This is a genomic window from Nocardioides sp. T2.26MG-1 (genome assembly GCF_950101795.1).
GTDB lineage: Bacteria > Actinomycetota > Actinomycetes > Propionibacteriales > Nocardioidaceae > Nocardioides.
The window spans coordinates 336,708-392,329 of sequence record NZ_CATNLZ010000032.1; the positions used below are offsets into that span (position 1 = coordinate 336,708).

General features: G+C 72.6%; 56 protein-coding genes and 1 riboswitch (2 of these 57 cut by a window edge). Of the genes, 31 read left to right on the forward strand and 25 right to left on the reverse strand.

All coding sequences use genetic code 11. The annotated features are described in order from the left end of the window. Both QQZ14_RS16645 and QQZ14_RS16650 read right to left on the reverse strand, forming a co-directional pair. On the reverse strand, nt 1–1,078 hold the 5' portion of the coding sequence (locus QQZ14_RS16645) for a DUF1501 domain-containing protein (protein WP_284535491.1). It extends 185 nt beyond the left edge of the window; only the first 1,078 of its 1,263 coding nucleotides appear in the window; the start codon lies at nt 1,076–1,078; its stop codon lies off the left edge, out of view. A gap of 5 nt (nt 1,079–1,083) precedes the next feature. After that, nucleotides 1,084–2,652: a DUF1800 domain-containing protein gene (locus QQZ14_RS16650; protein ID WP_284535494.1), complete on the reverse strand. Its 1,569-nt coding sequence runs from the start codon at nt 2,650–2,652 to the stop codon at nt 1,084–1,086. 194 nt (nt 2,653–2,846) lie between these two features. Between QQZ14_RS16650 and QQZ14_RS16655 the strand changes: the two genes are divergently transcribed. From QQZ14_RS16655 to QQZ14_RS16715, 13 genes are all read left to right on the forward strand, one after another. Further along, nucleotides 2,847–4,208 (forward strand): hemolysin family protein, encoded by a 1,362-nt coding sequence (locus tag QQZ14_RS16655; protein ID WP_284535495.1) that lies wholly within the window; start codon nt 2,847–2,849, stop codon nt 4,206–4,208. After that, on the forward strand, nt 4,205–5,254 hold the full coding sequence (locus QQZ14_RS16660; protein ID WP_284535497.1) for a hemolysin family protein: 1,050 nt from the start codon (nt 4,205–4,207) through the stop codon (nt 5,252–5,254). The genes QQZ14_RS16655 and QQZ14_RS16660 overlap by 4 nt, the downstream gene beginning before the upstream one ends. Nucleotides 5,255–5,345: 91 nt before the next feature. Further along, nucleotides 5,346–5,918, forward strand: a complete 573-nt coding sequence (locus QQZ14_RS16665; protein ID WP_446740497.1) for a CDP-alcohol phosphatidyltransferase family protein — start codon at nt 5,346–5,348, stop codon at nt 5,916–5,918. Beyond that, nucleotides 5,911–6,774 (forward strand): DUF881 domain-containing protein, encoded by an 864-nt coding sequence (locus QQZ14_RS16670; RefSeq protein WP_284535499.1) that lies wholly within the window; start codon nt 5,911–5,913, stop codon nt 6,772–6,774. The genes QQZ14_RS16665 and QQZ14_RS16670 overlap by 8 nt, the downstream gene beginning before the upstream one ends. Then, a complete protein-coding gene (locus tag QQZ14_RS16675) occupies nt 6,771–7,103 on the forward strand; it encodes a small basic family protein (RefSeq protein ID WP_284535500.1) in 333 nt (110 codons plus the stop codon). Before QQZ14_RS16670 ends, QQZ14_RS16675 begins: the two co-directional genes overlap by 4 nt. Beyond that, nucleotides 7,096–7,887 (forward strand): DUF881 domain-containing protein, encoded by a 792-nt coding sequence (locus tag QQZ14_RS16680; RefSeq protein WP_284535501.1) that lies wholly within the window; start codon nt 7,096–7,098, stop codon nt 7,885–7,887. The genes QQZ14_RS16675 and QQZ14_RS16680 overlap by 8 nt, the downstream gene beginning before the upstream one ends. 65 nt (nt 7,888–7,952) lie before the next feature. After that, on the forward strand, nt 7,953–8,339 hold the full coding sequence (gcvH, locus tag QQZ14_RS16685) for a glycine cleavage system protein GcvH (protein WP_284535502.1): 387 nt from the start codon (nt 7,953–7,955) through the stop codon (nt 8,337–8,339). 118 nt (nt 8,340–8,457) lie between these two features. Then, nucleotides 8,458–9,000: an FHA domain-containing protein gene (locus QQZ14_RS16690; RefSeq protein WP_284535503.1), complete on the forward strand. Its 543-nt coding sequence runs from the start codon at nt 8,458–8,460 to the stop codon at nt 8,998–9,000. Continuing rightward, entirely contained in the window at nt 8,997–9,749 is a 753-nt protein-coding gene (gene ftsR / locus QQZ14_RS16695) for a transcriptional regulator FtsR (RefSeq protein ID WP_446740498.1), read from the forward strand. Before QQZ14_RS16690 ends, ftsR begins: the two co-directional genes overlap by 4 nt. Nucleotides 9,750–9,892: 143 nt before the next feature. Continuing rightward, nucleotides 9,893–10,369: a bifunctional nuclease family protein gene (locus QQZ14_RS16700; RefSeq protein WP_284535504.1), complete on the forward strand. Its 477-nt coding sequence runs from the start codon at nt 9,893–9,895 to the stop codon at nt 10,367–10,369. A 299-nt stretch (nt 10,370–10,668) separates the two neighbouring features. Continuing rightward, a complete protein-coding gene (locus QQZ14_RS16705) occupies nt 10,669–11,262 on the forward strand; it encodes a MerR family transcriptional regulator (protein WP_284535506.1) in 594 nt (197 codons plus the stop codon). A gap of 83 nt (nt 11,263–11,345) precedes the next feature. Further along, nucleotides 11,346–11,446, forward strand: a riboswitch (glycine riboswitch). A gap of 68 nt (nt 11,447–11,514) precedes the next feature. Beyond that, complete coding sequence (gene gcvP, locus QQZ14_RS16710; protein WP_284535507.1) at nt 11,515–14,406, forward strand: aminomethyl-transferring glycine dehydrogenase; 2,892 nt, start codon at nt 11,515–11,517, stop codon at nt 14,404–14,406. After that, nucleotides 14,403–15,749 carry a serine hydrolase domain-containing protein gene (locus tag QQZ14_RS16715; protein ID WP_284535509.1) on the forward strand — a complete coding sequence of 449 codons (1,347 nt, stop codon included), beginning with the start codon at nt 14,403–14,405 and terminating at the stop codon, nt 15,747–15,749. Before gcvP ends, QQZ14_RS16715 begins: the two co-directional genes overlap by 4 nt. A gap of 19 nt (nt 15,750–15,768) precedes the next feature. Here the strand turns inward: QQZ14_RS16715 and QQZ14_RS16720 are convergent, their stop codons facing one another. From QQZ14_RS16720 to QQZ14_RS16730, 3 genes are all read right to left on the reverse strand, one after another. After that, a complete protein-coding gene (locus QQZ14_RS16720) occupies nt 15,769–16,290 on the reverse strand; it encodes a hypothetical protein (protein ID WP_284535510.1) in 522 nt (173 codons plus the stop codon). Nucleotides 16,291–16,418: 128 nt separating this feature from the next. Then, nucleotides 16,419–17,813 carry a metallopeptidase TldD-related protein gene (locus QQZ14_RS16725; RefSeq protein WP_284535511.1) on the reverse strand — a complete coding sequence of 465 codons (1,395 nt, stop codon included), beginning with the start codon at nt 17,811–17,813 and terminating at the stop codon, nt 16,419–16,421. Next, on the reverse strand, nt 17,813–19,333 hold the full coding sequence (locus QQZ14_RS16730) for a TldD/PmbA family protein (RefSeq protein WP_284535513.1): 1,521 nt from the start codon (nt 19,331–19,333) through the stop codon (nt 17,813–17,815). Before QQZ14_RS16730 ends, QQZ14_RS16725 begins: the two co-directional genes overlap by 1 nt. Nucleotides 19,334–19,405: 72 nt before the next feature. Here QQZ14_RS16730 and QQZ14_RS16735 point away from each other — a divergent pair, with 72 nt between their 5' ends. Together QQZ14_RS16735 and QQZ14_RS16740 are read left to right on the forward strand one after the other, a co-directional pair. Continuing rightward, nucleotides 19,406–20,362 carry an NAD(P)-dependent alcohol dehydrogenase gene (locus tag QQZ14_RS16735; RefSeq protein WP_284535514.1) on the forward strand — a complete coding sequence of 319 codons (957 nt, stop codon included), beginning with the start codon at nt 19,406–19,408 and terminating at the stop codon, nt 20,360–20,362. 30 nt (nt 20,363–20,392) lie between these two features. Then, a complete protein-coding gene (locus QQZ14_RS16740; RefSeq protein ID WP_284535515.1) occupies nt 20,393–20,869 on the forward strand; it encodes a pyridoxamine 5'-phosphate oxidase family protein in 477 nt (158 codons plus the stop codon). Here the strand turns inward: QQZ14_RS16740 and QQZ14_RS16745 are convergent, their stop codons facing one another. Together QQZ14_RS16745 and QQZ14_RS16750 are read right to left on the reverse strand one after the other, a co-directional pair. Continuing rightward, complete coding sequence (locus QQZ14_RS16745; protein WP_284535516.1) at nt 20,870–23,515, reverse strand: AAA family ATPase; 2,646 nt, start codon at nt 23,513–23,515, stop codon at nt 20,870–20,872. Next, nucleotides 23,512–24,681: an exonuclease SbcCD subunit D gene (locus QQZ14_RS16750; RefSeq protein ID WP_284535517.1), complete on the reverse strand. Its 1,170-nt coding sequence runs from the start codon at nt 24,679–24,681 to the stop codon at nt 23,512–23,514. Before QQZ14_RS16750 ends, QQZ14_RS16745 begins: the two co-directional genes overlap by 4 nt. Before the next feature lie 127 nt (nt 24,682–24,808). On the opposite strand from QQZ14_RS16750, the gene QQZ14_RS16755 reads away from it, so the two are divergent. The 5 genes from QQZ14_RS16755 to QQZ14_RS16775 are packed head-to-tail and all read left to right on the forward strand — an operon-like array spanning nt 24,809 to nt 28,752. Continuing rightward, nucleotides 24,809–26,536: a SulP family inorganic anion transporter gene (locus tag QQZ14_RS16755; RefSeq protein ID WP_284535518.1), complete on the forward strand. Its 1,728-nt coding sequence runs from the start codon at nt 24,809–24,811 to the stop codon at nt 26,534–26,536. A gap of 44 nt (nt 26,537–26,580) precedes the next feature. Further along, nucleotides 26,581–27,279: a Crp/Fnr family transcriptional regulator gene (locus QQZ14_RS16760; RefSeq protein WP_284535519.1), complete on the forward strand. Its 699-nt coding sequence runs from the start codon at nt 26,581–26,583 to the stop codon at nt 27,277–27,279. A gap of 24 nt (nt 27,280–27,303) precedes the next feature. Then, nucleotides 27,304–27,900 carry a DUF6448 family protein gene (locus QQZ14_RS16765; protein ID WP_284535520.1) on the forward strand — a complete coding sequence of 199 codons (597 nt, stop codon included), beginning with the start codon at nt 27,304–27,306 and terminating at the stop codon, nt 27,898–27,900. Further along, nucleotides 27,900–28,439: a signal peptidase I gene (lepB, locus tag QQZ14_RS16770; RefSeq protein ID WP_284535521.1), complete on the forward strand. Its 540-nt coding sequence runs from the start codon at nt 27,900–27,902 to the stop codon at nt 28,437–28,439. Before QQZ14_RS16765 ends, lepB (QQZ14_RS16770) begins: the two co-directional genes overlap by 1 nt. After that, a complete protein-coding gene (locus QQZ14_RS16775; protein WP_284535522.1) occupies nt 28,393–28,752 on the forward strand; it encodes a DUF3054 domain-containing protein in 360 nt (119 codons plus the stop codon). Before lepB (QQZ14_RS16770) ends, QQZ14_RS16775 begins: the two co-directional genes overlap by 47 nt. Nucleotides 28,753–28,768: 16 nt before the next feature. Here the strand turns inward: QQZ14_RS16775 and QQZ14_RS16780 are convergent, their stop codons facing one another. The 8 genes from QQZ14_RS16780 to pepN all read right to left on the reverse strand — a co-directional run bounded on the left by QQZ14_RS16780 (nt 28,769) and on the right by pepN (nt 36,986). After that, a complete protein-coding gene (locus QQZ14_RS16780) occupies nt 28,769–29,422 on the reverse strand; it encodes a class I SAM-dependent methyltransferase (RefSeq protein WP_284535523.1) in 654 nt (217 codons plus the stop codon). Then, nucleotides 29,385–30,020: a TetR/AcrR family transcriptional regulator gene (locus tag QQZ14_RS16785; protein ID WP_284535524.1), complete on the reverse strand. Its 636-nt coding sequence runs from the start codon at nt 30,018–30,020 to the stop codon at nt 29,385–29,387. Before QQZ14_RS16785 ends, QQZ14_RS16780 begins: the two co-directional genes overlap by 38 nt. A 126-nt stretch (nt 30,021–30,146) precedes the next feature. Next, nucleotides 30,147–30,770 carry a class I SAM-dependent methyltransferase gene (locus QQZ14_RS16790; protein ID WP_284535525.1) on the reverse strand — a complete coding sequence of 208 codons (624 nt, stop codon included), beginning with the start codon at nt 30,768–30,770 and terminating at the stop codon, nt 30,147–30,149. Nucleotides 30,771–30,894: 124 nt separating this feature from the next. After that, nucleotides 30,895–31,158, reverse strand: coding sequence for a LuxR C-terminal-related transcriptional regulator (locus QQZ14_RS16795; protein WP_284535526.1), 264 nt, complete (start codon nt 31,156–31,158; stop codon nt 30,895–30,897). 57 nt (nt 31,159–31,215) lie between these two features. Beyond that, nucleotides 31,216–32,310, reverse strand: a complete 1,095-nt coding sequence (locus QQZ14_RS16800; RefSeq protein ID WP_284535527.1) for a ScyD/ScyE family protein — start codon at nt 32,308–32,310, stop codon at nt 31,216–31,218. Between the two features lie 124 nt (nt 32,311–32,434). After that, nucleotides 32,435–33,535 carry a carboxylate-amine ligase gene (locus tag QQZ14_RS16805; RefSeq protein WP_284535528.1) on the reverse strand — a complete coding sequence of 367 codons (1,101 nt, stop codon included), beginning with the start codon at nt 33,533–33,535 and terminating at the stop codon, nt 32,435–32,437. Nucleotides 33,536–33,664: 129 nt separating this feature from the next. Next, entirely contained in the window at nt 33,665–34,507 is an 843-nt protein-coding gene (locus tag QQZ14_RS16810; RefSeq protein WP_284535529.1) for a formate dehydrogenase accessory sulfurtransferase FdhD, read from the reverse strand. A gap of 7 nt (nt 34,508–34,514) precedes the next feature. After that, nucleotides 34,515–36,986, reverse strand: a complete 2,472-nt coding sequence (gene pepN, locus QQZ14_RS16815) for an aminopeptidase N (protein WP_284535530.1) — start codon at nt 36,984–36,986, stop codon at nt 34,515–34,517. A 203-nt stretch (nt 36,987–37,189) separates the two neighbouring features. On the opposite strand from pepN, the gene QQZ14_RS16820 reads away from it, so the two are divergent. The 3 genes from QQZ14_RS16820 (at nt 37,190) to QQZ14_RS16830 (ending at nt 42,122) form a co-directional block, all read left to right on the forward strand. Continuing rightward, nucleotides 37,190–38,929, forward strand: coding sequence for a hypothetical protein (locus tag QQZ14_RS16820; RefSeq protein ID WP_284535531.1), 1,740 nt, complete (start codon nt 37,190–37,192; stop codon nt 38,927–38,929). Between the two features lie 53 nt (nt 38,930–38,982). Further along, complete coding sequence (locus QQZ14_RS16825; RefSeq protein ID WP_284535532.1) at nt 38,983–40,749, forward strand: aminotransferase class V-fold PLP-dependent enzyme; 1,767 nt, start codon at nt 38,983–38,985, stop codon at nt 40,747–40,749. A 119-nt stretch (nt 40,750–40,868) separates the two neighbouring features. Beyond that, nucleotides 40,869–42,122 carry a YncE family protein gene (locus tag QQZ14_RS16830; protein ID WP_284535533.1) on the forward strand — a complete coding sequence of 418 codons (1,254 nt, stop codon included), beginning with the start codon at nt 40,869–40,871 and terminating at the stop codon, nt 42,120–42,122. A gap of 27 nt (nt 42,123–42,149) precedes the next feature. On the opposite strand, the gene QQZ14_RS16835 is transcribed toward QQZ14_RS16830, so the two are convergent. After that, nucleotides 42,150–42,434 (reverse strand): Fe-S cluster assembly protein HesB, encoded by a 285-nt coding sequence (locus QQZ14_RS16835; protein WP_284535534.1) that lies wholly within the window; start codon nt 42,432–42,434, stop codon nt 42,150–42,152. Nucleotides 42,435–42,545: 111 nt separating this feature from the next. Between QQZ14_RS16835 and QQZ14_RS16840 the strand changes: the two genes are divergently transcribed. Together QQZ14_RS16840 and QQZ14_RS16845 are read left to right on the forward strand one after the other, a co-directional pair. Then, nucleotides 42,546–42,992, forward strand: coding sequence for an OsmC family protein (locus QQZ14_RS16840; RefSeq protein WP_284535535.1), 447 nt, complete (start codon nt 42,546–42,548; stop codon nt 42,990–42,992). Further along, entirely contained in the window at nt 42,992–43,876 is an 885-nt protein-coding gene (locus tag QQZ14_RS16845; RefSeq protein ID WP_284535536.1) for an oxidoreductase, read from the forward strand. The genes QQZ14_RS16840 and QQZ14_RS16845 overlap by 1 nt, the downstream gene beginning before the upstream one ends. On the opposite strand, the gene QQZ14_RS16850 is transcribed toward QQZ14_RS16845, so the two are convergent. From QQZ14_RS16850 to QQZ14_RS16870, 5 genes are read right to left on the reverse strand one after another with little or no spacing between them, the layout of a single operon-like run. After that, entirely contained in the window at nt 43,873–44,541 is a 669-nt protein-coding gene (locus tag QQZ14_RS16850; protein WP_284535537.1) for a peptidylprolyl isomerase, read from the reverse strand. The two genes, QQZ14_RS16845 and QQZ14_RS16850, sit on opposite strands and share 4 nt — an antisense overlap. A 23-nt stretch (nt 44,542–44,564) precedes the next feature. Further along, the gene (locus QQZ14_RS16855; RefSeq protein WP_284535538.1) at nt 44,565–45,629 is read right to left on the reverse strand and encodes an alanine racemase; all 1,065 of its coding nucleotides are present in this window, start codon (nt 45,627–45,629) and stop codon (nt 44,565–44,567) included. A gap of 7 nt (nt 45,630–45,636) precedes the next feature. Next, nucleotides 45,637–46,473, reverse strand: coding sequence for an aldo/keto reductase (locus QQZ14_RS16860; RefSeq protein ID WP_284535539.1), 837 nt, complete (start codon nt 46,471–46,473; stop codon nt 45,637–45,639). A gap of 9 nt (nt 46,474–46,482) precedes the next feature. After that, a complete protein-coding gene (locus tag QQZ14_RS16865) occupies nt 46,483–47,148 on the reverse strand; it encodes a lysoplasmalogenase (protein WP_284535540.1) in 666 nt (221 codons plus the stop codon). A 56-nt stretch (nt 47,149–47,204) separates the two neighbouring features. After that, the gene (locus tag QQZ14_RS16870; protein WP_284535541.1) at nt 47,205–47,639 is read right to left on the reverse strand and encodes a hypothetical protein; all 435 of its coding nucleotides are present in this window, start codon (nt 47,637–47,639) and stop codon (nt 47,205–47,207) included. A 55-nt stretch (nt 47,640–47,694) separates the two neighbouring features. Here QQZ14_RS16870 and QQZ14_RS16875 point away from each other — a divergent pair, with 55 nt between their 5' ends. The 3 genes from QQZ14_RS16875 (at nt 47,695) to QQZ14_RS16885 (ending at nt 50,179) form a co-directional block, all read left to right on the forward strand. Continuing rightward, entirely contained in the window at nt 47,695–48,417 is a 723-nt protein-coding gene (locus tag QQZ14_RS16875; protein ID WP_284535542.1) for a M50 family metallopeptidase, read from the forward strand. A 9-nt stretch (nt 48,418–48,426) separates the two neighbouring features. Beyond that, entirely contained in the window at nt 48,427–49,308 is an 882-nt protein-coding gene (locus tag QQZ14_RS16880; RefSeq protein ID WP_284535543.1) for an LLM class F420-dependent oxidoreductase, read from the forward strand. A gap of 67 nt (nt 49,309–49,375) precedes the next feature. Next, nucleotides 49,376–50,179 carry a DUF2817 domain-containing protein gene (locus QQZ14_RS16885; RefSeq protein ID WP_284535544.1) on the forward strand — a complete coding sequence of 268 codons (804 nt, stop codon included), beginning with the start codon at nt 49,376–49,378 and terminating at the stop codon, nt 50,177–50,179. On the opposite strand, the gene lepB (QQZ14_RS16890) is transcribed toward QQZ14_RS16885, so the two are convergent. Then, entirely contained in the window at nt 50,173–50,910 is a 738-nt protein-coding gene (lepB, locus tag QQZ14_RS16890) for a signal peptidase I (RefSeq protein ID WP_284535545.1), read from the reverse strand. The two genes, QQZ14_RS16885 and lepB (QQZ14_RS16890), sit on opposite strands and share 7 nt — an antisense overlap. Nucleotides 50,911–50,979: 69 nt before the next feature. Between lepB (QQZ14_RS16890) and QQZ14_RS16895 the strand changes: the two genes are divergently transcribed. The 3 genes from QQZ14_RS16895 (at nt 50,980) to QQZ14_RS16905 (ending at nt 53,255) form a co-directional block, all read left to right on the forward strand. Further along, the gene (locus tag QQZ14_RS16895; RefSeq protein WP_284535546.1) at nt 50,980–51,921 is read left to right on the forward strand and encodes a GNAT family N-acetyltransferase; all 942 of its coding nucleotides are present in this window, start codon (nt 50,980–50,982) and stop codon (nt 51,919–51,921) included. After that, on the forward strand, nt 51,918–52,571 hold the full coding sequence (locus QQZ14_RS16900) for an NUDIX domain-containing protein (RefSeq protein WP_284535547.1): 654 nt from the start codon (nt 51,918–51,920) through the stop codon (nt 52,569–52,571). Before QQZ14_RS16895 ends, QQZ14_RS16900 begins: the two co-directional genes overlap by 4 nt. A gap of 63 nt (nt 52,572–52,634) precedes the next feature. Then, a complete protein-coding gene (locus tag QQZ14_RS16905) occupies nt 52,635–53,255 on the forward strand; it encodes a hypothetical protein (protein WP_284535548.1) in 621 nt (206 codons plus the stop codon). Nucleotides 53,256–53,470: 215 nt separating this feature from the next. Here the strand turns inward: QQZ14_RS16905 and QQZ14_RS16910 are convergent, their stop codons facing one another. The 3 genes from QQZ14_RS16910 to QQZ14_RS16920 form a co-directional block, all read right to left on the reverse strand. After that, the gene (locus QQZ14_RS16910) at nt 53,471–54,496 is read right to left on the reverse strand and encodes a hypothetical protein (protein ID WP_284535549.1); all 1,026 of its coding nucleotides are present in this window, start codon (nt 54,494–54,496) and stop codon (nt 53,471–53,473) included. Nucleotides 54,497–54,732: 236 nt separating this feature from the next. Further along, nucleotides 54,733–55,185, reverse strand: a complete 453-nt coding sequence (locus tag QQZ14_RS16915) for an SRPBCC family protein (protein ID WP_284535550.1) — start codon at nt 55,183–55,185, stop codon at nt 54,733–54,735. An 87-nt stretch (nt 55,186–55,272) separates the two neighbouring features. Next, nucleotides 55,273–55,622: the 3' portion of an ArsR/SmtB family transcription factor gene (locus tag QQZ14_RS16920; protein WP_284535551.1), read on the reverse strand. The gene runs 7 nt beyond the window's last position; the window shows 350 of its 357 coding nt (coding positions 8–357); its start codon lies beyond the right edge, outside the window; its stop codon occupies nt 55,273–55,275.

A 55,622-nucleotide genomic window follows, 5' to 3' on the forward strand; every position in this document is an offset into this window, starting at 1 on the left:
CCCCGGCCCCGGCGAGCAGCATGACGTTGCCGTAGCCGTGGTCGAGGCCGTGGCTGGCGTTCTGGGCGACCCGGCGGCCGAACTCGCTGATCGTGACCAGCGTGACCTTGCCGGCCAGGTCACCGATGTCGTCGAAGAACGCCGCGACGGCGGTGGCCAGGTCGCGGGTGTTGTCGCGCAGTCGCCCGCGCTCGGCGCTGCCGACGTCGGAGTGCATGTCCCAGTCGCCGTGGTCGACGGTGATGACCTCGACACCGACGTCGCCCCGGATCACCCTGGCCACCTCGGAGAGGGCACGGCCGAGGTCGGTGCGCGGGTACGACGCGACGCGGTCGGCCGTCTCGCGCACGGGTGCGAAGTCGTCGAGCGCGCCGAACAGCGACCGCATCGCCGTGCCGAGCGTGCTGCGGTCCTGGTCCCACAGACGGTGCAGCGAGGCGCGCCGGCCCTTGGTGGTGTCCCACTTGTCGTCACCGGGGATCTGGACGGACTCGACGTCTCCGGCGGACATGACCGCCTGCGGTCCGTAGAGCGAGGTCGGGACCACGCCGCCGCCGACGTTGAACCCCTGCAGCGGGGAGGCCCCGGCGTCGGTGCCGATCAGCCGGTTCAGCCAGCCGGTGCGCACGTCCGAGCCCGGGTCGGCGTCCTCGACCTCCTCCATCGCGGAGAAGTGCGAGCGGTTCGGCGCCGGCAGGCCGGTGCCGTGGACGGCGGCGAGCCGGCCGCCCTGCCACAGCGGGAGGAGCGGCGCGAGCTGCGGGTGCAGGCCGAACTTGCCGTCCTTGGCCAGCAGCCGGTCGGCCGGCACCGCGATGTCGGGGCGGGCGCTGTAGTAGACGGGGTCGTCGTGGGGGACCACGAGCGACAGGCCGTCAGCCGCGCCGCGCAGCGAGAGGACCACGAGCACCGACGGTGCCGGGGCGAGCGCTGCGGCGGACGTCGTGATCGCCGCGGAGCCGACGACCGTGGTGGCGCCGGTCAGCGCGACCAGGCGCGAGAAGAGCCCACGACGCGACATCCGGGCGAACTCGGGACAGCAGGCGCCGGGCTGGGAGGACGGGGGCATCGGGGTCATGTCGGTCACCGCGTCAGGAAGGCGGGGGAGTCGAGGAACGTCGTGAGCAGCCGCGGCATGTTCCACCTCACCAGGTCGTGGTCGCGAGTGATCCGCGCGCGGGGGCCGAGGGCGACCGCGAGGCAGCAGGCCTCGAGCAGCTGCGCGGTCGAGCGTCGGTGCAGGATCACCTGGGACAGGTGGTCGACCAGCTGGTCGAAGCGGATCGGGAAGTCCGGCACCCACCAGGCCGGTGGGTGGTAGGCCGCGCCCTTGCTGGGCCACCAGCCGCCGGACAGGTCCAGGTGCAGCGACATCGACGCCAGCATCCGCGATGGCGACGCCCACGCCCGGTTGTCGACGGGCTGGCCGTCGGGCCGGGGCCACTCGAAGGGCTTGGTGCCGATGCCGTCCACCTGCCACAGCAGGGCGTTGGCGGCGTACTCCTCCCCGCTGTCGCCCTGCGGCGGGCGGGCGAGCCGCACGTCGAGCGCGCGGTACGACGCCACGATGTCCTCACCGGGATCGCGCACCTTGGCACCCACGGCGGAGGTGAACGCCGAGGACGACACCAGCGCCCGCAGCACCGGCGCGATCGCGGTGTCGTGGTCGAGGTAGACCCGGGCGAGCAGCTCGACCAGCGCCTCGGGCGGGTCGTCGCGGACGAACTTCACCGCGAGCTTGCGCGCGACCCGGCGCGCGGTGGCCGGGTGGTGGGCCAGGTAGGACAGGTAGGCCCGCGTGACGGGGCGGCCGTCGGCGTCGTCGTTGGCGTGGCTGAACCCCATCACCTTCACGGGGCCGGTCGCGTGCCGCCTGGGGCGGTACGCCGGCTGGAAGGTGTCCCACATGTCGACGCTCCAGCCGGTCAGGATCCGTGCCGACGCCTTCACGTCGTCCTCGTCGTAGGCGCCGCGGCCCACCGTGTGCAGCTCGAGCAGCTCACGGCCGAGGTTCTCGTTGGGGTGGGCCTTGGTGGAGTCGACGTTCTCGAGGCTGATCAGCATCGCCGGGTGGGTGATCGCCGCCTGGAGGAGGTCCTCGAACCGGCCGAGTGCCTCGGCCCGGATCGCGTCGCCGTACTGCGTGCGCCAGAACCCCTGGGCGTCGCCGTTCGCCGGGACGTTGAAGTGGTTCTCCCAGAACTCCGTCATCACCTCGAGCAGCTGTCGGCGTGAGCGCATCCGGCGGACGAGGACCCAGCGCTGGTAGTCGAACATCACCTCCCAGACGCCCTCGATCTCGTCCCGCTGCCGCTGCCACAGCTCGGTCGCGCCGCGCGAGAGGCTCGGCCACCAGCCGCGGAGGTCGGCGGCGCCGGGGTCGCGCACGGACCCGGGTCGCAGCTGAGCCTCGAACCAGTCGCGGGCGCCGCCGGCGGCGCGCACCTGCGCGGCCAGGGCCGGGGTCACGCCGTACGAGAACCGGCCGACCAGGTGCCGGGCCTGGGTGCCGAGCAGCGCTCGGCCGCGGTAGTGGGCCGGCGAGTACGTCGTGCCCGCCCGGGCCGGGCCGCCGCCCGCGAGCACGGCGCCCGCGGCGACGCCGGAGGCCGCGCCCGTGACGAGGGCGCGGCGGGACGGGGAGGCAGCCATCCGAGACCGAGAGCTGAACATGGAGCGACCAGGGTAAGCGCGACCGGCGGCGACGGGGGAGGTTCCGCGAATGTCGCGTCGCGGCACGCGCCGGTAGAGTGCGGAGGCACCGAAACCCGAAACCAGTGAGGACTCGACGCCCAGCTCATGGACGGCTCTCAAAGTCCCCGGCTCTCCTCCCAGGGAGAGCAACGATGACCGCATGGCTGCTCTTGGCGGCAGCGCTGCTCCTGATCCTCGCCTGCGGGGTGTTCGTCGCTGCCGAGTTCGCGTTCGTGACGGTCGACCGCAGCCAGGTCGAGCGCGCCGCTGCGGCGGGTGACGCCGGTGCCCGCGGCGTCCAGCAGGCGCTGCGCAGCCTGTCGACCCAGCTCTCGGGCGCCCAGGTGGGCATCACGATCACCAACCTGGCGATCGGCTACCTCGCCGAGCCCGCGATCTCCGACCTGATCGACGGGCCGCTCCAGACCCTCGGCACTCCCGAGGGTGCGATCACCCCGCTCGCCCTGGGCATCGGCCTCACGCTCGGGACCGTGCTCACGATGATCTTCGGCGAGCTGGTCCCCAAGAACCTCGCCCTGGCCAAGCCGATGGAGGTCGCGCGGGCGACCCAGCGGTTCCAGCGGGCCTTCACCGCGCTGGCCCGCGGCCCGATCCGGGTGCTCAACGGCTCCGCGAACGCCGTCGTGCGCCGCCTGGGCATGGAGCCGCAGGAGGAGCTGCGCTCGGCGCGCAGCTCGACCGAGCTCGCCTCACTGATCCAGCGCTCGGCCAACCTCGGCACGCTCGACGTCGAGACCGCGGAGCTCATGGAGCGGTCCGTGGAGTTCGGCTCCCGGACGGCGGGGGAGATCATGACACCGCGCGTGCGCTCGAGCAGTCTGGAGACCAACGACCGCGCGAGCGCGGTCATCGAGCTCACCCGCGCGACCGGGCACTCGCGGTTCCCCGTGCTGGACCCCGATGAGAACGTCGTCGGCACCGTGCACGTCAAGAACGCCGTCGCCCTGCCCGTGTACGAGCGGGCGACCACCAAGGTCAAGCACCTGATGGCCAAGCCGATCGTGGTGCCCGACTCGCTGCGCCTGGACCCGCTGCTCGCGCTGCTGCGCAAGGACGGGTTCCAGCTCGCCGTCGTGATGGACGAGTACGGCGGCTTCGCCGGCATCGTCACCCTCGAGGACGTCGTGGAGGAGATCGTCGGCGACATCGCCGACGAGCACGACGGACTGAGCGCCAACGCGCGGCTGCAGCGCGACGGCACCTGGTCGCTGTCGGGGCTGCTGCGGCCCGACGAGGTCGAGGACCTCACCGGCATCGCCCTGCCCGACCACGAGGACTACGACACGATCGCGGGCCTGGTGCTCCAGGTCCTCGGCCGGGTGCCCGAGGTGGGCGACCTCGCCGAGGTCAGCGTGCCGGACCGGTCCGACCCCGACGAGCCGCGCGAGCAGCTCGCGGTCCTCACCGTGGAGCGGATGGACGGCCTGCGCATCGACCGGCTCACCTTGCGCCTGCTCGACGAGCCGGCCGGCGACGGGCAGGAAGGCCGATGAGCGCCGCGACCGCGATCCCGCTCGCGATCCTCCTGCTCCTGGGCAACGCGTTCTTCGTCGGTGCCGAGTTCGCTCTCGTCTCCGCGCGCCGCACCCAGATCGAGCCGCGCGCCGAGGCCGGCTCCCGGATGGCCCGGACCACGATCAAGGCGATGGAGAACATCTCCCTGGTGATCGGCGTCAACCAGCTCGGCATCACGGTGTGCTCCCTGGTGCTCGGCGCGGTCGGCGAGCCCGCGGTCGCCCACCTCGTGGAGCCCGTGCTGCACGCCGCGCACGTGCCCGAGTCGTTCCTGCATCCGTCGTCGTTCGTGCTCGCCCTCAGCGTCGTGGTCTACCTGCACGTGGTGCTCGGCGAGATGATCCCCAAGAACATCGCGCTCGCCGGCCCGGACCGCGCCGCCCTCGTGCTGGGCCCGCCGATCTGGGGCATCGTGACGGTGCTCCGGCCAGTGGTCGTGGTGATCAACGCGATCGCCTCGGGTGTGCTGCGCCTGATGGGTGCCCGGCTGACCGACGAGGTGAGCTCGACGTACACGCGCGAGGAGGTGGCCGCGCTGGTCGAGGAGTCACGGGGCGAGGGACTGCTCGAGGCCGACGAGTACGACCGCCTCGCGGGTGCGCTGGGCTTCACCGAGAAGACCGTCGCCGCGGTGCTGATGCCGCCCGACTCGCTCACGACCGTGCCCCGCGGCGTCACCGGCGCCGAGGTCGAGACGCTGTGCGCCGCGACCGGCTTCAGCCGGTTCCCGGTCACCGGCGACGACGGCTCCCTGGTCGGCTACCTCCACATCAAGGACGTGCTAGAGCCCGACGAGGAGCGCCGGTCGCGGCCGGTCGCGGACAAGTGGATCCGTCCGTTCGCGCCGGTCGACGCCGGCGAGCCGCTGCACGGCGCGCTGGAGACGCTCCAGCGCCGGGGCGCGCACATGGCGCGGGTCGTGGACGCCGAGGGCCGCACGCTCGGCCTCGCGACCCTCGAGGACGTCATCGAGGAGCTGGTCGGCGAGATTCGCGACGCCGCGCACCTGGAGGACCACGTCTGACGTGATCCTCGTGGCCGGGCCAGTAGGGTGGCCCCGGCAGGGCACCCGGGCAGACAGGCGAGCAGTGGCGGACGACTCGACGCGCAACCGCGTGTGGACGCTACCCAACCTGCTCAGCCTCATCCGGCTAGCCGGCGTACCCGTGTTCCTGTGGCTGGTGCTCGGACCCGAGGCCGACGGATGGGCGCTGACCCTGCTCATGGTCTCCGGGGTCACCGACTTCCTCGACGGCTACCTCGCCCGGCGGCTCGGGCAGACCTCGACGCTCGGCCAGATCCTCGACCCGGTGGCCGACCGGCTCTACATCCTGGCCGTGGTCGTCGGGCTGGCGCTGCGCGAGGTGATCCCGTGGTGGGCCGCGCTCTCGCTGCCCCTGCGCGACCTGCTGCTGTGGGGGCTGGTCCCGCTGCTGCGGACCCGCGGCTACAGCGCGCTGCCGGTGCACTTCCTCGGCAAGGCCGCGACGTTCAACCTGCTCTACGCCTTCCCGCTGCTGCTGCTCGGTGACGGCGAGGGGACGGTCGCCACCCTCGCCAACGTGTTCGGGTGGGCCTTCGCGCTGTGGGGGATCGGGCTCTACTGGTGGGCCGGCATTCTCTATGCCTGGCAGGTGCGCACGCTGCTGGCGACCACCGAGCGACGTGCGGCGGTGCCCGATGCCTGAGACGACCCCCGCCGAGCGGGTCAACATCCCGCTGCTCACCCTGATCACCCAGCAGTCGCTCGACGAGGACTACCAGCACGTCGCCGAGCGGCGGGCCACCCAGGGCGGGGCGTCGACCCATCGGCGCACCCTCGGCACCGCGACGGTGGTGGTCGCGGCGTTCGGCCTGCTCGTCACGATCGCGGCCGTCCAGACCTCCCAGCACGCGGGGGTCCAGACCGCGAGCCGTGCCTCGCTCATCGCCAACATCGAGGAGCGGCGCGCCGACGTCAACGAGCTCGAGGACCGGCTCGTCTCGCTCCAGGAGCTCGACGTCTCGCTCCAGGACAACCTCGACGACGTCACCACCGCCTACCAGTCCGCGCTCGCCCGCGTGCAGCGTCTCGGCACCGTGACCGGCCTGGGCGCGGTCACCGGTCCCGGCGTCAGGATCACCGTCGACGACGCCCCCGGTGTGCCGGTGAGCCACCGCGACCTGCGTCCCCTGGTCAACGGGCTCTGGGAGGCCGGTGCCGAGGCGATCGCGGTCAACGGCCAGCGGCTCACCAGCCGGTCGGCGATCCGCAACTCCGGGGTCACGGTCCGGATCATCGGCAACAACCGATCGCTGTCCCCGCCGTACGTCGTCACCGCGATCGGCGACCCCCGGACCCTGCAGGCCGACCTGATGGAGACCAGCAGCGGCCTGCTGTTCCGCGCCCGTGCTGCGCAGCTCGGGTTCTCCTGGACCATGGACCGGGTGGACCAGCTGTCGCTCCAGGCCGCCCCGCCGCGTCTGCTCCGACTGCGCTCGGCGGTCGAGGGGACCGCCGAGCAGAACCGTCAGAAGGACCAACGGAAGGAGGCCTCGCCGTGATCGCCGCACTCGGACTGCTGGTCGGGATCGTGCTCGGGGTGGTGTTCCAGCCCGACGTCCCACAGGGTCTCGAGCCCTACCTGCCGATCGCCGTGGTGGCCGCGCTCGACGCCGTGTTCGGCGCGCTGCGGGCCTACCTGGACGGCATCTTCGACGACAAGGTCTTCGTGGTGTCGTTCGTGAGCAACGTGGTCATCGCCGCCGCGATCGTGTTCCTCGGCGACAAGCTCGGGGTCGGTGGGCAGCTCACGACCGGTGTCGTCGTCGTCCTCGGCATCCGCATCTTCTCCAACGCCGCCGCCATCCGAAGGCACCTGTTCCATGCCTGACGCCGACGAGCCCGTGAACGCCGCACCGGTCCGCGGCAGCGATCCGTCGCCCGTCGAGTCCGGGACCGGCCGGCAGCGGCTGATCCGGGCGCTGGTGCGGCCCTCGCGCGGCCAGCTCGTGGTGGCGGTGCTGCTCGCCGCCCTCGGCTTCGCCGCGGTGACCCAGGTGCGGTTCACCGAGGTCGACGACACCTACGGCAGCCTGCGCGAGCAGGACCTCATCAACGTCCTCAGCGGCCTGGCGGGGACCACCCAGCGCACCGAGGCCCAGATCGCGCGGCTCGAACGGGCCCGCGAGGACCTGCTGTCCAAGACCGGCGCCCGCGAGGCCGCGCTCGCCCAGGCCCAGGAGCAGGCCGACACCCTGTCGATCCTTGCCGGTCAGGTGCCGGTGACCGGCCCCGGCATCCGGGTCACGGTCACCGAGGAGAGCGGCACCGTCGGCGTGCAGAGCATGGTCGACACCTTCCAGGAGCTGCGCACCGCCGGAGCCGAGGCGATCCAGGTCAACGGCCAGGTCCGCGTGGTCGCCAACACCGCAGTCGAGGACGCCCCGGGTGGCCTGCTCATCGGCGGGCAGCTCGTCTCCTCGCCGTACGTCCTCGACGTCATCGGCGAGCCGCACACGCTCGCGAGCTCGGGCATCGACTTCCCCGACGGCCCGCGCGACCTGTTCGAGGACGACGGCGCGAGCGTCGCCGTCGACGAGCTGTCGTCGCTCGACATCGAGAGCGTCGTGAAGCCGTCCGAACCTGAGTACGCCCAACCCGACGCATCGCAGTAACCTCACAGCGCTGGAGCACGCCCACTCGCCGCCCGTCCCGCGCGGTCCATCCAGGAGGAGACGCCTTGTACCCCGACGACCTGAAGTACACGACCGAGCACGAGTGGGTCCGCGAGCCCGGGGAGCACGAGGGCTCGGTCCGCATCGGGATCACCCACTACGCCCAGGACGCGCTCGGCGACATCGTCTACGTCTCGCTCCCCGAGCTCGGCGAGAGCGTGACCGCCGGCAGCACCTGCGGCGAGCTGGAGTCGACCAAGTCGGTCAGCGACGTCTACGCGCCGGTCACGGGCGAGGTCGTGGCCCGCAACGACTCCCTGGACACCACGCCCGAGCTGGTCAACAACGACCCGTACGGCGGTGGCTGGCTCTTCGAGGTCGTCCCGAGCGACCGCACCGAGCTCGACGGGCTGCTCGACGCCGCGACGTACGAAGGCAGCCTCGAGGCCTGACCGGGTCGACCGACCCGGCGGATCCTGCTTGATCGCCGGGTCGGGGCTGATAGGTTCGGACCAACCGTCAACCTCAACCCGGCCTTGAGGGTTTGCCTCCCGACCGAAGGACAGACCGATGCCGTTCTGCACATCCTGTGGCACGCAGAACCCCGACGACGCTCGCTTCTGCGCCCAGTGCGGGAACCGTCTGGTCACCGCGACCCCAGCGAGCCCGGCGACCCCGGCACCCGGCGGTGCGGAGGTGGCGGGGGAGTCCACGGCCACCATCGCCATCGGCCTGGGCGGTGAGAAGGTCGAGACCTCCGACCGCCAGCTCAACGCGGTCGACGCCGCAGCGGTCGACGCCCTGCCGGCCGGCCACGCGCTGCTGGTCGTGCAGCGTGGCCCCGGCGCCGGCAGCAGGTTCCTCCTCGACGCCGACGTGGTCAACGCCGGGCGGCACCCCGACAGCGAGATCTTCCTCGACGACGTCACCGTGTCCCGCCGGCACGCGGAGTTCCACCGCTCCGGCGACACCTTCACGGTCAGCGACGTGGGCAGCCTCAACGGCACCTACGTCAACCGCGACCGGATCGACCGGGTCCAGCTGACCGACGGCGACGAGGTGCAGATCGGCAAGTACCGCCTCGTGTTCTTCTCCGGACACGCAGGCAGGTGAGCCGGGACGTGTCCGCTGCCTCGGGCGCCTCGTCGGCCGCGCGGGCGCGGATGAACATCGGGCAGGTTCTCGACCAGCTCCGCCCCGACTTCCCGGGGATCACGATCCCCAAGATCCGGTTCCTCGAGGACAAGGGGCTGATCAAGCCCGAGCGCACACCCGCGGGGTACCGGAAGTTCTCCCACGACGACGTGGAGCGGCTGCGCTACGTGCTGCGCATGCAGCGCGACCACTACCTGCCGCTCAAGGTGATCGGCGAGCACCTCGACGCGATCGACCGCGGGCTCGAGCCGCCGCCGATCGACCCGGTCGTGCCCACGGTGCCGCGGGTCGCGCTCGCGGCCGACGGGCTGCCCAGCCCGGCGTCGTTCACGCGCCGCGACCACGTGCGGCTGTCCCGGCGCGAGCTGGTCAAGATCGCGGGCATCACCGAGGACCTCCTCGCCGAGCTCGAGCAGTTCGGACTGATCACCCCGCGCGCCGGCACCGGCCACTACGACACCGACGCGCTGGTGATCGCGCAGACCGCGCGCGAGCTCGCCGACTTCGGCTTCGAGCCGCGGCACCTGCGGGCGTTCAAGACCGCCGCCGACCGCGAGGTCGGCCTGGTCGAGCAGGTGGTCGCCCCCCAGAAGCGCGGCCGCGACGCCGCGGCGAAGGCACGCGCCGAGGAGACCGTCAGCGAGATCGCGGCCCTCTCGGTGCGGCTGCACGCGACGCTGGTGAAGACCGGGTTGCGGTCTCCCTGAGCCCGGCCGGGTGGCCGTCGTCGGACTTCCCCGGTGCACCGGGGAGATCGATGCTTCCCGGGCGAAATCTCACCCGAGAAGCATCGAGTTCCCCCGAGAAGTCACGCCGGGAGCGCGTTCGGGACCGGGGGTACTGTGGTGGCGTGCGCGAAGTCGATGTCATGGGAGTCAGGGTGGAGATGCCCTCGAACCAGCCGATCGTGCTGCTGCGCGAGGTCTCGGGCGAGCGCTATCTCCCCATCTGGATCGGTGCTGTGGAGGCGACCGCGATCGCCTTCGCCCAGCAGGGCGTGGTGCCGCCGCGGCCGCTGACGCACGACCTGCTCAAGGACGTGCTCGACGCGACCGGCAACGTCCTCACCGAGGTGCAGATCACCGATGTCAAGGACGGCGTGTTCTTCGCCAACCTGGTGTTCGGCTCCGGGGCCGAGGTGAGCGCCCGCCCGTCGGACTCGATCGCCCTCGCGCTGCGCACCGGCACCCGGATCGTCTGCGCCGAGGAGGTCCTGGACGAGGCCGGCCTCGCCGTGCCCGCCGAGCAGGAGGACGAGGTCGAGAAGTTCCGCGAGTTCCTCGACCAGGTCACGCCGGAGGACTTCGACGCCCCCACCGAACCCTGAGCTCACGGTCGGCGGCCCGAGGCGAGCAGGCCCGGGTCAGGCGGCGTGGCGTTGCGGGGTTCGGCTGCCAGCAGCCCAAACCCGCGGGACACGCCGATCCCACCCGGCGTGTCGTGCGGGGATCGGCTGCCAGCAGCCCAAACCGGCACCCTCAACCCCTACCCTCAGGTAGAGGGTGAGGGTTGCGACACGCCGCCAGCGTCTTTGACGGGTCTGCGGCGGGGGCCTACCTTGAACTATCTCCGTTGTAACTACTTCCCCGGTGTTACGCACAACGGATAGCCGTCCCGGAGGACCGCGTGAACGAGAACGAGCAGCAGCAGGACGTCGAGGTCGCCCGCGCCGCGGAGCAGGCCGAGGAGCAGGGTCTCCTGTTCACCGACGACGTGTCCCCGCTGCCCAGTGACACCGGCTACCGCGGCCCGACCGCGTGCAACGCCGCCGGCATCACCTACCGCCAGCTCGACTACTGGGCCCGCACCGGCCTGATCGAGCCCACCGTGCGTGGCGCCAAGGGCTCCGGCTCCCAGCGCCTCTACTCGTTCCAGGACATTCTGCTGCTCAAGGTCGTCAAACGGCTGCTCGACGCCGGCATCTCGCTGCAGCAGATCCGCACCGCGGTGCAGCACCTGCGCCAGCGCGGCACCGAGGACCTGACCCGCGTGACCCTGATGAGCGACGGCGTCTCGGTCTACGAGTGCACCAGCAACGACGAGATCATCGACCTGCTCCAGGGCGGTCAGGGCGTCTTCGGCATCGCGATCGGCGGCGTCTGGCAGGAGATCGAGGGCACCCTCGCCGAGCTCCCGAGCGAGCGTACGGCGGAGCCCGACGCGGCCCCGACCGCCGGCGACGAGCTCGCGGCGCGCCGCGCCGCTCGCAAGACCGGCTGACACCCGACACCCCGTTGACCCGCCCGAAAGTTTCGGGCGGGTCAACGTCGTTTGGCCCTCTCGGGGTAGATTAGGAGCGCTGACACTCCCGCACGGGAGAGTCCCCGGCCGCATGCTGCGGGCGGGGCGCCGAAGGGGCAATTCCTCCCCGGAACCTCTCAGGCATCAGGACCGTGCGGGTCAGGCACTCTGAAGCACCATCCGCGGTGCGACAGAGGGGGAGGCACCCGAACGCCCTTCGAGGAGCCCCCGATGTCAGACCACCGCCCGCTCACCCGGCTCGACGACCAGCCCGACGGCCAGCTCGACGGCGCGGTCCCGTTCGCGGACCGGCACATCGGACTGCGGCCCGACGACGTCGAGTCGATGCTCGCCCGGCTCGGTTTCGACTCGCTCGACGCCCTGATGGCGGCCGCCGTCCCCGGCGGCATCCGGTCGGCCGGGGAGCTGGACCTCCCGGCGCCGCTGGACGAGGCCGCCGTGGCCCGCGAGCTGCGCGCGATCGCGGACGCCAACCGGCCCGGCGAGAGCATGATCGGCCTGGGCTACCACGCGACCACGACGCCGCCGGTGATCCGTCGCAACGTGCTCGAGGACCCCAGCTGGTACACCGCGTATACGCCGTACCAGCCCGAGATCTCCCAGGGCCGGCTCGAGGCGCTGCTGAACTTCCAGACCGTCGTCGGCGACCTGACCGGGCTGCCGACCGCGAACGCGTCCCTGCTCGACGAGGGCACCGCCGCGGCGGAGGCGATGACGCTCGTACGGCGTGCGCTGCCCAAGTCGTCGGCGGCCGCCGCCGGCCCATTCGTCGTCGACGCCGACGCGCTGCCCCAGACCATCGAGGTGGTCCGGACCCGCGCCCAGGGCCTCGGCATCGAGGTCGTGGTCGCCGACCTGACCGAGGGGCTCCCCGAAGGGCCGCTGTGCGGCGTGCTCGTGCAGTACCCCGGCGCGTCCGGCCAGGTGGTCGACCCGCGCGCCGTCATCGCCGAGGCACACGAGCGGCAGGCGCTGGCGGTGGTCGCCGCGGACCTGCTCGCCCTGACGCTGCTCGAGGCGCCGGGCACGCTCGGCGCCGACGTCGTCGTCGGCTCGAGCCAGCGGTTCGGGGTGCCGCTCTTTTACGGCGGCCCGCACGCCGGCTTCATGGCCGTCTCGGCGGGCCTCGAGCGGCACCTGCCCGGTCGGCTAGTCGGCGTGTCGGTCGACGCCGAAGGCCGCCCGGCGTACCGGCTCGCGCTGCAGACCCGTGAGCAGCACATCCGCCGCGACAAGGCGACCTCCAACATCTGCACCGCCCAGGTGCTGCTGGCCGTGGTGGCTGCGATGTACGCCGTCTACCACGGGCCGGAGGGTCTGCGCGGCATCGCGCGGCGCACCCACACGCTCGCGGCCCGGGTGGCCGCGTCCCTTGCCGCGGCCGGCTACACGGTGCCGACGACCAGCTTCTTCGACACGTTCACGGTGGTCGCGCCGGGCCGGGCGGAGAAGATCGTGACCGCGGCCCGTGCGGAGGGCCTCCAGCTGCGGCTGGTCGACGCCGACACGGTCGGCCTCTCCTTCTCGGAGGTCAGTGGGCCGCAGACGCTCCGGGCGCTGCACGCGGCGTTCGAGGTGGTGCCGACCGCGACCGAGCCGATGGCGGCGTTCCCGGCCGACCTGGCCCGGACCACGCCGTACCTCACCCACGAGGTGTTCTCGAGCCACCGCAGCGAGACCGCGATGCTGCGCTACCTGCGCCGGCTCTCCGCCCGTGACTACGCGCTCGACCGGGGCATGATCCCGCTCGGCTCCTGCACGATGAAGCTCAACGCGACCACCGAGATGGAGCCGATCTCGCTGCCGGGGTTCGCCGACCTGCACCCGTTCGCGCCCGCTGAGGACGCGCAGGGCTACCGGCAGCTGGTCGGGGAGCTGGAGTCGTGGCTGGCCGAGGTCACCGGCTACGACTCGGTGTCGATCCAGCCCAACGCCGGGTCGCAGGGGGAGCTGTCCGGGCTGCTCGCGATCCGCGCCTACCACCGCGCCAACGGCGGCGAGGCCCGGAACGTGTGCCTGATCCCGTCGTCCGCTCACGGCACCAACGCCGCGTCCGCGGTGCTGGCCGGCATGCGGGTCGTCGTCGTGAAGTCCGACGCCGGCGGCGAGGTCGACCTCGACGACCTGCGCGCCCAGTGCGAGGCCCACGCGGACGACCTGGCCGCGATCATGGTGACCTACCCGTCGACGCACGGCGCGTACGAGGAGACGATCACCGAGCTGTGCCAGATCGTCCACGCGCACGGCGGGCAGGTGTACGTCGACGGCGCCAACCTCAACGCCCTGCTGGGCTACGCCAAGCCCGGTGAGTTCGGTGGCGACGTCTCCCACCTCAACCTGCACAAGACCTTCTGCATCCCCCACGGTGGCGGCGGCCCCGGTGTCGGGCCGGTCGCGGTGCGCGCGCACCTGGCGCCGTACCTGCCCTCGCACGGCATGCACCCCGACCCGGCGAAGCGGTCCGGCATCGGACCGGTGAGCGCCGCGCCGTACGGCTCGGCGGGCATCCTGCCGATCTCGTGGGCCTACATCCGGCTGATGGGCGCCGAGGGGCTCACCCGCGCGACCGCCGCCGCGGTGCTGGCCGCCAACTACGTCGCCGCCCGGCTCGGCGAGCACTACCCGGTGCTCTACCGCGGGCACGGCGGGCTGGTCGCCCACGAGTGCATCCTCGACCTGCGCGGGCTCACCAAGGAGACCGGCGTCACCGTCGACGACGTGGCCAAGCGGCTCGTCGACTACGGCTTCCATGCGCCGACGATGTCGTTCCCCGTCGCCGGCACGCTGATGGTCGAGCCGACGGAGTCGGAGGACCTCGCCGAGATCGACCGGTTCGTCGACGCGATGATCGCGATCCGCGGCGAGATCGACCGGGTGGCCGCGGGGGAGTGGACGCCGGAGGACTCGCCGCTGCGCGGGGCCCCGCACACCGCACGGGCGCTGGTCGGCGACTGGGACCGGCCCTACTCGCGCGAGCTGGCGGTCTTCCCGACCGGCATCGATCCCGACAAGTACTGGCCGCCGCTGGCGCGCATCGACCAGGCGTACGGCGACCGGCACCTGGTGTGCTCGTGCCCGCCTCTGGAAGCATTCGCGGAGTGACGGTCTCGGACTCCACCGCCCGCCGCCTGCTCGCCCGCATCGCCGGCGCCCAGTCGACGGGGCGGCTGCCGTCGGTGGTGGCCGGGCTGGTGCGTGACGGCGAGCCGGTGTGGTTCGGGTCGTACGGCGGCCCCGCGGTGGTGGGCCACGACCAGCTGGACGTGCAGTACCGGATCGGCTCGATCACCAAGACCATGACGGCCGTGCTGGTGCTCCAGCTCGTCCGCGACGGCCGCGTCGCGCTGGACGACCCGGCGTCGGCGGTGCTCGAGGAGCTGGCCGGCCATGCCTATGCCGACCGGAGCCTGCGGACCCTGCTCGCGCACGACGCAGGCCTGCAGTCCGAGCCGGCCGGGTCGTGGTGGGAGCGGACCCCCGGGTCGTCCTTCGCCGAGCTGATGGCCGCCAACGACGGGTCGGGCGCCGCCTTCGGGGCACACGAGCGGTTCCACTACTCCAACCTCGGCTACGGGATCCTCGGCGAGGTCGCGGCCCGGCTGCTCGGCACGACGTGGTGGGACGCGGTCCGTGAATGCATCGTGCGGCCCCTGGGCATGACCCGCTCGTCGTACCTGCCCGAGGGCGCGGCCGCCCAGGGCCACTCCGTGCACCCCTACGAGGGCACGCTGGTCGACGAGCCGGCCACCGACAACGGCGCGATGGCGCCCGCGGGCCAGCTGTGGGCCACGATCACCGACCTGGCGACGTACGCCGCCTTCCTCGGCCGCGGTCACGCCGACGTGCTGTCCGCCGACGACCTCGCGCGCGCCTTCACCCCCCAGTCGGGCAGCCCGGAGGACGGCCTGCGGTCAGCGCACGGGCTGGGCTTCCAGCTGTTCGCCGGCGGGTCGGGCACGCTGGCCGGTCACACCGGCTCGATGCCGGGCTTCCTGGCGACCGTCCTCGTGGACCGGCGCCGGCGCACCGGCGGCGTGGTGCTCGCGAACGCGACGACCGGGTTCTCGCCGGCCGAGGCGGTGATCGGGCTGCTCGAGGAGCTTGAGCGCTGCGAGCCGACCCTGCCCGAGCCGTGGCGTCCGGCCGCCGGCGTGCCGCCCGACCTCGCGGGGGTCCCCGGCGTGTGGCACTGGGGCAACACGCCGTTCGTCTTCGCGATGGAGGGCACCGAGTTGGTCGCCCGCCGCAACGGGCTGGAGGCCTACCGCTTCGCCGTGCGCGACGGCCGCGTCGTGGGACGCTCGGGCTACCACGCGGGTGAGGAGCTGCACGTCGTACGCCGAGGCGACGGGTCGGTCGCGCACCTGGAGGTCGCGACGTTCGTCTACACCCGCACGCCGTACGACCCGGAGGCCCCCATCCCTGGGGGCGCTCCGGGTCGCTAGGGCCGCTGCTGCTCCACGATCAGACCGTGGGCTCCTTGGTGACCTGCAGGTCGTAGACGAACGCGTTGTCGCACGTGAGCGGTGCGGACGCGCCCTTCCAGGTCAGCCTGAGGTCGGTGGCAAGACGCCGGTGGAAGCCGTCGATCGTGATGTGCTGCCCGGCGTCGTCGTGCTCCTCGTGCACGGGCACGCGCTCGCCGACCTTGCGTGCGGTGCCCTCGACGAGGGCCCGACGACCTGCGACCTTCAGCGTCCCGCGGACCTGGCGGCCGTCGCGGAAGTCGCGGTCGGTGTCGCGGCTGCCGCCGACCTGGTGACCGTCGTCGCCGATGAGGATCTGGATGGTGTTCCGCACGGTGTCGTTCTCGTAGAGGCTCGTGTAGACCGGCCTGCCCTTGATCGTGCCGGTGCACTCGATGACGAGGCCGCGCTCGCGGGTCGTGGTCGGCTCGGCCGCGGACGCCGGCAACCCCTGGCCGACCAGGCCGGAGGTCGCGACGACGGCCAGGGCGCCGATGATCAGCTGGGTGCTGCTGCGCATGACGTTTCCTTGCTTCCTGTGTGTCGGGGTGGTCGTTCGGGGTTCGAACACGGGGGATACGCCGGACCAAGCGGTCCGGTTGCATGCGATCTCGGTTGACCCGCCCGAAAGTTTCGGGCGGGTCAACCTCAGCGGGCCTGGGAGACGCTCGACATGTTGAAGTCGGGCACCCGCAGCGCCGGCATCGCCGTCCGCGAGAAATAGTCGTCGCCCCACTCGCGGCTGAACGCCGGCACGGTGGCCGAGGCGTGCGTGAACCTGCTGAGCAGGTCCACAGGGCTCTCGTTGAACCGGAAGTTGTTGACCGCGCCGGTGATCTCGCCGCCCTCGACCAGGTAGACGCCGTCCCGGGTGATGCCGGTCAGGAGCAGGGTCTGCGGGTCGACCTCGCGGATGTACCACAGGCAGGTCAGCAGCAGCCCGCGCTCGGTGCCGGCGACCAGGTCGTCGATGGATCCGGACGCCCCGTCGATCGAGAGCACCAGGTTGTCGATCGCGGGCGTGACCGGCTGCTCGGTCATCGCGGCGGAGTGGCGGGTCTGGAGCAGCGCGGTGAGCCGGCCGTCGCGGATCCAGTCGGTGCGCTCCAGCGGCAGCCCGTTGTCGAAGACGGACGCCTCGTTGCTGGAGCTCGCGGCGAGCGCGAACGGCTCGCACTCGAGGCCGGCGTACGCCGGGTCGGAGAACAGGTTCACCCCGGGCTTGGCGAGGGTGTCGCCGATGCGGGTGCCACCGCCGCGGCGGCTGTAGACCGACTGCCCCTCGAAGGCCGTCCGCGCGCCGGCGTACCAGTAGGCGTCGATCATCAGGTCGGCGACCGCGGTCGGCGGCAGGACCGTGTCGTAGCGGCCGGCCGGGAGGTCGACCTGACGCTCGGCCCAGGCGAGCCGCTGGGCGAGCTGCGCGTCGAGCGCGAGCGGGTCGACGTCGGTGAAGTCGCGGGTGGCGGCGCCGATCCAGGCGCTGCGGCTCAGGTCTGCGCTCTTGGCGGTGCAGCCGACGTGGCCGGTGGGCTGCACGTGGCGCAGCCGGAGGCCGGTCGTCGAGCCGAGGTACGTCGTGGTCGACTCGTGGTTGACGAAGCCGTAGAGCACCCGGCCCTCGCCGCCGGCGCGCCGGAACGACTCGCCCAGCGCGGGCGCGACCGCGTCGTACACGTGGATGTCGGTCGGCACCGCCGGGTCGTCCCAGTCGGGGGAGACCGCGTCGCGGACCAGGTCGTTGGCGTCCTCGGCGGGCGCGGCGGCGCGGGCGGCGGCGTCCGCGGCATCCACCAGCGCGCTCACCCCGGCCTGGGTGGTGACGCTGCCGGTCATCGAGCCGGTGGCGACGCCGTCGGCGGTGCGGACGAACGAGATGACGGTGACCTCGATGCCGCTCATGACGCCATTGGTGGTGAGCGTGTTGTTGGCCCAGCGGAGGTTGGCGCTGGTCCGGTCGCGCACGATCACCACGCAGTCGTCGGCGACCGAGGTCGCGACCGCGTGCTCGACGAAGGACTGGGGGGACACGGGAGCGCTCATCAGTGGCCGGCCTCGTCGTTGGTGTTGAGGATGCGGACGTCGCGGAACAGGGCGGTCGGGCAGCCGTGGCTGACGCTGGCGACCTGGCCGGGCTGGGCCTTGCCGCAGTTGAACGCGCCCCCGAGCACCCACGTCTCGGGCCCGCCGACCGCCTCCATCGACCCCCAGAAGTCGGTCGTGGTGGCTTGGTACGCCGCGTCCCGGACCTGGCCGACCAGCTCGCCGTCGGCGATCTTGTAGAACCGCTGGCCGGTGAACTGGAAGTTGAAGCGCTGCATGTCGATCGACCACGACTTGTCGCCCACGACGTAGAGCCCGCGCTCCACGCGGCCGATCAGCTCCTCGGTCGACGGTCCGTCGGGCGCCGCCTGCAGCGAGACGTTGGCCATCCGCTGGATGGGGATGTGGCCGGGGGAGTCGGCGTACGCGCAGCCGTTGGAGCGGCCTCCGTTGAGGTCGGGGTGCATCCGGCCCATCGCCCGGTCGAGCTGGTAGCCGACGAGCACGCCGTCCTTGACGATGTCCCAGCGCTGGGTCTCCACGCCCTCGTCGTCGTACCCGATCGTGGCGAGGCCGTGCTCCTGGGTGCGGTCACCGGTGACGTTCATGACCGGCGATCCGTAGCGCAGCGTGCCGAGCAGGTCGGGGGTCGCGAACGACGTGCCGGCGTAGTTGGCCTCGTAGCCCAGCGCCCGGTCGAGCTCGGTGGCGTGCCCGATGGACTCGTGGATGGTCAGCCACAGGTTGGACGGGTGGATCACCAGGTCGTACGTGCCGGCCTCGACGCTGGGTGCCGTGAGCTTCTCGGCGAGCAGCTCCGGCACCTGCTCGAGCTCGGCGTCCCAGTCCCAGCTGTCCGGGCCACCGTCGAGGTATTCCCAGCCACGGCCGACCGGCGGCGCGATGCTGGCCATCGAGTCGAACGCGTCCGCCCCGGTGCCCATCGCCTCGAAGCCGGGGTGCAGCCGGACCCGCTGCTGGGTGGTACGGGTGCCGGTCAGGTCGGCGTAGTACTTGTTCTCCTGCACCTGGAGCAGGTGGGCGGACGCGTGGTCGACCGCCGCACCGCGGCGCAGCCGGTTGGTCCAGTCGACGAGCACCTCCGCCTTGTCACGGACCGCGACGTCGAGCGGGTTGACGGCGTACGCCGAGATCCACGTGACGTCGTCGTGCACGGGCTCGTCGGCGAGCTCGACGGGCGCGCTCGTCATCTCGGCGGCGACCCTGGCGACGGCCACGGCGGTCTCGGCGACCCGCACCGCCTCGTCGGGGGAGAGCACGACTCCGGAGGCGAAGCCCCAGGCTCCGCGGTGGATCACCCGCACCGCGAAGCCGAGGTCCTCGGTGTCGTTCGCGCCCTGGAGGGTGCCGTCGCGGACCAGGAGGCTCTGGTAGCGCACCCGCTCGAACCGGAAGTCCGCGTGGCTCGCCCCGAGCTCCCGGGCGCGGCTCAGGGCAGTGTCGCCGAGGGCCCGGTAGGGGAGTGCGGTGAACGACGAATCCAGCACCGGCTCGCTCATGGCGCGAACCTACCGGATGGACGGTACGGCGCTGCTACGTTGCGAGACCGAGGAGCGGCGGAGGCGGTGGGCGTGAAGGCAGTGGTCTACGACAGCTACGGCGGGCCGGAGATGCTGCGGGTCGAGGACGTGCCGACGCCGGAGCCGACCGCCGGACAGGTGCTCGTGAGGATCGCGGCGACCTCGGTGAACCTCAGCGACTGGGAGTGCCTGCGCGGGTCGCCGGCGTACGCCAGGATCGGCGGGCTGCGCTCGCCCGCGCGCCGGACCCTGGGCTCGGACATCGCCGGGGTCGTCGTCCAGGTCGGCGACGGGGTGACCAGGTTCCGCGTCGGGGACGAGGTCTACGGCGACAACCTCGCCCTCAAGGGCGGCTTCGCCGAGTTCGCCGTCGCTCCGGACTCCGCGCTGGCCCTCAAGCCGCCCGGCCTGTCGTTCGAGGCGGCCTCGACCATCCCGCAGGCGGGCGCGATCGCCCTGCAGGGGACGCGGTGGGTGGCGGTCGGGGACCGGGTGCTGGTCAACAGTGCGGGCGGTGGCTCCGGGTCGTTCGCGATCCAGCTGGCCAAGCAGCAGGGTGCGCACGTCACCGGCGTCGACAACGCCGGGAAGCTCGACTTCATGCGCTCGGTGGGGGCCGACGAGGTGCTCGACTACGCCCGGGAGGACTTCACCCGGACACCGCCGTACGACCTCGTCCTGGACCTGGTCGCCCACCGGTCGGTCCTCGCCTACCGGCGCGCCCTCGTCCGGGGTGGACGGTATCGCTGCGTCGGTGGCTCCGTCGGCACGATGCTGCGGGTGCTCACGGTCGGGTCGCTGGTCGGCCTGGTGAGCCGCCGATCGATCGGGGTGCTCGCGGTGAAGGAGGGTCCTGAGCACTTCTCCCCGCTCGGCGAGCGGTGCGCGAGCGGCGAGGTCGCCTGCCACCTCGACCGGACGTTCGCGCTCGACGAGGTGCCGGCGGCGCTCGCGTGCGTCGGCGAGGGGCGGGCGCTGGGCAAGGTGGTCGTCGTAGCGGCGGGGTGAGGTCCTCGGACGATCGGGTACTGCCTCGCCATGACCGACGCCGGAGACCAGAAGCAGCTCGTCGACCTCATCGACGACATCCCGATCGCGATGCTCACGACGTTCGGACCCGACGGGCCGCGCAGCGTGCCGATGGCACGTCAGGAGGTCGAGCCCTCCGCGCAGATGTGGTTCATCACGGCCCGGGACACCGACCACACCCGGGCGATCGAGCAGGAGCCGCGGGTGTCGCTGACGTTCTCGGCGCGCGACTCCTGGGTGGCGGTCTACGGCCGCGCCGCGGTGGTCGACGACAGCGCCAAGCTGAAGGAGCTGTGGAACACGTTCGCCGAGGCCTGGCTGCCCGGCGGCCCCGAGGATCCCAACGCCACGCTGCTGCGCGTCGACGTCGAGCACGGTGAGTACTGGGACACCCCGGGTGGCAAGGTCGCCTCGCTGATCAGCTTCGCCAAGACGAAGCTCACCGGCGACACCTACGACGCCGACCACGGCGAGGTCGACGTCTGATCAGCGGCTGATCGCCAGCGTCGACCCGCGGCGGGACTTGGAGACCACGAGCCGGGTGGGGATGCGGTCGCGCATCTCGGCGACGTGGCTGACCACCCCGACCACCCGGCCGCCGTCGCGCAGCGAGTCGAGCGTGTCCATCACGTCGTCGAGCGTGTCGGCGTCGAGGGACCCGAAGCCCTCGTCGACGAACAGCGTGTCGAGGTCGGCGCCGCCGGCCTCCTGGGTGACCACGTCGGCGAGGCCGAGCGCCAGGGCGAGCGAGACCACGAACGTCTCGCCGCCCGAGAGCGTCGCGGGGTCGCGGGACTCGCCCGACCAGTCGTCGCGCACGAGCAGGCTCAGACCCCCGCGGGTCTCGCCGGCGCCGCGGCGGCCGGTGTGCTCGAGGGAGTAGCGCTGGTCGCTCATCCCTCCGAGCCGCGTGTTGGCGGCCGCGACCACCTGGGACAGCCGGTAGGCCAGGACGTACGCCGAGAGCCGCATCTGCAGGCGGTTGTCGCACCCCTTGCCCTCGACGAAGCTGCACAGGCCGGTGGTGAGCTCGAGCTCCCAGCGCAGCGGTGCCCATGCGGCCAGGGCGGCATCGAGCTCGGTGACGAGGCTCGCCAGCCGGCTGGCTCGCGTCGTCCAGGCCGCCTCCCGTGCCCGCGCGGCGCCGAGGGCGTCGAGCGTGGTGCGGTGGTCGCGCTCGAGCTCGCCGAGGTCGGGAAGCACCGCGGCTGCGACCTCGTCGGCGCCCGGCTCCGCGAGCACCGCCGAGACGGCCGCCAGCCGGCGGTCGTGCTCGGCGACGCCGGCGGCGAGCCGGTCGTAGGCCCGCTGGTCGAGACTGGCGGCGACGGCCTCCTCGGCGGAGGCGAAGCCGGCCGTCAGGACCGAGGCCGCGAGCGACTGCTGCGCCTCCTCGAGCGCCCGGTCGGCGGCGTCGAGGGCGTCGAGGGCGGTGAGCGCGGCACGGCCGGCCCGCTCCTGTCGGGAGTGCGCCGTCGCCAGCGCCTCGTCGTAGTCGCTGAGCTCCTCGCCGAGCGCGGTGGCCTCGGCCGCGAGCCGCTCGAGCGCCGTGGCCGCTGCGGTCTCCTCGGCGGCCAGGTCGGCCGGGACGTCGTCGATGCGCTCGACTGCCGCGTCGAGTCGCGCGGCGAGATCGCGGACCTCGACGTCGCGCAGGTGCTCGGTCGCGGCCGCGTCGTCGGCGGCCCGCAGCGCGGCCTTCTCCGCCGCGTCGTCGGGAGCCCCCGCCCGGGTGGCGGCCTTGTGCGGGTGGTCGCACGATCCGCACACCGGGCAGCTCGCGCCGACGGCGAGTGCCCCGGCGATCTCGGCGGCCATCCCGTCGAGGCGGGCCTCGCGGACGTCGAGGGCGTGGCCGCGCAGGCGCTGCGCCTCTGAGCGCGCCTCGGCGTGGGCGGCTCGCGCCTCCGCGACCTGGGTGGTGAGGGTCTCCACGAGCGCACGGGCGGCGGCGCGGGCGGCGTCCCGCTCGGCGGCGAGGGCGGCCTGGCGGCGCTCGAGCCGGGCGGTCTCCGCGACGACCTCCTGCAGGCGCACGGCACGGGGTCGCAGCGCGCGCAGGCGGGCGGCGCCCTCGACCGCGTCGGCGACCGCGGCCTCGAGCGTCGCTCGGTCGGTGACCTCGAGCGCGGCAACGGTCGACTGCGCGGCGGACCGCGTCCGCTGGGCCTTGACCGCGACGGCGTGGAGCGGCACGACCCCGGCCGCGCGTCGGGCCGCATCGAGGCGCGCGCGGGCGGTCTCGTGCTCGGGCGCGTCCTCGAGCAGCCGCTGGTGCTCGGCCGCGGCCGCGTCGAGGCGACGTCGGCGCTCGACCAGGGTGCGGGCCGTCTCGCAGGCCGCGCGCGCAGTGGCCTCGGCCTCCGCGGCGACGCCGGCCGCGGCCGCGGTCTCGCTGCACTGGTCGCTCGCCTCGTCGAGCAGCCGGCGGGCCCACGACGAGGCGTCGGCGCCGGGGGCCGGCTCGCCGGTCGTCTCGCTGACCCGGCTGACGAGCTCGTCGGCACGGCGGCGTACGTCGTCGGCTTGGCGCCCCAGCGCGAGCCGGCGGTCGCGGAGCCAGCGCTCGACGTCCTCGAACCGCCCGGTGCGGAACAGTTGCTGGAGCAGGTGGTGGCGCTCCTCGGAGCGGGCCCGGAGGAAGGCCTGGAACCGGCCCTGGGGCAGCAGGGCCACCTGCGTGAACTGGGCGGTGTTCATGCCGACCAGCCGGGTCACCAGGTGGCCGGTCTCGTCGAGCCGCGTCGAGTGGGTCACCCACGACCCGTCGACCCGTTCGGCGATGGAGACCGACGCCTGCTCGGTCGTGACGCCGGTGCCGCGGCGCTTGGGCCGCTCCCACGAGGGCGAGCGGACGATGCGGAACCGACGCCCCGAGAGTGTGGCCTCGAGCGTCACCTGGGGGCGTACGCCGGGAGCGGCCTGGTCGGACCGCAGCCGCTTGGCCGAGCTGCGGTCGCCGGGGACGTCGCCGTACAGCGCGAAGCACACGGCGTCGAGCACGCTGGTCTTGCCGGAGCCGGTCGGCCCGGAGAGCAGGAACAGCCCCGCCGCGGAGAGCTCGTCGAAGTCGACCGACACGGTGTCGGCGAACGGCCCGAACGCGGTGATCTCGAGGTGGTGCAGTCTCACGGGGCGACCGTCCCGGACACCAGCACGTCGACGTCGGGGTCCTCGCAGCAGGCGTCGCAGGCGGCGAGCAGCAGCGCCGACTCGGCCTCGGTGGCGGGCGTGCCGCGCACCTGCTCGACGAAGTCGAGGGCGATCGCGTGGTCGGAGCGCCCGCGCGGCGGGGCCGAGGGGACCCCGGCCGTGGCGCCGGCCGTGGGCTCGAACCCGAGCACCAGCGTGTGCGGGAAGCGCCGGCGCAGCCGGTCCATGGCCTGCAGCGGACGCACGTCGTCGGTGAGCGTGGCCTGCACCCACGCCTGCTCGTGCACCTCGAGCCGGGGGTCGGCCAGGAGCTCGTCGATCGTGCCGCGCAGGCGCGCGAGGGGGCGCGGCACCGGCGCCGCGACGAAGTCGGCCTCCCGCACCCCGAACGCGTCGAGGTCGACGAGCCAGGAGCCCTTGACCTGGGCGGCCTCGGAGAACGAGTAGGCGAGCGGCGAGCCGGAGTAGCGCACGGAGTCGGTGAGCATGTGCCGGCCGTGCAGGTGGCCCAGGGCGGTGTAGTCGACGCCGTCGAACACGCTCGTGGGCACCAGCGAGACCCCACCGACGCTGATGTCCCGCTCGGAGTCGCTCGGTTGGGCTCCCGCCACGAACGCGTGCGCCAGCACGACCGAGCGCGTGCCCGGACGCTCCGCCAGGTCGGCTCGCACCCGGCGCATCGCCTCGGTGAGCGCGGCCTGGTGGCTGCGCACGGGGAGGCTCCAGGGCTCGCGGACGGCGTCGGGGTCGAGGTAGGGGATGCCGTAGACCGCGACCGGCCCGTGCTCGTCCTCCAGCAGCACCGGGGTGCCGACCCCGGAGGCGTCGGTGCGGATGAACACCCCGGCCGCGTCGATCAGCCGCGAGCTGAACCCCAGCCGCTGGGCGGAGTCGTGGTTGCCGCTGGTCAGCACGACCCGGGCGCGGCTGGCCGCCAGGCGGGCCAGCGCCTCGTCGGCGAGCCGCACGGCGTCGACGTGGGGGAGCGCCCGGTCGTAGACGTCGCCTGCCACCACCACCAGGTCGACCGCCTCCTGCTCGACGACCTCGAGGAGGTGGTCGACGTACGCAGCCTGGTGCCCGAGCATGCCCTCCCGGTGGAAGGACCGCCCGAGGTGCCAGTCGGAGGTGTGGAGGATGCGCACACCGCAACGCTAGGAGGGGGCGCCGACATCGCCGTGGTGGCGCGCCGGTGAGGGGCCACCCGGCACGCCCTGACGGGAGATCCGTGCGGAGCCAACGGGCGGGTCGCGCCGTCGGTAGCGTTGGAGGGTGTCGCGATCGGACGTCAGTCGGCAGCTGCCCGGCCTGACCCGGTTGCGCCACTACCAGCGGCCCTGGCTCCGGTACGACGTCCTGGCCGGGGTCACCGTCGCGGCGTACCTGATCCCGCAGGTGATGGCGTACGCCGAGATCGCCGGGCTCCCTCCCGTGGTCGGGCTGTGGGCGATCATCGGCCCGCTGCTGGTCTACGCCGTGCTCGGCTCGTCCCGGCAGCTGTCGGTCGGCCCCGAGTCCACGACCGCCCTGATGACGGCCGCGGCCGTGGGATCCGTCGCTGCCGGCGACCCGGAGCGGTACGCCGCCATCGCGGCCGCGCTGTCCCTGGTGGTCGGTGCGATCTGCCTCGGCGGCTGGATCGGCCGGCTCGGGTTCCTCGCGGATCTGCTGTCCAAGCCGGTCCTCGTCGGCTACATGGCGGGCATCGCGGCGATCATGGTGGCCAGCCAGCTCGGCAAGGTGACCGGCGTCCGCGTCGACGCCGACTCGTTCGCCACCGAGGTCGCCTACGTGGCCCGGCACCTGGACGAGGTGCACGTGCCGACCACGGTGCTCGCCGTCACGGTGCTGGCGCTGCTCCTGACCGGGAGCCACCTGCTGCCTCGCTCGCCGATGCCGTTGCTGGGGATGCTCGCCGCCGCCGCGGTGGTCGCGCTGTTCGACCTCGAGGACCGGGGGATCGCCGTCGTGGGGGAGATCCCGGCGGGGCTGCCGAGACCGTCCCTGCCGTCGGTCTCCGCCGGCGACATCGGGTCGATCCTGCTGCCGGCCGTCGGGTTGGCGATCGTGGCGTACTCCGACAACGTGCTGACCGCGCGCACGTTCGCCGTCCGGAACGGCTACCCCATCGACGGCGACCAGGAGTTCCTCGCGCTCGGTGCCGCGAACCTGGCGTCCGGCGTGATGCACGGGTTCCCGGTGAGCAGCAGCGGCAGCCGCACGGTGATCGGGGACGCCCTCGGCAGCCGCAGCCAGCTGTACTCGCTCGTCGCGCTCGCGACGGTCCTGCTGACCATGGTGTTCCTGCGTCCCGTTCTCGCGTCCTTCCCGACCGCTGCCCTGGGCGCCATCGTGGTCTACGCGGCCATCCGGCTCGTGGACGTCGCCGAGTTCCGGCGGATCGCGCGGTTCCGCCGCAGCGAGCTCCTCCTCGCCCTCACCACGACGGTCGCGGTGCTGGCGCTCGACGTCCTGTACGGCGTGCTCGTCGCCATCGGGCTGTCGATCCTCGACCTGCTGCGCCGGGTGGCGCGTCCCCACGACGGGATCCTCGGCTTCGCCCCCGGGGTGGCGGGCATGCACGACATCGACGACTACCCGGACGCCCAGGCGGTGCAGGGGCTCGTGGTGTACCGCTACGACTCGCCCCTGTTCTTCGCCAACGTCGAGGACTTCAAGCGGCGGGCGCTGGCGGCTCTCGACCAGGCCGGCACCCCCACGGAGTGGTTCCTGCTCAACGCGGAGGCCAACGTGCAGGTGGACATCACCGCGATCGACGCCCTCGAGGAGCTCCGGCAGGAGCTGGAGTCGCGCGGCATCGTCTTCGCCATGGCTCGGGTCAAGCAGGACCTGCAGGACGACCTGCGCCCCTCGGGCTTCGTCGACCGCCTGGGCGAGGACCGCGTGTTCATGACGCTGCCGACCGCCGTGCAGGCGTACGCCCGCTGGTACGAGGCCAAGCACGGCACCACGCCGTACGGCGCGCCACCGGCGGCCTGACCGGGTCCGGCGCCGGGCGTGCCGGCCCCACGAGATACTGGGCCATGGCAGATCACGCCGCACCGGCCGACGAGCCCTGCGTGGCCCTCGTCCCGGTCTTCGCGGGGCTCACGCGGGAGCAGCAGGCGGAGGTCGCGACCCTCGCCCGCCCGGTCACCATCGGGCCCGGCGAGGCCCTCGTGCGCGCGGGGGCGCCGCGAGCACCGCTGTTCGTGGTGCACGCGGGGATGGTGAGGCTCTCCCGCACGACCGCGGACGGCAGGAGCACGACCCTGCAGGTCCTCGGCCCGGGGGAGGTCGGCGGGGAGACCTGGCTCCTGACCGGCGAGCGGCCCGCGAACGACGTGATCGCCGTGGAGGAGTCGCGGATGTGCGTGTTCGCGCCGGACGTGCTGGACACCCTCGTCACGAGGTTCCCGAGCGTCGGGGTCGCGATGTTGCGCACCCTGGCGCTGCGCCTGCACTCGGCCGAGCGGATGCTCGCCGCCAGGACGGTGGCCGACGTGGGCGCGCGGGTGGCCGCCTACCTCCTGGACTGCCCCACCACCTGGGGCCCGGACGGAGCCGCGACCGTGCACCTGCCGATGCCCAAGAAGGACATCGCGACCTTCCTGGGCACCTCGCCCGAGACGCTCAGCCGGCGACTCGCGGCGATGGAGGGCGAGGGCCTGGTCCGGGTGCGCGGCACGGACGTCGACATCCTCGACCCGGCCGGCCTGGAGCTGCGCGCCGAGGGCGCTTGACGCAGGTCAAGGCGCTCCGGCCGGGTGGCCTCCTACCGTCGGCTCATCGCCACCGAGGAGGAGACCATGAACGTCATCCAGCTGCTTCGTTCGTTCGTCCGCACCGCATCCGCCCACTGCGACACCGAGGACGGGCCTGCGGTCGCCGACGGCCGCCGCGCCCTCGAGACGGGCAACGTCAACATCGCGCTCAAGTGGGTCCACCAGGCCGACGAGCCCGAGGTCCGCGACGCGTTCACCCGCGCCGTCGCCGTACGGGATCTGTCGCCGGAGGCGCGCGACGTGGCCGACCGCTACTTCCTCGACGTCCTGGTCCGGGTGCACCGGGCCGGCGAGGGTGCCGGGTTCGACGGCATCAAGCCTGCGGGTGCGCACGTGCCGCCGCAGGTCGTCGCCGCCGACCAGGCCCTGGCGGCCGGCAGCATCGACCCGCTGCGCGGGCTCGTCGCCGAGGATCGGTGGGACGAGCTGGAGCGGAGGTTCGACCGGGCGGTGGCCCTGAAGGGCTTCGACGTCGACGACCTGACCGCGGCCCGGGACTACATGGAGGCCTACGTCGCGTTCTTCAAGTACGCCGAGGGCCACGACCACCACCACCACGACCACGCCCACGCGCACTGATGTGGTGGCTCACCCGGGTGCGGTCGCAGTCGATGGCACCGACCCTGACCGACGGCCGCCTCGCGCTCACCAGGCCGCTCCGGGCCACCGACGCGGTCGCTCGGGGCGACCTGGTCGTCCTCGACTCACCGGAGGACCCGGGTCGCTGCCTCGTCAAGCGGGTGGTGGGCCTGCCGGGCGAGGAGGTCAGGTTCGACGCCGGCCGGGTCAGCATCGACGGCCGGCCGCTGCCCGAGCCGTACGCCGCGCGCTCGGTCTTCCGGGGGGTCTACCACGTTCCGGCCGGGCACTATCTCGTCCTGGGTGACAACCGGGACGCCTCCGGCGACGGCCGGTCCTGGAGCCGCCCCTACACACCCCGGTCCGCGCTGCGCGGACGGCTGGTCCGCCTGGCCGGCGTCCGTGGCGGCCTGCGACCCTGGGTGCGTGACGACCACGGAGTCCCGCACGACGACCCGGCGGCTATGGCCGCTCGCAGCCGATCTCGTCTGCGTGCTCGCCCTGGCGGTCGGGGGGAAGAGCTCGCACGAAGCGGGTGACTCCGACTGGGTGGTGCTCGCCATCGTGTGGCCCTTCGCGGTGGCCGCGGTGCTCGCCCACGGGTGGCTGCTGTCGACGCGGCGGGACGCCCGGCGGGTGTGGCCCGAGGCTGCGCTCGTCCTCGCCGCGACCTACGTGGTCGGCATGGCCCTGCGGGCCCTCTCGGGACGTGGGCTCGCTCCCGGCTTCCTGATCGTGGCGGCGATCTTCCTCACCGTGACGATGCTGGGCTGGCGCGGGGCCGTGGCGCTCGCGGCCCGCGTCAGGCGCGGCCCCTCGCCCAGGGACGTGAGCGCGGGACCGGGCAGCTGACCGGAGGGCGGTCGGGTCATGCGCGTTTGGTGGCGTGAATCCGTTCGACGGTGCCGGCCTTGAGGCGTTCGGTCTCGACGAGCTCGAACCCGACCGCGTGCACCAGCGGCAGCTGGCGGCGGGTGAAGTGCTCTCCGGCGAGCCGGATGGTGACTCGCTCGGCGAGCCACTGGACGGCGTAGACCGGAGGCCAGGTGCTGCCGACGTGATCGAGCAGGAGCAGCCGGCCACCCGGCACGAGCGCCCGCTGCATCTCACCGATCGCGGTCTTCGGGTCGGGGATGGAGCACAGCGAGAGTGCGCACACCACCGTGTCGAACGCGGCGTCCTCGACGGGCAGGTGTGCGGCGTCGCCCTCGAGCAGGTCGATGTCGCGGCCGAGTGCGGCGGCGCGGTCGCGGGCCAGCGCGAGCATCTCCGGGCTCAGGTCGACGCCGGTCAGGGTCACGTCCCCCGGGTAGTGGGGCAGGTTGAGCCCGGTGCCGACGGCGACCTCGAGCACCCGCCCGCGGGCTCGCTCGGCGAGCCACTCGCGGCCGCCGGCGAACTGGATCCGCTCGAAGAGCGCCATCTGCTTGTCGTAGCCGGCCGCGGACTTGTCCCAGACCCGACGTTGCTTCGCAGTCGGTGTCTCACATGTCTTGGCCCGAGTCCTGGTGCTGTTGCTCATCGCGTTGGTCCCTTCGTGACGTGGGTTGGCCGGGGAGCGAGATGTCGTCGGTGGAGAGAGCGGCCTCGACGACGCCGATCGCCACCTTCCTGATCCGAGCTGCGACATGCGCCGGGTCGGGTTGGCCGGCGTCGAGCCAGGCGATGGTGGCCTCGATGGCCGCGGCCGGAGCGGCCTGCGCTGCCCAGCGTGCGAGCGCGTCGTCCGGGACGAGGGGCGCGATCTGGAGGTAGGCGGCCTCGGAGACGTCGTTGCGGAACTTCTCGATCCGCTCCTTGAACTCCGTCTCGCGCAGGGCGTGCTGGAACAGCAGCCGGAACCCTGCCGGCGAGTCCGATGCGACCCGCAGCAGGCCGTCGATGCTCTCGTCGGTGAACCCCTCGACGGGTTCGTCGATGTGGGCCTCGAGCCGCTCGCACATCTTGTCGAGGACCGACTGGTACAGGTCGCTCTTGGAGTCGAAGTGGCGGTACAGCACCACCCGGGTGATGCCGGCCTCCTCGGCGATCTCGTCGAGGCTCGTCGCCGTGAAGCCCGAGCGCGCGAACGCCTCGGTGGCGGCGGAGATGATCTGCTCGCGCCGGTCGGCACGCTTCATGCGGCGAACCGGCTCGTCCCTGGGCTCCACGGTCGGGTCGGTCATGCGCACCCTCGGATGTAGACGACAAGATGTATACGGCAGAGTCCACCTATGGAGCGGGTCCGTCAAGAGGGCCCGCGGGACCTACGTGCGGCGCAGGGTCGCCCACGTGAACTGCTGCTCGGAGCCCCACGGCGTCCGGTGCACCTCGACCTCGCCGGCCAGGACCTCGAAGTCCGGGGCGAAGCGAGCCCGCAGTGACGCGACGTCGTGACGCGCCACCGGCAGGCCCGAGCACTGCTCCGGGCCACCCGGGCCGAAGGTGCCGATGACCAGCACACCACCCGGCCGCACGGCGTCGGTGGCGGCGGCGACGTAGCGAGCCTGCTGCGCGTCCTCGGTCAGGAAGTGGAAGACCGCGCGGTCGTGCCACGCGTCGAAGGCGCCGTCGGGCTGCCACGCCACGATGTCCGACACGACGTACCGCACCTCGGCGCCCTCGGGGAGTCGGGCACGCGTCGTCGCCAACGCTGCCGCGGAGACATCGAGCACCGTGACCGGGGCCCAGCCCGCGGCGAGGAGCTCGTCGACCAGCGACGAGGTGCCGGCGCCGACGTCGACGACCGAGCCCGGCCGGCCGCCGGTCGACGCGACGGCGTCGCTCAGCAGCCGGAGCGACGTCGCGGGGCGCTGCTGGTACCAGCTCGTCTCGTCGGCCGCCTTGCTGGAGTAGACGTCGTCCCAGTGTCGCGCAGCGTGATCGGACATGGCGCCATCCTCTCGTCCCCCGATCGGCTCGACCACCCAGGCGTCCCGGACGCAGCGGTCGGGGGCGGTGGCCTTCGTCCACGGCATTGGACTACGCGGGTGGTCGGCGCGCTCCGGTCGAGCACTACGCGGCGTGGGTGCGGGCGCTCCGGCCGGCGGTGTGAGCGAGTGCGACCGCCGAGAGCTGGGAGCTCACCTCGAGCTTCGCGAGAACCGCCTTGACCTGCGACCGGACGGTGGAGTCCGACACAACCCGTGCTGTGGCGATCTCGCGCACCGAACGACGGGCGATCAGATCGCGCAGCACCGCCCTCTCCTGAACGGAGAGCCGCTGCAGCCGGCGTCGAGCGGTCAGCATCTGCACGTGCCGCCGGCCGCTCACCGCCATGGGTCGCTCCCGCTCGGCGGGATCGAGACCGACCCCGCGTAGACCTGCCCATCAGTGCTAGTACCGGCGAAGCCGCACTACCTTGCCGTTGGGCGCGCCGTCCTCGGGCGGCAGCGCGTCGGTCGTCGCGTAGACGCGGCCGTGCCACACCTCGACGGCGGCGGGCAGGTGTGCCTTGGCGAAGGTCCGGACGGTGTCCGAGCCGGGCGCCATCGTCACGATCCGGTTGGCGAACAGCTCGGCGACGAACAGGCGGCCCGAGTGGGTCACCGCCAGGTCGGTCGGCGCCGAGAGCCCCCGCGCCAGCACGCGCTGGTGACCCGTGGCGGGGTCGATCCGGTGCATCGCGCCCAGCGGCAGCTGCTCGCCCAGGCCTCCGCCCAGGGTGGTGACGAGCAGTCGCCCGTTGGGACCCATCTCGACGTCGGTGGGCACGGGCTCGCCGTAGTAGGTCAGGCCGACCGCGCAGTCGGGTACCCCCATCGTCGAGGCGAGCCCCGCGGTGATCGGGACCGGGACGGGTCGGAGCACGGCCACGGTGCGGACCCGACCGGAGAAGGACACCGAGACGACGGCGTTCATCGCGGCATCGGCGACGTAGACCCGGTGCTTGCGCTGGAAGGTCGCGTAGGGGTGGGAGTCGACGACGCCGCGGTAGACCGGCGGCCCGAGCAGCTCGGTCGGCCACTGTGCTGCGCAGTCGTCGCTGATCCCGCGGGCTCCGTACGTCGTGGAGCCGTCGGGGTTGTGCGCCTTCTCGTAGGCCCACAGCCGGGTGAGGGTGTGCGCCTTGCCCGGCCGGCGGAGGACCTTGACCCAGGAGTTGGTCGGGCTCTCCGCGCCCGAGCTGGCTGTCTGGGTGAACACGACGCGGCCGTGGCGCGCCGAGACGCCCCCGATCTCGTCGTGGCCGCCGCGGTAGAGCCTCTGGAGACTCCCGTCGCCGCGGACTCGATCGAGCTCGCCGGCGAAGTTCTGGGTGACGTAGACCCGTCCGGCATGGACATCGAGGCTGAGCGGGCCCACCAGCCCGCTGGTCAGCACGGTGCGCCCCTCAGGGGTGGTGGAGTGCGCGGTCTGCGCGAGCGGGTTCAGGGTGGCGACCGCGAGGGCCGACATCGTGGCGGCGGCGAGTAGGGGGATGGAGCGCATGGGACCGACCTCCGAGTTGGACCTGGTACGACGCTCCAGCCTCGCCGTCGACGGCCCCGAGCGCATGCCCCAAATCTGGGCTCTGCCGTATCGGTCCGAGCGCGGACGCGAGCCCCGGGCGTGGTCAGCCCGCGACGGTGCGCGACCGGAGGTCGTCGACCACCGCTGTCAGGTCGGAGCCGGTGACGGCGCGGCGCTGGTGGTCGGCGCCGCATCCCTCGCGGGTGATTCGCTCCAGGCTCGTGGTGACCCGCTCGAGGTCACCGGCGTCGCCCAGCGCGTCTCGCAGGTGATCGAGCATGGCCCGCAGGGCGGTCGCGGCTGGGACCAGGTCTCCGCTCCCCGGATCGACGAGGGTGTCCTGCACACCGAAGCGCCCAGCCCGCCAGGCGGCGCTGCGCAGGCTGTCGGCCCGCCAGGGTGCCGGACCGACGCCGTCACGGGCCTGGCGGGCGGCCGTCTCGGTCAGTGCACGGGCGAGGGCAGCCTGGAGCAGTGTGTCGTCGAGCGAGGTGCACACATCGGCCACCCGGAACTCCACGGTCGGGTATCGCGCCGAGAGCCGCACCTGGAGGTTGAGCAGGCCCACGTCGAGGATCGCCTGATCGCGCAGCAGTCGGGCGATGAGAGCGTCGTACGCGGCCACGTCGCCGAAGACCTCGTGCGGACCGCTGCTCGGCCACAGCTGCCACAGCTGGGACCGCCAGCTCGCGAACCCCGTGTCACGGCCGTGCCAGAACGGAGAGTTCGCGCTCACGGCTGTCAGCAGCGGCAGCCACGGGCGCACCCGGTCCAGGACCGCGATCCCCTCCTCGCGGCTCGCGACCTCCACGTGGACCTGCAGCGCACAGATGAGCGACTCCGCCCCGAGTCCGGCGTAGTGCTTCGCGATGCGAGCGAACCGGTCCTCGGCGACGAGCGGGCCTGGTGGTTCGGCGAGGATGGGAGTAGCGACGGCCAGGGGAGCGACTCCGACCTCGGTCCCCGCGCGGGCCAGCGCTCGACGTCCCGCTCGCAGGTGATCCTCGGCGTCGGCGAGGTTGCGGAGCGGAGGGGTCACGACCTCCACCTGCGCCTGGAAGAACTCCTGGGCCACGACGGTGCCGGGGAGCAGGTCGTCGGCAGCGGCACAGCGGGCGAGTAGGTCGGATGCGCGCGCCGCGGGCGCGCCGCAGGCGTCAACGAGAAGCAGCTCCTCCTCGATGCCGAACCGGCGTGTGCTCATCGCCATCCCTTCGAACGGAGGCCGCGCTCGATCGCGTCGGTCCTCGAGTCAGTCTGGGTCCTACCGGTCACCGGATCACCTCGGCAGTCCGCGCGTACGCCGACCAGTTGCGCGTACCCCGGTTCGAGGCTAGGAGTACCTGACGCAGCGGTCGGGGGCGGTGAAGCCGTAGAGCGCCAGGCCCGACTCGTCGGCCAGGCGCACCGAGAGGCTGGTGGGGGCGCCGACGGCGACGAGGGCGCCGATGCCGGCGGCGACGGCCTTCTGGACGAGCTCGAAGCCGGCCCGGCCGCTGACGACCAGACAGGCCTCGGCGGGGGAGTGGCCGGCCAGGACCCGGGCGCCGGTGACCTTGTCGACGGCGTTGTGACGGCCGACGTCCTCGCGGATGGTGAGCAGCCGGCCGTCGGCGGTGGCGAGGCCTGCGGCGTGGACGCCGCCGGTCCGCGCGAAGACGGTCTGGCTGGCTCGCAGGGACGCCGGCAGTGCACGCACCACGTCCGTTGAGGGGAGTGGTCCCGCCCACCGCCCGGCCGCGGTCGGTACGTCGAGAGCGGCCGCGACGCTGTCCTTGCCGCAGACCCCGCAGGCGGACGACCCGGTCGACTGCCCGACGTGCCGGTGGCCGGGCTCGGTGAGCGGCGGAGCCCCGAGCGTCACCGTGACGACGTTGAACTCCTGCTCGGGGGTCAGGTCGGTGTCGGTGCAGTAGGCCACCGCGTGCACATCCGCCGGGCGCGTGAGCCCCTCGTGCACCAGCCATCCCGCGGCCAGCTCGAAGTCGTGACCAGGCGTCCGCATCGTCACCCAGACGCGACGTGCGGGCGTGCCCGGCCAGGCGAGCCGGATCTCGAGCGGCTCCTCGGTGGCGAGCCGGTCCTCGTGACGGCGATCGGTGCCGTCCGCGAGGTGCTCGTGCACCTGGGTCCGGACCGTGGGTCCGGGCCGCCGAGCGCGGTCGCCGCCGATCATGGGGAGGTCATGCCGGGAAGGCCGCCCGGATCGCGATCCGCCGCTCGAGCTCGTCGGCCAGGTCGACGACCCGGCGCCGCATCGCGAGGTCGAAGGCTTCGTCGGCGATCAGCGCCCGCGCGCGCTCGAGCGTGTCGGTCGTCTCGAACAGCAGCGGGAAGAACCAGCCGGCGGCGTCGGCGAGCACCCAGCCACTGCGCGCCGCGGCGGTCGCGGCGACGTCGGCGAAGTAGCGCTCGACGTACGGCGCCAGCAGCTCCTCCTGCCCGCCGCGCCACATGCCGGTGCCGGCGGCCTCGAGCTCGTAGTTGGGCACGTCGACGGCTCCGGTGAACCGCTCCCACGCCCAGGCCTTGGCCCCGGCGTCGGGCAGCGAGGCGACCGCCCGGGTGTGCTCGACCCGCGAGCGGGCGGTCGGCTCGGCGTCCAGAGCGGCCTGCAGCTCGGCTCGGTCGGTCTCGCCGAGCACGGCGAGCCGGACCAGCAGCCGCCAGCGCAGGTCGAGGTCCACCTCGGTCCCGGCGGGCAGCCCGTCATCGGCGAGCCAGGCGCGCAGGTCGGCCGGCGACCCGGCGGACGCGACCGCGGCCTGGAAGGCCGCGAGCTGGAGCGGCGAGCCGGGGCCCGAGGCGTGTGCCTTGGCGAGCGTGGCGCGGTGCACCCGGGCCAGCGCCTCGTCGGGGTCGGCGGTCAGCGGCACGACCTTCGCGAGCACCCATGGCATCGTGTAGAGCAGCGCGTCGTCGCTGTCCTCGATCGGCAGCCCCGCCTCGACCAGGTCGAGTACGTCGGCGGGCGAGATGGCCGCGTTGTGGAACGCGCTGCGCACGTTGTTCCAGACACCGGCACGCAGCAGCGTGTCGTCGCTGCGCGGCAGCAGCGTCTTGAGTGCGGCGACCGTGGTCGCGTCGGGCTGCACGAGCGCCCAGGTGTCCTCGTAGGGGTCGAGCAGCACCGCGGCGCCCTCGCCTGCGGCGTACGGCGTCTCCGGGCCGGCCACCGTCAGCGGCGTGATGTCCCATTTGCCCTCCGGGAGCGCCTGCGCGACCCGCAGGGTGTGGGAGCGGTCGGCGTCGCCGGCCGGGGGAGTGCACCGGACCACGCCCGCGGCGCGGTCGAGCACGATCGTGTCGGGCCCCGCCGTGCGCAGCCAGCTGCCGGTGAACGACGAGAGGTCGCCGGCCCCGGCGCGCTCCCAGCTCGCGAACAGGTCGTGCATGGTGGCGTTGCCGAACCGGTGGCGCGTGAAGTGGTCGATCGCGCCCGCGAAGAACACCTCGTCGCCGAGCGAGGCGTTGAGCTGCTTGAGGATGCTCGAGCCCTTGGCGTACGAGATCCCGTCGAAGTCCTGCAGCGCCGAGCTCGCATCGGACGCGCCGTTGCCGGCGACCGGGTGGGTGCTGGGGCGCTGGTCGGCGACCAGGCCCCACTGGCGGCGCGCGTACGCGACGTGGGTCCAGGCGTCGTCGTACTCCGTGACGTCGGCGGTGACCCGGTTGCCCATGTACTCGGCGAAGGACTCGTTGAGCCAGAGGTCGTCCCACCACTGCGGGGTGACGATGTTGCCGAACCACTGGTGGGCCATCTCGTGGGCGACCGTGGTCGCGCGCTGGATGCGCACGCCCCGGGTGACCTTGCTCGTGAAGACCAGCGGGTCGCGGAACGTCACGCAGCCGGGGTTCTCCATCGCGCCGGCGTTGAACTCCGGCACGAACGCCTGGTGGTAGTCGCCGAACGGGTAGCGGATGCCGAACAGCCGGTGGAACTCGTCGAAGCACTGCCGGGTCATGGTCAGCAGCTCGTCGGCGTCCGCCTCGAGGGCGCCGGCGATGCTCGCCCGCGCCGAGAGGCCGAGCGGGATGCCGTCGTGCTGGTCGCGGATCACGTGGTAGGGCCCGGCGACCAGCGTCACGAAGTACGTCGAGAGCGGCTGGGTGCGCTCGAGCTCCCACAGCGCCGTCTGGCCGGGGCCGGGCTCGGAGCCGGCCACCGGAGCGTTGCCGATGACCGTCCAGTCCGCCGGCGCCAGCACGTGGAACGTGTACGGCGCCTTGAGGTCGGGCTGGTCGAAGCAGGCGAACACCGTGGGCGCCGCGTCCATGAACGACATGCCGTAGACGTAGTGGTGGCCGTCGGCCGGGTCGACGCTGCGGTGCAGCCCCTCGCCGTCGTTGCGGAACGGCATCACCGCGTCGACGACGACCTCGTTGGGTCCCTCGACCGTGTCCAGCGGCAGCCGGCCGCGCGCGAGCAGGTCGGGGTCGACCACGCTGCCGTTGAGCCGGATCTCGTTGACCCGCACCGGCTTGAGGTCGAGGAACGTCGGGCCGCCGCGGCTGGTGAACCGGATGGTGGTCACCGACGCGAACGTCTCCTCGTCGCTCGCGAGGTCGAGGCGCACGTCGTACTCGTCGACGGCGAGGAGGGCGCGGCGGGCGACGGCCTCCGCATGCTGGAGGCTGAGGTTCGGGCTGCTCACCGGGCCACCCTATGTCGGAGCCGGAGCGACCCGGCAGGTCACCGGTCGGTAACGGTGGGCGGGTTCGACCGCACGCACCGGGCTAGCCCACCTAGGGTCCTGAGTGGGGTCATCGGGGGTCCTGGCAACCAGTTCGCGACGTCCGGAGTCTCATGCTCACGGGCGCGAGATCCGCGCTCGGTCTTTCGGGAGGATCGACGCTCATGCAGCGGCTCATCGCTCACCGCCGGGGTCGTGCCCTGGCTTCGCTCATCACCGCCGGCCTCGGCCTGGCGGCGGTCACCGGTGTCACGGGCACGGCGCAGGCCGCCGACCCAGCTGGCGACTGCGCCACGCCGTACCCCATCGCCGACCTCGCCGGCGGCCAGCCGGTCACCGGCCTGACGGTCAGCCACGGGACCACCCCCGACGGGTTCACCGGCGAGGTGCTCGGCGTCCTCGACGACGGCATCGCGCCCGACATCGACATGGTGATGGTCCGCCTCACCTCGCCCGAGATCGACCGGGTCGGCATCTGGCAGGGCATGTCGGGCAGCCCGGTCTACGCCGCCGACGGTCGACTCATCGGCGCCGTCGCGTACGGGCTCGCGATGGGAGCCTCGCCGGTCGCCGGCGTGACCCCGTTCGCCGACATGGACGACTACCTCGGCAACGTCGCGCGTCGGGTCACCGTCGACCAGGCAGCGGCGCGCACGATCGCCCGGCACACCGACGTGTCGGCCGCGGATGCGGCCGAGGGATTCCGCCAGCTCCCCGCCCCGCTCGGGGTCGCCGGGGTCGGCGCCCGCCAGCTCGAGCTGGCCGCCGACCACGCCGGCAAGCGCACCTACCTGCCCCGCTCGGCGTACGCCGTCGGTCGCGCCTCGGGCCAGGCAGCCGGGCCCGAGACCGTCGTGGCGGGCGGCAACCTGGCCGCGTCGCTCGCGTACGGCGACATCACGATGGCCGCGATCGGCACCGCGACCTCCGTGTGCGACGGCCGCGTGGTCGGCTTCGGCCACCCGCTCGACCACCTCGGCGCCACGACGCTCACGCTGCACCCGGCGGACGCGATCTACGTCCAGGAGGACCTGATCGCCGGCTTCAAGCTCGCCAACCTCGGCGCGCCCGCCGGCACGATCTCCCAGGACCGCCTGACCGGCATCAGCGGCCTGCTCGGCCCGATCCCCTCCACCAGCGACGTCACCTCGACCGTCACGGACGGCGACCGGAGCCGCGAGGGCACCTCGCACGTGTCGGTGCGGACGCCCGACGCGCTCGCGAGCACGACCTTCTACGAGTTCCTGGCCAACCACGACCGGGTCGTCGACGGCACCGTCGACGGCAGCGAGGTCGCGTCCTGGACGGTCACCGGCACCGGCCCCGACGGCACGCCGTTCACCCTGTCGAGCAGCAACCGCTACGTCTCCGAGTGGGACCTCACCTACGAGGTCGGCTTCGCGCTCGGCGACACCGTCTACTACCTGGCGGGCATCCCGGGCGTCACGATCACCGGGGTCACGACCGGCGTGACCGTGGAGGACGCGGCGGCGGCGTACCGGATCTCGGCGCTCCAGCGGAAGGTGGACGGCACGTGGACCGCCGTGACCCGGCGGCAGAGCATCCCGGTGCGCGCCGGCAAGACGCTGACCATGCGCGCCGTGCTCAGCGGCGGCGGCCTGCACACCACGGTCCCGATCTCCGTCCGGATCCCGCGCTCGATGGCCGGCACGCCCGGCATCCTCGAGGTGACCGGCGGTCAGTACCTCGGCGGGCTCGGCCCCATGGCGACCATCGAGCAGGCGAAGAAGGCCGTGGCCAACCTGGTCCGCAACGACCAGCTGAAGGTCTCGCTGATGTCGCTCAGCAAGCGTGGACGCGGCACGCCGGTCTCGAGCCAGGTGCTCGGCCCGGTCGACGGCGTGGTCTCCGGCAACCGGTCGGCCCAGCTCATGGTCCGGTAGACCTGCGGGAGGGCCTCCCGCGGTGGGAGCATGGACCCCATGGGTGGGTGTGCATGACGGACCGTGACCGGGAGGCCCTCCTCCGGCTCATCCGCGAGTCGGTGATCGGCGACGACCACCTCATGGACACGCCGTACGGCCGGCGCCGGGTCACCTACGCCGACTACACGGCGTCGGGGCGGGCGCTGACGTTCATCGAGGACTTCATCCGCGACGAGGTGCTGCCGGCCTACGCCAACACCCACACGGAGTCCAGCGGCACCGGCCTGCAGACGACCCGGCTGCGTGAGGACGCCCGGGCGATCATCCACGAGGCGGTCGGTGGCGACGACGAGACCGTCGTCGTGTTCGCCGGCTCGGGGTGCACGGGCGCGATCGCCAAGCTGATCGGCGTCCTCGGCCTGAGGATCCCGTCCGTGCTGGAGGACGCCCACGCGCTCTCCGACCACATCCCCTCCGACCAGCGGCCCGTGGTGTTCATCGGTCCCTACGAGCACCACTCCAACGAGCTGCCGTGGCGCGAGTCGATCGCCGACGTGGTGCGGATCCGCCAGGACCAGGACGGGGGAGTGGACCAGACGGACCTGCGGGAGCAGCTGGAGAAGTACGCCGACCGCGCCCTGCGGATCGGCTCGTTCTCCGCGGCCTCCAACGTCACCGGCATCGTGTCCGACAGTGTCGCGATCGCGGAGCTGCTCCACGAGCACGGCGCGCTGAGCTTCTGGGACTTCGCCGCGGCCGCGCCGTACATCGACGTCGAGATGCGTGCGCTGCCGGACCGGCCGCTGTCCTACAAGGACGCCGTGTTCATCTCGCCGCACAAGTTCATCGGCGGGCCGTCGACGCCGGGCGTGCTGGTCGCGCGCCGTGAGCTGTTCGCCAACCGGGTCCCGGACGTGCCGGGCGGCGGCACCGTCGCCTACGTCAACGACGACGACCACCGCTACCTCGACGACCCCACCCACCGCGAGGAGGGCGGGACGCCGGCGATCATCGAGGCGATCCGCGCCGGGATGGTGTTCCAGCTCAAGCAGGCCGTGGGCACCGAGACGATCCGACGGCAGGAGGAGCACCACCTCCGCAAGGCGGTGGCCGCGTGGCGTGCTGAGCCGGCGATCGAGCTGCTCGGCAACCTCGAGGCCGACCGGCTCTCGATCGTGTCGTTCGTGGTGCGCTCGCCGTCGGGCCGCTACCTGCACCACAACTACGTGGTCGCGCTGCTCAACGACCTGTTCGGCATCCAGTCGCGCGGCGGCTGCTCGTGTGCCGGGCCCTACGGCCACCGGCTCCTCGGGATCGACCTCGAGCGCTCCCACGAGTTCGAGCGCGAGATCACCGGCGGGTGCGAGGGGATCAAGCCGGGCTGGGTGCGGGTGAACTTCAACTACTTCGTGTCCGACGCGGTGGCCGACTACATCATCGAGGCCGTCCGTTTGGTGGCCCGCGACGGCTGGCGGCTGCTGGACGACTACCGGTTCGACACGGCCACCGGCAGGTGGCGGCACCGGGCCGGGCTGATCAGCCCGCCGTTGAGCCTGCGCGACATCTCCTACGACGGTGGCCGGGTGTCGATGCCGAGCCACCGGGCGACCGGGGGAGAGGAGCTGCTCGTCGAGCACCTGCGCGAGGGCGCCTCGATCCTGCTCTCCGGCACCGGGCCCGACCTCACCGAGCACCCGGCGAACCTCAGCGAGGACTTCGAGCACCTCCGGTGGTTCGACCTCCCTGTCCCGTGCTTGCACGGGACAGAGAAGGAGGGCAAGTCTGAGGTGCCCGATCCGGCGCTTGCGCCGGATCGGGGCAGCACCCAGGTCGAGTAGCGGCGCGACCGAGGAACGAGGTCGCGACCCGCGTATCGAGACCCAGTCCGTCGGTGTGACATCGGCCCAGGTCGCCGGCACCACGTAACCGCCCCTCGCTGCCGGTCGTTGCCCCGGGCATGCACCTCCGCACCGCAGTCGCAGCACTCGTCGCCGTCGCCACCTCGACACTGGTGGCGGCACCCGCCTCCGCCGAGGAGACCAGGGGCGCCCTGGACCGGCGCAGCGACGACGTACGCCGTGCGGTCTTCGTCGGCAACAACTGGGACGGCACCGCCGACATCCTCGACCCGGCGTCCTTCGAGCGGCTGGGCCGCATCGACGTGGTGCCCGACAAGGACGAGCGGATCCAGGAGATCGCGACCAACCCGTACCGGTTCGCCTACTTCCTCGCGATCCGGGCGCTCATCGGCGAGGGCCACGACCAGCTCGTCGACGACATGTACTCCTCCAACGACGGCCAGATGCTGGTCGTCTCGCGGCCGTCGTTCGCCGACGTCGTCGCGATCGACCTGAGGTCGAAGGAGATCGTCTGGCGCTTCGAGGTCGGCGGGGTCCGCTCCGACCACATGGCGATGTCGCCGGACGGGCGGCGGGTCGTGGTGAGCGCGTCCACCGGCAACGTCGTGCACGTGCTGCGAGTCGCGGACGGCGTCGAGGTGGGGAGGTTCCCGTCGGGCGGGTCGCCGCACGAGAACATCTTCATCGACGGCGGCCGGCGCATCCTGCACGCCAGCATCGGCATGGTCTACAGCCCGCTCGACGACCCGGCGCTCGACCCGACCAAGCAGGAGCGGGTGCTGCAGATCGTCGACGCGAGGACGATGAAGATCGTGCGCAGCTACGACCTGCGCAAGGCCCTGGACGACCGGGGGATGACCAGGACGAGCACGGCCGTCCGGCCGATGACGCTCTCGCCGGACGACAAGACGTTCTACTTCCAGCTCTCGTTCTTCCATGGCTTCGTCGTGATGGACCGGGCCACCGGTGAGATCACGCGGGTCAAGCACCTGCCCAACCTGGTGCCCGACATGCCGCGCGAGCAGTACGTCCTCGACTCGGCCCACCACGGGATCGCGATGAACCCGGCCGGCACCAAGCTGTGCGTCGCCGGCACGATGTCCGACTACGCCACGGTCGTCGCCGCCGACACGTTCCGCCGCGGCCCGCTGCTGAAGAAGCCCGACGGCAAGCCCTACTGGGTCACCCCGAGCTGGGACGGGCGGTCCTGCTACATCTCGTGGAGCGGCACCGACGAGGTCGCGAAGATCTCCTACCGCACCGGCCGCATCGTGCAGACGGTGCCGGTCGGCGACCACCCGCAGCGCGTGCGCAACGGCTGGGTACGCAAGGACCTGGTGCCGGGGCTGTAACCCCCGCTACCAGGTCCACGCGAGGTCTCAGCCCTGGATGGCGAGGGCGAACTCGACCTTGCCCGAGGGGTCGACGGCGGCGTCGAGGATCTTGTCCTCGAGCAGCGTCGCGGCCGACTCGTCGAGGTAGACGGTGGCTCCGCCCTGCTCGACGACCTGGTCGCCCGGCTCGGCCTGCTCGGCGGCGGAGATGGCGAACGCCGGCTCGGGTGAGTCGTCGGTGGTGATGCGCAGGCCGGCACTCTCGGCGAGGCCCGGCTGGCTGGTGATCTCGTTGACGATGGCACTGGCGTTCTCGGTGAGGGTGAGCATGCTCGTCCTTCCGATTGCTTGGCTGGTCCCTTCCACCGTCCCCGATGGCCCGGCGAGACACAAGCCCGGCACGAGTCCCGGGCGTGTCGGACGGTCTGGCACGCTGTGGCCATGACCACCGTCGACGCGACCGATCCGAACCGCGACACCCTGCGCCACATCGACCTCCACAAGATCGGCGTCGGCCGGTTCCTCGCCACCAACGGCCGCGGCGGTGTGCTGCCGGTCGGGTCGGGCGACGACCCGGACTTCACCCCCGTCGAGCTGCTGCTCGTCGCCCTGGCCGGGTGCAGCGCGATCGACGTCGACCTGATCACCGGCAAGCGGGCGCAGGCGACGACGTTCGAGGTGGAGGCCGAGGGCGACAAGATCCGCGACGAGCAGGGCAACCGGCTCGTCGACCTGCGGCTGACGTTCCACGTGCGTTTCCCCGAGGGCGAGGACGGCGACCGCGCCCGTGACGTGCTGCCCCGCTCCATCGAGCAGTCCCGCGACCGGCTGTGCACGGTCGGACGCACCGTGCAGCTCGGCGCAGCGATCGAGTACGGCGCGCGCTGATGCTCCGGCACCGGCCCCGTCGCTGGGACAGCGTCCCGCGCCAGGACGGCCGCCGGTTCGTCGTCACGGGCGCCGGCGGCGGGCTGGGGCTGGAGACCGCCCGCGTGCTGGCCGAGCGCGGTGCCGAGGTCGTCCTCGCCGTACGCAACCCCGCCAAGGGCGAGGCCGCCGCGGCGTCGATGACCGGCCGCGTCGAGGTGCGCCGGCTCGACGTGGCCGACCTGGCCAGCGTGCGTGAGTTCGCCGCCGGGATCGGGCCGGTCGACGTCCTGGTCAACAACGCCGGCGTGCTCGCGGTGCCGCACGCGCTGACGGCCGACGGGTTCGAGACCCACCTCGCGACCAACCACCTGGGCCACTTCGCGCTCACCAACCTGCTGCTGCCGCGGCTCCGCGACCGGGTGGTGGCCGTGACCTCCGACGCGCACCGCGCCGCCGAGCTCGACCTGACCGACCTGAACTGGGAGCGCCGGCCGTACCGGCCGTTCGCGGCGTACGCCTCGTCCAAGCTCGCGAACCTGCTGTTCGTCGCCGAGCTGCAGCGGCGGCTGACCGCGTCGGGCTCCACGCTGCGCGCGACCGCCGCGCACCCGGGCTCGACGGCGACCGCGATCACCGCGAACACCGGCAGCCGCGCCAAGACCTGGGTCGGCTCGTGGGGCCACAGGCTCGTCGGGATGCCGATCTGGAAGGGCGCGCTCACCACGCTGTACGCCGCCACCATGGACGTGCCCGGCAACACCTTCATCGGCCCGGGAGGGCCGCTGGAGATGACGGGCTGGCCGACCGGGGTGGGCCGCAGCCAGGACGCCTGCGACCCCGACCGGGCGCGCCGCCTGTGGGAGCGGTCGGAGGAGCTGACCGGGGTGGCGTTCCCGCTCTAGCCGACGGTGACCTTCTCGATGTCGACGGGCGTGTTGGGAGCTCCACCGTTCGCGCCCATCGAGCCGTCGTTGCCGTCCTCGGCCACCTTCGCGACCGCCTTCACCCCGACGTCGTCCACGGTGCCGAAGACCGTGTACTCGGCGGGAAGGCCCGAGTCGGCGTACACGATGAAGAACTGCGAGCCGCCGGAGTCGGGATCCTGTGCCCGGGCCATCGCCAGCGTGCCCGCGGGATAGGTCTCGTCGCCGGAGACCTCGAGCGGGATCGTGTAGCCGGGGCCGCCCGTGCCGGTGCCGGTGGGGTCACCGCACTGGAGGACGTAGATGCTCTCGTTGGTCAGCCGGTGGCACGAGGTGTCGTCGAAGTAGCCCTGCTCCGCCAGCGAGACGAACGAGTTCACCGTGCAGGGCGCGGCGGCAGCGTCCAGATCGAGCCCGAGGTCGCCGATGCTGGTCTTCATGTCCGCGCGGACCGTGCCGGAAGCGGGCGCCTTCTCGTCGGGCGGGTCCACCTCCTTGGCGGGGGACTGACCGTCCGAGGGGTAGGAGCAGGTCGTCGTCTCGGAGGCGGCCGAGGTGTCCTTGTCGTCGGACCCCCCGTCCGAGCCGCAGCCCGCCACGAGCAGGGCGACGGCGACGACGGCGAGAGCAGGGCGCAGGAGCATGGCGCGAATGCTAGGGGAGACGCTCAGGAGTTGCGGCCGCGGGCGGCGACGGGCCACGCCTCGAGCCCGTCGCCGGTGTCGGCCCAGAGCGTGTCGGCGAGGTTGACCGCGGCGCACACGTGGTTGGGCACGACGTCGATCTGGGTGCCGAGTGCGGGGAGGGGAGCGCCTGCGAGGTCGACGACCGCGTGGTGCTCGGAGAGTTGGAGGACCCGCGCCTCGGGATGGTCGGGGAGGCGTCCCCAGCCGGTGGCGTACGCAGCGCGGTCGGCGCCGAGCGCCTTGCTGCCGGCGTCGAGCACCAGCCGGCCGCCGGCATGGCTGACCACCGTCGCCCGGCAGGTGAGCGCGAGCTGGTCGGCCGCCGTGGTGCCGAGCTCCCACTGCTGGGCGTCACCGAAGACGTAGACCCCGGGCCGGAGCTCGGTGAGGTCCTCGGTGTGGGTGTGCGCGAGGCTTGGGGTGGACCCGCCGCTGACGACGTCGGGCTCGAGGCCGGCCGCGCGCAGCGACTCCGTGGCCGCGCGCAGCGCGCGGGCCTCGTCGTCGGCTGCGGTGACGAGTGCATCGGGTGCGTAGCTGTGGCCGGGGAACGTGAAGATCCCGCGGACCGGCAGGCCGGCCTCGACGGCCACGGCCGCGAGCGCACCGGCGTCGTCGGGCGCGACCCCGGTGCGGTGCTGCCCGCAGTCGACCTCGACGAGGGCGGCCACGCCGCTGCCCTCGAGGAGCCGCGCGGCCCGGGCAGCGGACTCGGCCGAGTCGACGCCGATCGCCAGGTCCGCCCGGTCGGCGAGATCGCGGAGGCGGCGTACGGACTCGTCGGTGAGCCACAGCGGGTAGGCGACGAACACGTCCTCGGCGCCGTGCTCGACGAACGCCTCGGCCTCGCCGATGGTCGCCACGGTCAGCCCGACGGCGCCCGCGTCGATCTGCAGGCGGGCCAGCTGCGGGCACTTGTGGGTCTTCGCGTGCGGGCGCAGGGCGACACCGGCTGCGACGGCCCAGCGGGCGGTGCGCTCGATGTTCGTGCGCGCCCGGGCGACGTCGACGCGCAGGTACGGCGTCGCCGGCCCGTCCTTGCTCACGCCGCGCTCACATCTCCTCGTGGGTGTCCGGGTCGCCACCGAACAGTCGGCCGTCGGGGCGGCCGAGCGCGGTGATCGCCGCGACCTCGTCGTCGGAGAGCTCGAACCCGAACACGTCGAGGTTCTGCCGCTGCCGCTCGGGCGTCGCCGACTTGGGGATCGGCACGCTGCCGAGCTGCACCTGCCAGCGCAGGATCACCTGGCCGGGCGTCACGCCGTGCCGCTCGGCGGCCTCGGCGACCGCAGGCTCGGCGAACGGTGCCTGGCGCTTGCCGAGCGGGCTCCACGACTCGGTGCGGATGCCCAGCCGCTCGTTGGCCCCGCGCACCTCGACCTGGGGGAAGTAGGGGTGCAGCTCGATCTGGTTGACCGCGGGTGCCACCCCGGTCGCCTCGATGATCCGCTCCAGCTGCGCGGCGGTGAAGTTGGAGACGCCGATCGAGCGGACCAGACCCTGCTCGCGCAGGTCGACCAGCGCCCGCCATGCGTCGACGTACTGGCCCCGGCTGGGGTTGGGCCAGTGGATGAGATGCAGGTCGAGGTGGACCAGCCCGAGCCGCTCGAGGGAGCCGTGGACGCTGGCGACCGCGTCGTCGTAGGCGTGGTCGCGCCCGGGCAGCTTGCTGGTGACGACCAGCTCCTCGCGGGCAACTCCCGACCGGCGGATCGCCTCGCCGACCTCGCGCTCGTTGTCGTAGTTCACGGCCGTGTCGATCAGCCGGTAGCCCACCGCGATCGCGCTCTGCACGGCGGCCACGCCGTCCGCACCCTTCAACGGGTAGGTGCCGAAGCCGATCGCCGGGAGCGCGGTGCCGTCGTTGAGCGTGTGGGTGGGGATGGCCATGGCGCCAACCTACCCACGGCCCAACCCGTCGGCGAGGCACCACTGACCGGCCGTGTAGGTCCCCATCACCACCCCCTCGAGCGCCCTCGCCGCGGCACCTTCCTCGCCCACGAGGAAGTCCCGGACGCCGAGGACGACGTCCGAGACGAGGAACAGCACCGCGCCGCGGAGCACCCGGTCGCGGCCCCGGTCGGGGTCGATGGTGGCGGCGGAGGCGACCATCGTGGCCAGTGCGACGCCGTACACGCCGACGGGTACGCCGAGAGCGCGGTCCTCGCGGGCGGCCGCGAGCGCCATGCCGGACGCGAGCACCCCACCGGTCGCCAGGAAGCGGCGCCGTCCTGGTGTCGCGAGCACCGGTTCGGACGACCGCGACCGGAACACCGCGATGTACGAGACGTGGGCGGCGAAGAAGCTCGCGACGCCGGCCAGGAACGGCCCGCGGCCCTTGCCGAGCAGTGCCAGGTCGCCGCCCCATGAGAAGGCCTGCGCGCCGAGAAGCCCTGGCCCGGACGCCGATCGAGCCGCCAGGGCCGGCATCAGCAACGGCTTCGTGACGAGCCGTGCGCGCTGCCATCGGTGCGGCGCCGCCGTGAGGAGGGTGTCGGCGAGTGCCAGGGCGCCGAACACGGCACCAGAGACCCGTCTGGTGCTGGGGTCGGCCGGCTGGATCATCCTGAGCTCCGCTCGTCGAGGTCAGGCGATTCCTACCAGGTCGGAGCGATCGCCGCTCAGACGTCGTCCGGCGTCGCCTCGTGGCCCGGCGCGCCGTGGGTGCGCCGCTCCTCCTTCATCTCCGCCTCGTAGAGGTGTCGCCTGCCGCCGACGAGCTCGTCGCGGGCCGCCCGCTCGAGCTCCTTGAACGTGGCGTAGTAGCCGTCGTCGTAGGCCTCGACGATCTGGAACGTCCAGTGCCCCGGGATCACGTTGCGCCCGACCAGCTCGCGGTCGATGCGGTCGGCGAGGTCGGCGTGGCCGGCGTCGCGCAGCTGCCGCACGGCGTCGCCGAGCGTGAGGTCGGTGGTGCCGGAGAGCCGGTGGAACGTGTAGAGGTGCCCGCGGGCCACCTCGGCCGCCTCGAGGGCCTCGGAGAGCTTGCCCAGGGCCTCGACGGTCGCGTCGTCGACACCCTCCGGTCGCCGGTGGTCGGGATCAGGTCCAGTCATGGCTTCGGCGTACCCACCAGTCCGTGCCCGCACGCGCGTCGGGCACGCTGGTGCCGTGGCCCTCCCCGACGCGCTGTCCGCGGTCTGGGACGACGTCGTGGGCCGCCAGCCGGCGCCCGAGCAGGGCATGGTGGTGCTCGCGGCCGCGGCCGCGCTGCTGCTCGTGCTGGTCCCCTCGGCCTGGGAGCTCGGCCGGCACCTGATCACGATCGCGCACGAGGGTGCGCATGGCGTGGCCGCCCTGCTGAGCGGACGCCGTCTGTCCGGTATTCGCGTGCACTCGGACACCTCCGGCCTGACGGTCTCGCGGGGGAGACCCACCGGCCCGGGGATGATCGTGACGACGCTGGCCGGATACCTCGGCCCGGCGGCGATCGGCCTGGGCGCGGCGTACCTGCTCCGCGAACGGCACGCGCTCGCCGTGCTGTGGCTGGCGGTCCTGCTGCTGGCGTTGCTGCTGCTCCAGATCCGCAACTTCTACGGCCTGTACGCCGTCGGGGTCGCGGGCGTGGCCGTGTTCGCCGTGAGCTGGTGGGGGAGCGCAGGGGTGCAGACGGCCGTGGCGTACGTCGGCACCTGGTTCCTGCTGCTCGGGTCCCCACGGCCGGTGCTGGAGCTGCAGTCGCACCGTCGCCGAGGCCGAGCGCGGACGTCCGACGCCGACGTGCTCGCCCGGCTGACCGGGCTGCCGGGCCTGCTCTGGGTCGGGTTGTTCCTGGTGGTCACCCTCGGTGCGCTGGCGCTCGGCGCCGGGTGGCTGCTGGGCGCCGCGGCCTAACCTCGTGGCATGCGCCTCGGCATCCACTACGCGAACTTCAGCCACCCCGACTGGCAGAGCGGGCTGACCGACCGACTGGCGGATACCGCGCGGGTCGCCGACCAGGGCGGCGTCGACCTGTTCACGGTCATGGACCACTACTTCCAGATGGAGCAGCTGGGCGGCCCGGCCGAGCCGATGCTCGAGGGCTACACCACGCTCGGCTACCTGGCCGGGATCACGGAGAACCTCCGGCTGAGCCTGCTCGTCACCGGCACGACGTACCGCCACCCCGGGCTCCTCGCCAAGATCGTCACCACACTCGACGTGCTCTCCCGAGGCCGGGCGGTGCTCGGGCTCGGCGCGGCCTGGTACGACCGCGAGCACGCCGGGCTCGGTGTCCCGTTCCCGTCGACCGCGGAGCGGTTCGAGCGCCTCGAGGAGACGCTGCGGATCTGCCGGCAGATGTGGAGCGACGACGACGGCCCGTTCGACGGCCGGCACTACCGGCTGGCGGAGACGGTGTGCGTGCCGCCGCCGGTGCAGCGGCCCCGCCCGCCGATCCTCGTCGGCGGGGGAGGGGAGCGGAAGACCCTGCGCCTGGTCGCGCAGTACGCCGACGCCTGCAACCTGTTCCCCCTGGGCCCCGACGGCGTACGCCACAAGCTCGACGTGCTGCGGAGGCACTGCGACGACGTCGGCCGCGACTACGACGAGATCGAGAAGACCATGCTGGGCGGCGCACCGGGCGGCCCGGACCCGGTCGCCGACACCGACGCGTTCCTCGCCGAGATGGAGCGGTACGCCGAGCTGGGCATCAGCCTGGTGACGATGGTGCCGCCCACCGACGACCCGGCCGCCTGGGCGTCGTCGGTGTGCGAGCGTGTCGTCCCGCGGCTCGCCGAGGTGTAGCCACCCCTCAGATCGCTGTCGCCGCGCCCGATCGTGCCTAGGATCGGGATCGGTCGAGGAGGCGGATGTGCGGGTCGTGGTCGGGCTGGTGGTGGCGGCGCTGTTGCCGTGGACCGGGGCCGGGCCGGCAGCTGCGGTGTCTCCGGACGACGAGCCGGCGCGGACCAACCGGGTCGTCGAGACCCGGGTGATCGGGCACTCGGTCGCCGGCCGCCGGATCGTGGCGTTCCGCAAGGGCGCCGAGACCGCGCCGCGCGCCGTCGTCGTGCTCGGACAGATGCACGGTGACGAGCCCGCAGGTGTCGCGACCGTGCGCTGGCTCAAGGAGCATGTCGCGGTGCGCGAGGACGTCACCGTGTGGGTCGTCCCGACGATGAACCCCGACGGCCTCGCACGCGGCACCCGCACCAACGCCCGTGGGGTCGACCTCAACCGCAACTGGCCGATGAACTGGCGACGCACCTCCCGCGGGCCGACGTTCTCAGGGCGCCGAGCCGCCTCGGAGCCGGAGACCCGCGCGGTGCTCGCGTTCCTGCGCGAGGTGCAGCCCGACTACGTCGCCTCGATCCATCAGCCGTACGGCGAGGTCGGCTTCTATGTCGACAAGCCGCGCCCGTTCCAGCGCCGGCTGGCGCGCTACCTCCACCTCCCGCTGCGCGGCATCGGTATCGGCGGGCCCACCCCGCCGCCGGACCCGGACCCGCCCGCCGGGTTGCAGCCGGGCGGCTCGGACAACGCGCCGACCATGACCGGCTGGTACAACGCCCACTACCCGGGCACCGCGATGACGGTGGAGTTCCGCGAGCACCCGCCACGCCGCTACGTGCGAGCGGCGGCGAAGGCGCTGCTGCGGGCGGCGTTGGCCTACTGAGACCTGGGTGGGGAGTCCGGCACGTCGGCGAGCGTGTCGGGCCGGTGCAGCCAGGTGATGTGGTCGCGCGGCCAGACGACCGCGAAGACCCGGCCGACCACGAGATCGTCGTCGACGTACGCGTCGTCCGGGTTGCAGGCGTCGTCCGAGGGATCGCACAGGTGATAGCTGGAGTCGGCCGAGTGGTAACGGTTGTCGCCCATCACGAACAGGTGCCCGTCGGGGACGGGTCCGGCTGTCCACTCGCACTGCTCCTCGCCGCCCGGACCTTCCGGGCCGCGGCAGTCGGTGGTGGCCGCCTCGTTGACGTAGTCGTCCTCGTCGAGCGGGTGCCCGTTGACGAGGAGCCGACCTTGCTCGTCACAGCAGCTGATGACGTCGCCGGCGACACCGATGACGCGCTTCACGAGGTGGTCGCCGGTGGGGTAGAGGCCGACCCTGGTCATCAGCTTGGCCACCGGGTTGGTGGGGCCGGCCTTGTCCTGTGGAGGCAGCCAGTCGCCGGGGTCCTCGAACACCACGACATCGCCGCGCTGCGGCCCCCCGAACCAGTACGACGGCTTCTCCACGAGGATCCGGTCGTTCTTCACGAGACCGGGGACCATCGAGGGGGACGGGATGTAGAACGCCTGGACGAACAGGGTCTTGATGACCAGGGCCAGGACCACCGCGATCCCCACCATCAGCAGCGACTCCTGCCACCAGGTCAGGCGCCGCTTGCCGGAGGTCACAGGCAGGAGGGTACGCACCGCGATCCAGGCTCCCTGGATCGGGACGGGCGACCTGGGATGATGGCCGGCATGCAACCGATCGTCGTGGCCGCGGTCGCGTTCACGCGCGCCGGCGCGCTCCTCACCGTGCGCAAGCGCGGTACCGGCATGTTCATGCTCCCCGGCGGCAAGCTCGAGCCGGGGGAGTCGCCGGCGGATGCGGCTCGCCGTGAGGTGGCCGAGGAGGTCGGCCTCGAGGTCGGCGAGCTCGAGCTGCTGGGGGAGTTCACGGCCGCGGCCGCCAACGAGCCGGACCGGACGATCTCCTCGACGGTCTACCGGGCGGAGCTGCCCGGGGAGCCGCGGGCGGCGGGGGAGATCGACGAGCTGCGCTGGTCGTCGATCGACGAGCCGGGCGCCGGCTCGTGGTCCGATCTCGCCCCGCTGCTGCGCGACCACGTCCTGCCGGCGCTCAGGTCGGGCGCCGCCCGGCATCCGTCGGAGGTCATGACGGAGCGGCTGGTCCTGAGGGCGCTCACGATGGCCGAGCTGGACGAGGTCGCCGCCCTGCACGCGGACGAGCGCGTCTGGCAGCACCGGCCCGAGGGGCGCCACCCGAGCGTGGAGCACACCCGCGGCAAGGTCGTCGGGATGGAGCAGCAGTGGGCTCGCGACGGCCTCGGCTACTGGACCGCGCGGCTGCGCCAGCCGATCGGAGAGCTGCGGGCCGGTGAGTTCGTCGGGGTCGGCGGATGTGCCGTCGAGACGCCCGACGCCTGGTGGAACCTGTACTACCGGTTCCGGCCCGAGGCGCACGGCCACGGGCTGGCCGCCGAGCTCAGCCAGGCCGCGCTGACCGCTGCGCACGACGTCGACGGCGACCGGCCGGTCGTCGCGATCCTGCTCGAGGACAACCACGCGTCCCGGGTGACGGCGGAGCGCGCCGGTCTGCGCCTGCAGCGGCGAGAGCCCGACGGCGGGCGGCCAGACGCCGTACGGCTGATCTATGCGGACCGGACTCTCGACGCGTGAAGAAGTACATCCTCTTCGCTCACGACGGGGTGCTCGTGGACACTGAGCGCTGGTACCTCAGAGCAGGGGAGCGCGCCCTCGCAGAGGTCGGCCTGGTCCTGGACGAGGACCAGTACCTCCGGGACATGAGCCGGGGACTCGGCACCTGGGCGCGTGCCAGGGCCGCCGGGATCGACGAGCAGACCATCAGCAGGCTGCGTGAGGCCCGGGACCGCTACTACCAGGAGCACCTGCGGAGGGAAGCCATCGAGATCGACGGCGCCGTCGACGTGCTGGCGGAACTGTCGACTGGTCGGTCGCAGTGTCAGGATTCGTGGGTGAGTGACTACATCGGGTGGCTGCGGGCTCAGGTGGGACATGATCCGGTGTTGCTCAACTTCGCCGTGGCCGTCATCCGTGATGACGAGGGTCGCCTGCTCTTGCAGCAGCGGGGCGATCGGAGCGGTGACGCAGTCTGGTCGTTCTGCGGGGGAGCTGTGGAGCTCGGGGAGTCGGTCGAACAGGGGGTGGTGCGAGAGGTGCTGGAGGAGACAGGTCTGAAGGATCCGGATCCATGGTTCGCCGCCGACGAACTGCCGCCCATGATGAACCGACAGCTCGAGGACATTGCGATGGACGTCGTCGCGGGACGCGCCAGGATCATTCGATGAGCCCGCGGATTTCACCTGCTCAGAGCCTTCGGCGCCGTGCGACGTCCGGCATGGGGGCGCCGCATGACTGATCTAGTCACGGGGGAGCAGAGGGTGTACGTCGTCACGGACATCGAGACCGATGGCCCGTGGCCCGGCGCGAACTCCATGCGGTCTCTCGCGTCGGTTGCGGTGTCGCCGGATGGAGTCGAGCACGGGCGGTTCGAGGCGGTTCTCGAGGAGTTGCCCGGGGCGGCGCCGAACGTTGACACGTTCGCCTGGTTCCAGACCGAACCGGAGGCCTGGGCGGCGGCGACGGACGATCCGGAGCCGGTGCCGGAGGTGATGCGCAGGTACGTCGCATGGCTCGACGCCCTGCCGCGTCCGCGAGCCTTCGCGGCTTCACCGTTGTCGTTCGACGGCGGTTGGATCGACTACTACCTCCGCCGGTTCACCAGGTACGCCGTGAGCCCAGGTCCGTATGAGAAGGACCGGCTGTTCGATGGCCCGGCGCTCTGCTTGAGGAGCTACGCCGCAGCCGTGACAGGGCGGCCGCCCGCGGAGCTCTCCGCGCCGAACCTTCCACCGGAGTGGCTCGGCGACGTCGAGCACACCCACCAGGCCATCGATGATGCTGTGGGCTTCGCGAACCTGCTGGTGACCCTGTTCGGGATGACAGCGCGGCGGCCGCCTGGTCGAGGCTGAGGCCCAGATTCGTCCCGCCGTTCCTACAAGTCGACGGCGGTGCTGTCGGCTCCGAGTGGGGCATCAGTCGAAGGCGAATGACTCACCTGATCCACACTGAACCTGACATAATGTCAGTTATCGGCGATGAGTCCCGTCCTGTCCCACGCAAACGTGTGACGGGTCCGGCGGAGTACGCGCGTCACGCTGCCACGGCGACATTCTGGCCGAGCAGATCAAAGCCGGTACCGCGGCGCGTTGACAGGCCGGATCGATGGGCTCGCGTGATCGATGCCCGATGAGCTCGGGCCCGGCGACGGCGGCTCGGCCGGGTGCGGCGGCGGTACGACGACGAGCAGCTCGGTGTGGGACCGAAGTGCCAGTGGCAGCGCCGAGACCGCCACCAGGGCCACGAACCCGCTGATCAGCTTGTCGGCCAGGGACGTGAGCACGTTGGAGAAGCTCACGGCGATCAGGAACGTGTGGACCGAGTCCTGCACGAGGTTCGTGATGACGTCGTGACCGGCGCGCAGGTCGTGGCCGTACACGGTGACGATGATCGGTACGGCGAGCAGTGAGCACGCCAGGGCCGCGAGGATGTTGAGGCCGAAGAAGCGCGGCAGGGACCTCCCCAGGTGCCAGCGACGGACGCCATAGCCCCACACCAGCGCCCCGGCGACGTTCACCAGACCGAACGGGATCGAGACCCAGCCGCTGCCGATGACGCCGATCAGGTTCGTGGCCACCCCGACGCCCGCCCCCCGCCAAGGCCCCAGCGCGATCGCGGCCACGGCGGTGCCGACCATGTCGAGATAGATCGGCAGGTGGAAGTAGTCCACGAATACGCGGCCACCGAGGTTGAGCGCCAGGCACCCCAGGAGCAGCAGGACGACCTGACGCCGATCCGACGCGGTCGACGGCGGCTCCTCGGCCGGGCCGCCGGCCGTCCTGGAGGCGTGCACCACGAGGCTCTCCCGCGCCCACAGGGCGACGGCGGACGGCTCCGCGCCCATGGCCCGGACCAGCTCCTCGGTCAACGCGACGTTGATCCGCGTCCGCCCGAACCGGAACGCGTCGTGCACGCTCGACTTCGCGATCCGTGCCCGGTGGGCGTCCATGCCGTCAGCGATCCGTTGCTCGGCGACACGCTGGGCGAGCTCTGCGTACGACGGGGCGCCGGCCTGGTTGCGCAGCTCGTGGAGCCGCTCGATCAGGTGGTCCCAGCGGCCGTCACGCGGGGCGGCGGGGTCTGCTGATGGCACGTGTCGACCTCCCGGTGCAGATCTGCGCCCGGGGGCGCACGACGGCAGCAGCATACGGCCGCCGTCGCGCGCTCCGGGCGTGTTCCGCGGGAGGGGGGCGCGGCCCTCCCCCGTTCGTAGGCCGCGCCCCCGGACCCCATGGAACCAAGTGCGGGCGGGTTCGCGCGGCGGGATGCGCCCGGCGGACGCGATCTTGGACGGTTCCTGGACGGCTGTCGGCCGTGGAGCCCGGTGCGCTAGTGCCAGTTGCTGACCCAGACGTCTCGCGGCGCGGGGTCGCCGGCACCGGTCTCGAGGAGCTTCTTCAGGCTCATCAGGAAGACCCCCCACTTGCTGGAGCAGTGGTACAAGAACTCCACCGGCTCCCGCCAGCCCGAGTGCTGGAACAGCACGATCGCGTGCTCGTCCTCCTGCTTGAGGTCGAAGCGCACCTCGGTGCCGATCCACTCCTCCGGCCCCTCGACGACCTCCCAGCGGACCAGCTTGTCCGGCACCGCCTCCCGGACGACCATGTCGAACCCGCCTGGCTCGGGCGCGCCCTCGAAGCGGAACCGGATGAGTCCCCCGATGCTCGGGTCGCCGGTGGTGTCCTCGGTCCACCAGCCGGCCAGTCCGTCGATCGTGCTCAGTGCCGCGTATGCGTCCGCCAGGGGCGCCGTGGCGCCGACTCGGTGCAGGATGTCCACCATCTCGGTACTCCTTCTCGTCGATGCGGCCTGCCTCTGGGCAGGCTCGTACGACGCCACCGCGGGCGCGGTGACGTGCGGTGCGGGAGGTCAGCCCTGCCGGCCGCCGTCCCGGGTGTGCTGCATCGTCTCGGCGAGCCGCTTGATCCGGGCCAGTCGTGCGTCCCAGGCGGTGCCGACCGCGGTGAGCTGCGCCACCGCTCGGGCAAGCTGGGCCTCGTCGACCTGGTAGCGCCGCTCGCGGCCGGACGGGGTGCCGTGCACGAGCCCGACCCGGTCCAGCACGCCGAGGTGCTTGGCGACCGCCTGGCGGGTGACCGGCAGCTGCGCGCTCAGCGTCGTGGCGGTCCCGCCGCCGTCGGCCAGGATCAGGTCCAGCATGCGCCGCCGGGTGGGGTCGCCGACCGCCGACCAGAGGTCGTCGTCGACGGTGGTGGTGG

Coding starts and splice junctions, on each gene's coding strand:
- QQZ14_RS16650 (WP_284535494.1), bottom strand. CDS start 2,652: ATGGCTGCCTCCCCGTCCCGCCGCGCCCTCGTCACGGGCGCGGCCTCC.
- QQZ14_RS16655 (WP_284535495.1), top strand. CDS start 2,847: ATGACCGCATGGCTGCTCTTGGCGGCAGCGCTGCTCCTGATCCTCGCC.
- QQZ14_RS16660 (WP_284535497.1), top strand. CDS start 4,205: ATGAGCGCCGCGACCGCGATCCCGCTCGCGATCCTCCTGCTCCTGGGC.
- QQZ14_RS16670 (WP_284535499.1), top strand. CDS start 5,911: ATGCCTGAGACGACCCCCGCCGAGCGGGTCAACATCCCGCTGCTCACC.
- QQZ14_RS16680 (WP_284535501.1), top strand. CDS start 7,096: ATGCCTGACGCCGACGAGCCCGTGAACGCCGCACCGGTCCGCGGCAGC.
- QQZ14_RS16690 (WP_284535503.1), top strand. CDS start 8,458: ATGCCGTTCTGCACATCCTGTGGCACGCAGAACCCCGACGACGCTCGC.
- gcvP (WP_284535507.1), top strand. CDS start 11,515: ATGTCAGACCACCGCCCGCTCACCCGGCTCGACGACCAGCCCGACGGC.
- QQZ14_RS16720 (WP_284535510.1), bottom strand. CDS start 16,290: ATGCGCAGCAGCACCCAGCTGATCATCGGCGCCCTGGCCGTCGTCGCG.
- QQZ14_RS16725 (WP_284535511.1), bottom strand. CDS start 17,813: ATGAGCGCTCCCGTGTCCCCCCAGTCCTTCGTCGAGCACGCGGTCGCG.
- QQZ14_RS16730 (WP_284535513.1), bottom strand. CDS start 19,333: ATGAGCGAGCCGGTGCTGGATTCGTCGTTCACCGCACTCCCCTACCGG.
- QQZ14_RS16740 (WP_284535515.1), top strand. CDS start 20,393: ATGACCGACGCCGGAGACCAGAAGCAGCTCGTCGACCTCATCGACGAC.
- QQZ14_RS16760 (WP_284535519.1), top strand. CDS start 26,581: ATGGCAGATCACGCCGCACCGGCCGACGAGCCCTGCGTGGCCCTCGTC.
- lepB (WP_284535521.1), top strand. CDS start 27,900: ATGTGGTGGCTCACCCGGGTGCGGTCGCAGTCGATGGCACCGACCCTG.
- QQZ14_RS16780 (WP_284535523.1), bottom strand. CDS start 29,422: ATGAGCAACAGCACCAGGACTCGGGCCAAGACATGTGAGACACCGACT.
- QQZ14_RS16785 (WP_284535524.1), bottom strand. CDS start 30,020: ATGAAGCGTGCCGACCGGCGCGAGCAGATCATCTCCGCCGCCACCGAG.
- QQZ14_RS16790 (WP_284535525.1), bottom strand. CDS start 30,770: ATGTCCGATCACGCTGCGCGACACTGGGACGACGTCTACTCCAGCAAG.
- QQZ14_RS16795 (WP_284535526.1), bottom strand. CDS start 31,158: ATGGCGGTGAGCGGCCGGCGGCACGTGCAGATGCTGACCGCTCGACGC.
- QQZ14_RS16800 (WP_284535527.1), bottom strand. CDS start 32,310: ATGCGCTCCATCCCCCTACTCGCCGCCGCCACGATGTCGGCCCTCGCG.
- QQZ14_RS16805 (WP_284535528.1), bottom strand. CDS start 33,535: ATGAGCACACGCCGGTTCGGCATCGAGGAGGAGCTGCTTCTCGTTGAC.
- QQZ14_RS16810 (WP_284535529.1), bottom strand. CDS start 34,507: ATGATCGGCGGCGACCGCGCTCGGCGGCCCGGACCCACGGTCCGGACC.
- QQZ14_RS16820 (WP_284535531.1), top strand. CDS start 37,190: ATGCAGCGGCTCATCGCTCACCGCCGGGGTCGTGCCCTGGCTTCGCTC.
- QQZ14_RS16825 (WP_284535532.1), top strand. CDS start 38,983: ATGACGGACCGTGACCGGGAGGCCCTCCTCCGGCTCATCCGCGAGTCG.
- QQZ14_RS16830 (WP_284535533.1), top strand. CDS start 40,869: ATGCACCTCCGCACCGCAGTCGCAGCACTCGTCGCCGTCGCCACCTCG.
- QQZ14_RS16835 (WP_284535534.1), bottom strand. CDS start 42,434: ATGCTCACCCTCACCGAGAACGCCAGTGCCATCGTCAACGAGATCACC.
- QQZ14_RS16840 (WP_284535535.1), top strand. CDS start 42,546: ATGACCACCGTCGACGCGACCGATCCGAACCGCGACACCCTGCGCCAC.
- QQZ14_RS16845 (WP_284535536.1), top strand. CDS start 42,992: ATGCTCCGGCACCGGCCCCGTCGCTGGGACAGCGTCCCGCGCCAGGAC.
- QQZ14_RS16850 (WP_284535537.1), bottom strand. CDS start 44,541: ATGCTCCTGCGCCCTGCTCTCGCCGTCGTCGCCGTCGCCCTGCTCGTG.
- QQZ14_RS16860 (WP_284535539.1), bottom strand. CDS start 46,473: ATGGCCATCCCCACCCACACGCTCAACGACGGCACCGCGCTCCCGGCG.
- QQZ14_RS16865 (WP_284535540.1), bottom strand. CDS start 47,148: ATGATCCAGCCGGCCGACCCCAGCACCAGACGGGTCTCTGGTGCCGTG.
- QQZ14_RS16870 (WP_284535541.1), bottom strand. CDS start 47,639: ATGACTGGACCTGATCCCGACCACCGGCGACCGGAGGGTGTCGACGAC.
- QQZ14_RS16880 (WP_284535543.1), top strand. CDS start 48,427: ATGCGCCTCGGCATCCACTACGCGAACTTCAGCCACCCCGACTGGCAG.
- QQZ14_RS16895 (WP_284535546.1), top strand. CDS start 50,980: ATGCAACCGATCGTCGTGGCCGCGGTCGCGTTCACGCGCGCCGGCGCG.
- QQZ14_RS16905 (WP_284535548.1), top strand. CDS start 52,635: ATGACTGATCTAGTCACGGGGGAGCAGAGGGTGTACGTCGTCACGGAC.
- QQZ14_RS16915 (WP_284535550.1), bottom strand. CDS start 55,185: ATGGTGGACATCCTGCACCGAGTCGGCGCCACGGCGCCCCTGGCGGAC.